We start from the raw sequence: 57,671 nt of genomic DNA, 5'->3' as shown, positions 1-57,671 counted from the left end.
GGGCTGGTCCGGCTCGCCCTCGACGAGGCCCCGGACGCCGCGCACGGCGAGGCGCCCGCGCTGGCGACGGCGCTGCGTGCGGACCGCCCGGAACCCGAGGCCGCGGTACGCGCGCTGGCCCAGCTCCACGCGCACGGGGTCGAGGTCGACTGGACCGCGTTCTTCGCCGCCGCGCGGCCCCGGCTCCACCCGCTGCCGACCACCGCGTTCCTGCGGCAGCGCTACTGGATCGACGCGCCGGCCGCCCCGCACGTCGCCCCGGCCGCCCCGGCCGCCCCGGCCGATCCGGCGGAGACGCTGTTCTGGGAGGCGGTCGAGCGCCGCGACCTCGACGGCGTCGCCGGCACGCTCGGGCTGGACCCCGCCGAGGGGCTCCAGGACGTGCTGCCCGCCCTCTCCGCGTGGCGCAGCCGCCGCCGCGCCGAGTCCACCGTGGACTCCTGGCGCTACCGCACGGCCTGGAAGCCGGTGGCCGACCTGCCGGCCGGGACGCTCGACGGCACCTGGCTGCTGGTGCACGACGCCGGCGACGCCGCCGGGGCGGCCGAGGTGACCGCCGCGCTGCGCCGGGCCGGCGCCGAGGTGCTGGCCGTCGCCGTCGACGCGCCGGCCACCGACCGGTCCGAGCTGACCGAGCTGCTGCTCGACGCGCTCGCCGAGGCCGACCCGGTGGGCGTCGTCTCGCTGCTGGCCACCGTGGAGACGCCGGCCGCCGGGTCGGACGCCGTCCCGGCCGGGCTCGCCGCCACCGTGGCGCTGGTGCAGGCGCTCGGCGACGCGGGCACACCGGTGCCGCTCTGGTGCCTGACCCGCGGCGCGGTCTCGACCGGCCGGTCCGACCCGCAGCGCGGCGTCGCGGCGGCGCAGGTGTGGGGCTTCGGCCGGGTCGCCGCGCTGGAGCTGCCGGACCGCTGGGGCGGCCTGGTCGACCTGCCGGAGGAGCTGTCCGAACGGGACGGCCGGCGGCTGGCGGGCGTGCTGGGCGGCGGCCACGGTGAGGACCAGCTCGCCGTCCGCGGCTCGGGCGTCCTCGCCCGTCGCCTCGTCCGCGCGGCGCCGGCCCCCGCCGGTCCGGCCCGCTGGGGTACGGACGGAACCGTCCTCGTCACCGGCGGCACCGGCGCCCTGGGCGCCACGATCGCCCGCTGGCTGGCCGACCGCGGCGTCCCGCACGTCCTGCTGGTCAGCCGGCGCGGACCGGACGCACCAGGCGCGGACGAGCTGGTGGCCGAGTTGACCGGGCGCGGCACCGCGGTGACGGTCGTGGCCTGCGACGTCGCCGACCGGGACGCGCTGGCCGGGGTGCTGGCCGCGATCCCCGCCGACCGGCCGCTGACCGGGGTGGTGCACGCCGCCGCGGTCGTCGACGACGGGGTGATCGACACGCTCGACCCGGCGCGGCTCGACACCGTGCTGCGCGCCAAGGCGGCCGCCGCCGAGGTGCTGGACGACCTCACCGCCGACCGGCCGCTCTCGATGTTCGTCCTGTTCAGCTCGATCGCCGGCACGATCGGCGCCGCCGGCCAGGCCAACTACGCCGCCGCCAACGCCGCCCTGGACGCGCTGGCCCGACGCCGCCGCGACCGGGGACTGGTGGCGACGTCGATCGCCTGGGGTGCGTGGGCCGGCGCCGGCCTGGCCGCCGACGAGGTGGTCCAGCGCCGGCTGCGGACCGCCGGGGTCCCGCCGATGGACCCGGCGACCGCGATGTCGGCCCTGGCCGCCGCCGTCGACCGGGACGAGACCGAGCTCGCCGTGGTGGACATCGACTGGCAGCGGTTCGCCCCCGCGTTCACCGCCACCCGGCCCAGCCCGCTCATCGCCGACCTGGCCGAGGTGCGGGCGGTCACGCCGGAACCCGGCGCCGCCGACGAGAGCCCGGCCGGCTCGCTCGCCGCGCGCCTCGCGACGGCCGACGCCGCCGAGCGGCAGGCGATCCTGCTGGACCTCGTCCGTGGGCACGCCGCGCTGGTGCTCGGCCACCCGTCGGGCGACGCGATCGAACCGGCGAAGGCGTTCCGCGACCTCGGCTTCGACTCGCTCACCGCGCTCGACCTGCGCAACCTGCTCGCCGGCGTCACCGGGCTGCGGTTGCCGGCCACGCTGGTCTTCGACTACCCGACCCCGCACGACCTCGCCGGGCACCTGCTCGGCGAGCTGGTGGCCGGCGGGGACCCGACCGCCGCGCCGGGCCCGACCGCCGTGCCCGACGCCGAGCCGCTGGCGATCATCGGGATGGCCTGCCGGTTCCCCGGCGGCGTCCGGTCACCGGAGGACCTGTGGCGGCTGCTGGCCGACGGCGGCGACGGCGTCTCCGGGTTCCCCACCGACCGGGGTTGGCCGGAGATCCGGGACGCGGGCTTCGCGCCGGAGGGCGGTTTCCTGTACGACGCGGCGCTGTTCGATCCCGGCCTGTTCGGGATCTCGCCGCGCGAGGCGGTCGCCATGGACCCGCAGCAGCGGCAGTTGCTGGAGACCGCCTGGGAGACGTTCGAGCGGGCCGGGTTGGACCCGCGCTCGCTGCGCGGCAGCGCCACCGGCGTGTTCGTCGGCGGCGCCTCGACCGGCTACGGCGTCGGAGTCGCGCTGCCGCCGGACGCCGAGGGCCACTACATGACCGGCAACGCCGGCAGCGTGATGTCCGGCCGGATCTCCTACACGTTCGGCCTGGAGGGGCCGGCCGTCACCATCGACACGGCGTGCTCCTCCGCGCTCGTCGCGCTGCACCTGGCGGCGCAGGCGCTGCGCCGGGGCGAGTGCGCGATGGCGCTCGTCGGCGGCGTGACGGTGATGCCGACGCCGGCGGTGTTCGCCGAGTTCGGCAAGCAGGGCGGGCTCGCCGCCGACGGCCGGTGCAAGCCGTTCGCGGCGGCGGCGGACGGCACCGGCTGGTCCGAGGGCGCCGGGCTGGTGCTGCTGGAACGGCTCTCCGACGCCCGACGGCACGGTCACGAGGTGCTCGCCGTGGTGCGCGGGACCGCGGTCAACCAGGACGGGGCGTCCAACGGGCTCACCGCGCCGAACGGCCCGTCCCAGCAGCGGGTGATCCGGCAGGCCCTGGCTGACGCCGCTGTCGACGCGTCCGACGTGGACGCGGTCGAGGCGCACGGCACCGGCACCACGCTCGGCGACCCGATCGAGGCGCAGGCGCTGATCGCCACGTACGGGCGGGACCGGCCGGCGGACCGCCCGCTGCGGCTGGGCTCGGTCAAGTCGAACCTCGGGCACACCCAGTTCGCGGCCGGCGCGGCCGGGCTGATCAAGATGGTGCTCGCGTTGCGCCACCACGAGCTGCCCCGCTCGCTGCACGTCGACACGCCCACCCCGCACGTCGACTGGGCGGCCGGCTCGGTCGAGCTGCTCACCGAGCCGGTGCCGTGGACGCCCGGGGAGCGCCCGCGCCGGGCCGGCATCTCCGCGTTCGGCATCAGCGGCACCAACGCCCACGTCATCGTGGAGGAAGCGCCCCCGACGCCGGCGCGGGACGAGCCGGCCGCGAGGTCGGGCCCGGTGCCCGTACCGCTGGCGGCCCGGACCGCCGACGGGCTGCGGGCCCAGGCGGCGCGGCTGCGCGCCTTCGTCGCCGAGTCCGGGGACACGCCCGCGGACATCGGCTTCACGCTGGCGACCGGGCGGGCCGCGCTCGACCATCGGGCGGTCGTGCTCGCCGCCGACCGGGCCGGGCTGATCGCCGGGCTGGACGCGCTGGCGGCCGGCGACCCGGAGGCCGGGGGCGTGCCGCACGGCCGCGCCGCCGAGGGCCGGCTGGCGATGATGTTCACCGGCCAGGGTGCGCAACGCCTCGGGATGGGCCGCGACCTGCACGACCGCTTCCCCGCCTACGCGGACGCCTTCGACGCCGCCTGCGCCCGCTTCGACGCCCTGCTGGACCGCCCGCTGCGTGACGTGCTGGACGCGGACGCCGAGGCGCTCGACCGCACCGGCTACGCGCAGGCCGCGTTGTTCGCGGTCGAGGTGGCCCTCTACCGGCTGCTGGAGTCGTGGGGGATCCGCCCGCACGCGGTGCTCGGCCACTCGATCGGCGAGATCGTCGCCGCGCACGTCGCAGACGTGCTGTCGCTGGACGACGCCTGCACGCTCGTCGCCGCCCGGGGCCGCCTGATGGACGCGCTGCCGGCCGGCGGCGCGATGCTCGCGGTCCAGGCCGACGAGGACGAGGTCCGCGCCGCCCTGCGTACCGGCGTCGAGATCGCCGCGGTGAACGCGCCGCGCGCCGTCGTCGTCTCCGGCGACGCTGACGCCGTCGACGCGGTCGCCGCGCACTTCGCCGGGCTCGGCCGCCGCACCAGCCGGCTGCGCGTCTCGCACGCGTTCCACTCGGCGCGGATGGAGCCGATGCTCGCCGAGTTCGCCGGCGTGCTCGCCGGGCTGACCCACCTGCGGCCCCGGATCCCGGTCGTCTCCAACCTCACCGGCGAGCCGGTCGAGGAGTTCTCCGCCGCGTACTGGCTGCGTCAGGTGCGTGAGCCGGTGCGCTTCGCCGACGGGATCGGCCACCTCGCCGCGACCGGCGTCACGCGGTTCGTCGAGGTGGGCCCGGCCGGCGTGCTGACCGGCATGGCCCGGCTGTCGCTCGCCGACGCCGACGCGCCGCTGGTGGTGCCGACGCTGCGCGACGGCCGGGACGAGGCCGGTTCCGTGTTCGAGGCGCTGGCCCGCCTGCACGTCGCCGGCGTCTCCCCGGACTGGAGCGCGGTCCTCGCCGGCTCCGGCGGCCGGCGCGTGCCGGTGCCGACGTACGCGTTCCAGCACCAGCGCTACTGGTTGACGCCGGAACCGGCGGTGGACGCCGTCGAGGCGACGCCGTGGCGCTACCGGGTCGCCTGGGCCGCGCTGCCCGACGGCACCGCCGGCACGCTCACCGGCGACTGGCTGGTCGTCGCGCCCGAGGATCCCGAGGTGCGCACGCTCGCCGCCCTGGTCGCCGCGGCGCTGCGGAACCGGGGCGTGGCGCCCACCGTGCTGACCGCTGCGGAGATCGGGCCCGGCGCGTCCCCGGCCGGCGTGGTGGCGCTCGCGCCGACCCTCGACTCGACGATCGACCTGGTGAACCGGATCGACGCACCGCTGTGGACGGTCACCCGGGGCGCGGTGGCCCCGGGCCGCTCGGACACCCCGGTGGACCCCGACCAGGCCGCCGTCTGGGGCCTGGCCCGGGTGATCGCGCTGGAGCACCCGGAGCGCTGGGGCGGCCTGGTCGACCTGCCGGCCGTCGTCGACGACCGGGTGGCGGCGGAACTCGTCCGGGTTCTCGCCTCCGGCGCCGACGACCAGGTGGCGTTGCGAACGGCCGGCACGTTCGGGCGGCGACTCGTCCGGGCGCCGCTGACCGCCGCGCCCGCGCCCTGGAAGCCGGAGGGCACCGTGCTGGTCACCGGCGGCACCGGGGCGCTCGGCCGGCGCCTGGCTCGTTGGCTGGCCGACCGTGGCGCCCCGCACGTCGTGCTGGCCGGCCGGGCCGCCGCGAGCGTCCCGGAACTGGACGAGCTGGCCGCGTCGGGCACCCGGGTCACGGTGGTGGCCTGCGACGTCGCCGACCGTACCGCCCTCGCCGGGCTGCTCGACCGGATCGGCGCCGACGAACCGCTCACCGCGGTCTTCCACGCCGCCGGGGTGCGGGACGACACCCCGCTCGCGGCCCTGACGCCGGACTCCGTCGCGACCGCCCTGGCCGCCAAGGTGACCGGCGCCCGGCACCTGGACGAGCTGACCCGGGACCTGCCGCTGACGGCCTTCGTGCTGTTCTCCTCCGCCGCCGGCGTCTGGGGCGGCAGCCGGCAGGCCACCACGGCCGCCGCCGGCGCCTACCTCGACGCGCTCGCCGAGCGGCGGCGGGCGGACGGCCGGCCGGCCACGTCCGTCGCCTGGGGACCGTGGGACGACCCCGAGGGTGTCTCCGGCGCGCCGGAGATCCGTGACCGGCTGGAGCGCCTCGGCCTGCCGGCCATGGCGCCGGGCGCGGCGCTCGCCGCGCTCGGCCAGGCGGTCGAGCACGACGACACCACGCTGGTCGTCGCCGACGTCCGCTGGGAGCCGTTCGTCGATGCGACGACCGCGAGCGGCCCACGGCCGTTCTTCGACGGCGTGCCCGAGGTACGCGGCCTGGCCGCCCGGCCGCAGTCGCCGGCGCCCGGCGCGCGGGAGCTGCGCGAGTCGCTGCTCGCGGCGCCCGCGCACGAGCGGCGGCCGATCCTGCTCGATCTGGTCCGCGACCACGCCGCGCGGGTCCTCGGCCACCCGTCGGCCGAGGCGGTGGGCGCCGACGACAAGTTCCTCGAACTGGGCTTCGACTCGCTCACCTCGATCGAGCTGCGCACCCGGCTGCAGACGGCCACCGGCCTGACGCTGAGCCCCACGGCGGCGTTCGACCACCCGTCGGCGGTGCTGCTGGCCGCGCACGTGGAGCAGGCGTTGCTCTCCTCGGCCGGGGTGACCGGCGACCCGGCGGCGCCGCTGCTGGGCATCGCCCCCGACGACGAGAACCCGGTCGGGCTGCTCAACTCGCTCTACCGCGAGGCGATCCGGACGAACCGGGTCGTCGACTTCATGAAGATGGCGTACGAGGCCTCACAGTTCCGGCCGGTCTTCACCGACCCGGCGCAGATGGCCGACGGCCCGCACCCGGTGACCCTGGTGCGCGGCGACCGCACGCCGCGGCTGGTGTGCCACACCGGCACCACGGCGGCCGGTGGCCCGCACGAGTTCGCCCGGTTCGCCGCGGCGTTCCGGGGCGAGCGCGACGTGTCGGTGCTGCCGGTGCCCGGCTTCGGTCGCGGTGAGCTGCTGCCGGCCGACGCGTACGTGATGCTCGCCTGGCAGGCCCGGTGCCTGCGCGAGCTGGTGGGTGGCGACCCGTTCGTCCTGGTCGGGCACTCCGGCGGCGGGATCCTGGCGCACGCGTTGACCCGCTACCTGGAGGAGGAGGACGTGGTGCCGGCCGGCCTGGTGCTGGTCGACACCTACCCGCTGTCCCGGCCGATGCACGAGGTCTGGCAGAACGAGCTGTCCACCGGCGTCATCGAGCGGCAGCACCAGTACGTGCCGATGGACGACATCCGGCTCACCGCGCAGGGGCACTACGGCGTGATGAGCGGCGGCTTCGAGGCCCGTGAGATCGAGACGCCGACGCTCGTGGTGCGGGCCACCGAGCCGCTGGGCCCGTGGGACCGCGACGACGACTGGCGGGCCGGCTGGGAGCTGCCGCACACCGCCGTGGACGTGACCGGCAACCACTTCTCGATCATGGCCGAGCACGCGGGCGAGACGGCCGCAGCGGTCACCGGGTGGCTGGCCGGGCTGCGCTGAGCGCACGACGACGGGGCCCAGGCATCCGCCCGGGCCCCGTCGCGCTGCCGGTCAGTCGGCGTACGTGAGACGCAGCGGCAGGCTGCGCAGGCCGAGCAGGAACGTGAAGTGCGAGTACCACGGCAGCTCGGTGGTGGCCAGCTCGATCGACGAGTACCGCCGCAGCAGCTCCTCGAACGCGATCACCACCTCCATCTTGCCGAGCGTCGCGGCGATGCAGTAGTGCGGGCCGGAGCCGAAGATCAGCGGCGACGTGCCGGTCCGGGTGACGTCGAGCCGCTCCGGCTCCGGATACCTTCGCGGGTCGTGGTGCGCGGCGCCGAGCACGATGAAGACCGACGCCCCGGCCGGGATGGTGACGTCACCGACCTCGACCGGCGCGATCGTCTGCCGGGCCATGATCTGCACCGCCGAGTTGTGCCGGGACAGCTCGTCGAAGCTGCGCTCGATCAGCTCCGGCCGCTCCCGCAGCAGCCGGAGCTGGTCCGGGTTCTGCAGCAGCGACACCATGCCGTTGCCGATCACGTTGACCGACGTCTCGTGCCCGGCGTTGAACAGCACCAGGATCTGCGCCGCGATGTCCTCGTCGCTGAGCCGGTCACCCTTGGCGTCCGGCTCCAGCAGGATCGACAGCAGGTCGTCGCGCGGCTCGGCGCGGCGCTCCGCGAGCCTCTCGGCGATGTACGCGCTGAACTCCGGGACCGCCTCGTTCATCCGCCGGCGCATCCGCGGCGTGACCATCGGGTCGACCACGTCGGCGATGGTGTTCGTCCACTGCCGGCACCGGTCGGCGTCCGCCAGGGGGATGCCCACCAGCTCGCACACGACGACGACCGGCAGCGGCAGCGCGAGACCGGCGATCAGGTCCGCCTCGCCCTCGCCCATCTCGTCGATCATCTCGTTGACCAGCGCGCGGATCCGCGGGCGGAGCCGGGCCATCGCGGCCGGCGACAGCGCCCGGGACACCATCCGGCGCAGCCGCCGGTGGTCGCCGCCGCCGCGGGTGAGCATCCACCGGCGGGCGCTGGCGACGACCGGGCTGTCCGGCCCGCCGCGCACCCGCGCCCACTGTGGATCGTCGGTGAAGTCGGTGCTGACCCCGGGGGAGCGGAGCACCGCGTCGCACTCGTCGTAGCCGGTGACCACCCAGTAGCCCAGGGGTGAGCGGTGCACCGGCTCGCGGTCGCGGACCCGCCGGTAGTAGCCGTAGCGGTCGTCCTGCAGCGCGGGGTCCCGCAGGTCGAAGAGCAGCCTCGTCCCAGCAGTCGTCATGGTGGTCGCCGATCTGTCGGATGTGCGGTCACTGTCGCCAGCGCCGCGCACGCCTCGCAACCCCTGACCTCACCGACGACGCCGCAGGTTGAAGGGTGCTGCCCGGCCCGGCTAGGGGTGTCCGGCGCCGGGGGCCGCCGTTAGCGTCAGCCATGGCCGATCCGGCCTGGTCATGGCCCCGCCAGGCGCACTCCGTCGCAAAATGAGGTCCTCACTGATGGCTGACAACGACACGCTTCGCGACTATCTGAAGCTGGTCACCACTGACCTGCACCGGGCGCGCCAGCGCCTGCGGGAGGTCGAGGACGGCGGCCGGGAACCCATCGCCATCATCGGGATGAGTTGCCGCTACCCCGGTGGTGCCGGCTCGCCCGACGACCTGTGGGACCTGGTGGCGCAGGGGCGGGACGGCATCGGTCCGTTCCCGACCGACCGCGGCTGGGACCTGAGCCGGCTCTTCGACGCCGACCCGGACCGCCCGGCCAGCAGCTACGTGCGCGAGGGCGGCTTCATCGACGGCGCCGGGGACTTCGACCCGGCGTTCTTCGGCATCTCGCCCCGCGAGGCGGTCGCCATGGACCCGCAGCAGCGGATCCTGCTGCAGTCCACCTGGGAGGCGATCGAGCGGGCCGGCATCGACCCGACGTCGCTGCGCGGCAGCCGCACCGGGGTCTTCGCCGGCACCAACGACCAGAACTACCTCGCGCTGTTCGGCAACGCCGGCTCGGACAGCGAGGGCTACCTGCTCACCGGTGGCGCCACCGCCGTCGTGTCGGGCCGGATCTCCTACGTGCTGGGCCTGGAGGGTCCGGCGCTCACTGTGGACACCGCGTGCTCGTCGTCGCTCGTCGCGTTGCACCTGGCGTGCCAGTCGCTGCGGCAGAACGAGTGCTCCCTCGCCATCGCCGGCGGTGTCACGGTGATGGCCACGCCCGGCGTGTTCACCGAGTTCAGCCGCCAGCGCGGGCTGGCCGGCGACGGTCGCTGCAAGTCGTTCGCCGAGGCCGCCGACGGCACCGGATGGTCCGAGGGCGTCGGCGTGCTGCTCGTCGAGCGGCTCTCCGACGCGCAACGCCTCGGCCACCCGATCCTCGCGGTGGTGCGGGGCAGCGCGGTCAACCAGGACGGTGCGTCCAACGGGCTGACCGCCCCGAACGGGCCGGCCCAGCAGCGGGTGATCCTGGAGGCGCTCACCAACGCCGGCCTCACCCCCGCCGACGTCGACGCGGTCGAGGGCCACGGCACCGGCACCACCCTCGGCGACCCGATCGAGGCGCAGGCGCTGCTCGCCACGTACGGCCAGGACCGCACCGGCGAGCCGCTGTGGCTGGGGTCGGTCAAGTCGAACATCGGACACCCGCAGGCCGCCGCCGGCGTCGCCGGCATCATCAAGATGGTCATGGCGCTGCGGCACGGCGTGCTGCCCGGCACCCTGCACCTCGACGAGCCGACCTCCAACGTCGACTGGGCGGCCGGCCGGGTCGCCCTGCTGGCCGCCAACCGGGACTGGCCGGAGACCGGCCACCCCCGCCGGGCCGGCGTCTCGTCGTTCGGGGTGAGCGGCACCAACGCGCACATCATCCTCGAACAGTCCCAGGCGCCGACCGCCCCGGAGACGGTCGAGGACCCCGGGGGACCGGTGACGGTGCCCGTCTCGGCGCGTACCGGCGAGGCGCTGCGCCGCCAGGCCGCCCGACTGCGCACCGCGGTGGAGGCGGACCCGGCGATCCGCCCCGCCGACGTCGCCCACACGTTGGCGACCGCCCGGGCCGCGATGGCGCACCGGGCCGTGGTGCGGGCCGGCGACCGCGACGAGCTGCTGGCCGCGCTGGCCGCGGTCGAGTCCGGCGCGGAGCGCGACGGCGTCGTCCGCGGCTCGACCCGCGACGGCAAGCTGGCCTTCCTGTTCACCGGCCAGGGCGCGCAGCGGATCGGCATGGGCGCCGCCCTGGCCGCCGAGTTCCCGGTCTTCGCGGAGCACTTCGACGCGATCCGCGCCCGCTTCGACGGGCTCGCCGAGGCGCTCGGGTCCGAGGAGATCCACCAGACCGTCCACACGCAGGCCGCGCTCTTCGCCTTCGAGGTCGCGCTGGCTCGCCAGTTGGAGCACTGGGGCGTCGTACCCGACCGGATGCTCGGCCACTCGGTGGGCGAGATCGCCGCCGCCCACGTGGCCGGCGTGCTCGACCTGGACGACGCCTGCACGCTCGTGGCCGCGCGCGGTCGGCTCATGCAGGCGCTCCCGGCCGGCGGCGCGATGCTCGCCGTGGCGGCCGCGGAGGCGGCGGTCCGCGCCGATCTGGTCGACGGCGTGGACGTCGCCGCGGTCAACGGCCCGGCCGCCGTGGTGGTCTCCGGCGACGCCGAGGCGATCGACGCGCTGGACGCCCGGTGGCGGGAGCGGGGCTGGCAGACCAAGCGGCTGCGCGTCTCGCACGCCTTCCACTCGCCGCGCATGGACGCCATGCTCGACGACTTCCGGGCGGTGGCCGAGGGACTGACGTACCACGCGCCGCGTGTCCCGGTGGTGTCCAACCTGACCGGTGAGCCGGTCGACCGGATGGACGCCGACCACTGGGTCCGGCACGTGCGCGGCACGGTCCGCTTCGCCGACGGGCTGGCCTGGCTGCGCGGCCGGGAGACCACCGCGTACCTGGAGATCGGCCCGGACGGCCCGCTCACCGCGCTCGCCGCCGAGCAGCTCGACGACGTCACCGCCGTCGCCACCCAGCGCCGCGACCGCCCCGAGGCCGCGACGTTGTGGGCCGCGCTGGCCACCGCGTACGCCGGCGGGGTGCCGGTCGACTGGACCGCCGTCGACGGCGCGGCCGGCCGGACCGTCGCGCTGCCCACCTACCCGTTCGCGCGGCAGCGCTTCTGGCCGAAGCCGGCGCCGGGCTGGGGCGACGTCGCCGCCGCCGGCCTCGGCGTGACCGGCCACCCGCTGCTCGGCGCCGGCGTCATGCTGGCCGGCGGCGACGAGGCGCTGTTCACCGGCCGCCTGTCGGTGGCCACCCATCCGGCGCTCGCCGACCACGTGGTGCTCGGCCGGGTCGTGCTGCCCGGCACCGCGCTGGCCGAGGCCGCCGTGCGGGCCGGCGACCAGGTCGGCTGCGGCGTGGTGCAGGAGCTGGTGCTCCAGACGCCCCTGGTCGTGCCGGCCGACGCCGCCGTGCAGGTCCAGGTGCTGGTGGGCGCGGCGGACGCGGAGGGCCGCCGGGACGTCACCGTCCACTCCCGGGTGGCCGACGCGGCGGCCGACGGCTGGCCCGAGGAGCCGTGGACCGTGCACGCGACCGGCGTGCTCGCCCCGGCCGCGACCGCCACCCCGCCGCCGGCGGCGCCGGCCTGGCCACCGGCCGACGCCGAGCCGGTCGACGTGACCGCGCTCTACGCGGGCTTCGACGCCGCCGGCCTGGCCTACGGGCCGGTCTTCCGGGGCCTCCGGTCGGCCTGGCGGGCCGGCGACGAGATCCTCGCCGAGCTGCGCCTGCCGGCGGGCGAGGAGTCCGACGCCCGCCGCTACGGCCTGCACCCGGCCCTGTTCGACGCCGGCCTGCAGGCGCTGGCCGCCCGGGCGACGGGCGCGGACGGCTTCACCGGTCTCCCGTTCTCCTTCACCGGGGTCACCCTGCGGGCCACCGGCGCGACCACGCTGCGGGTCCGGCTCGTCCCGGACGGCGTGGACGCGGTCCGGCTGGACGCGTACGACGACACCGGCGCGCCCGTGCTCACCGTCGACCGGGTGCTGCTGCGCCCCATCGCCGGGGCGCAGTTCGCCACCCGGGCCACCGGTCCGGCGGCGCTGCTGCGGTTGGCCTGGTCCCCGCTGGCCGCCGAGGACGCCCCGCCACCCCGCTGGGCGCAGCTCGACGGCGACCCGATCGGCGCCGGCGTTCCGGTCGGCGGTGACGCCGACGTCCTGCTGGTCCCGGTGTTCGGGTACGCGCCGACCGCCGAGGGGGTCCGCGCCGCCACCGGCCACACGCTCGACCTGCTCAACCGTTCGCGGGAGAACGCCGGCCGCCTGGTGGTGGTGACCCGGGGAGCCGTCGCGGCCGAGCCGGGCGACCGGGTCACCGACCTGGCCGGCGCGGCCGTCTGGGGACTCGTCCGGTCGGCCCAGGCCGAGGACCCGGGCAGCGTCGTGCTGGTCGACCTGCCCGGCGGCCCGCTCGTCGCGCCCGACCCGCTGCCCGCCCTCGCGGCCGGGCTGGCCACCGGCGAGCCGCAGCTGGCGATCCGGACCACCGGCCTGTACCGGGCCCGGCTGCGCCGGGTGGAGCCGGCCGCCGACCTGGTCCCGCCCGCCGGCACCGACCACTGGCGGCTCGCGCTGCCCGAGAACGGCACGCTCGACCAGCTCGCGCTCGTGCCGTCCGGCGCGGACGCGCCGCTGGCCCCCGGCCAGGTCCGCCTCTCGGTGCGCGCCGCCGGCCTGAACTTCCGCGACGTGCTGGCCGCGCTCGGCATGTACCCGGGCCGCGTCGACCTCGGCGCCGAGGTCGCCGGCGTGGTCCTGGAGGTCGCGCCGGACGTCGCCACGCTGCGCCCCGGCGACCGCGTGTTCGGGCTCTGCCCCGCGTCGTTCGGCCCGGTCGCGGTGGCCGACCACCGGGTGCTCGCGCCGATGCCCGAGCGGTGGACGTTCGCCGAGGCGGCGTCCGTGCCGATCGTCTACGGCACCGCCCTGTACGGCCTGCACGACCTGGGCGCGCTCACCGCCGGCCGGTCGGTGCTGATCCACGCCGCGACCGGCGGCGTCGGCCTGGCCGCCGTGCAACTCGCCCAGCACCTCGGCGCCGAGGTCTTCGCCACCGCGAGCCCGGCCAAGTGGGACGTGCTGCGCCGGCTGGGCCTGGACGACGCGCACATCGCGTCGTCGCGGGACCTCGGCTTCGAGGCCGCGTTCGAGGGCGTCGACGTGGTGCTGAACAGCCTGGCCGGCGAGTACGTGGACGCGTCGCTGCGGCTGCTGGCCGGCGGCGGCACGTTCGTCGAGATGGGCAAGAGCGACGTGCGGGACCCGGCGGCGGTGGCCGCCGCCCACCCGGGCGTCACCTACCGCGCCTTCGACCTGATCGACGCCGGGCCGGCCCGCATCCAGGAGATCCTCGGTCGGCTGGTGGAGTTGTTCGCCGACGGCAGCCTGCGCCTGTCGCCGGTCCACGCCTGGGACGTCCGCCGGGCGCCGGAGGCGTTCCGGCACGTCAGTCAGGCGCGGCACGTCGGCAAGGTGGTCCTCACCGTGCCCCGGCCGCTCGACCCGGCCGGCACGGTCCTGATCACCGGCGGCACCGGCCGGCTCGGCACGCTCGTCGCCCGGCACCTGGCCGCCGAGCACGGCGTCCGGCACCTGATCCTGGCCAGCCGGCGTGGACCCGAGGCGGTCGACCCGGCCGACGGCGTGCCGGCCGGCGCCGAGGTGGTCGCCTGCGACGTGGCCGACCGGTCCGCCCTCGCCGCCGTGATCGACGGCATCCCCGCCGACCGGCCGCTGACCGCTGTCTTCCACGTCGCCGGCGTGCTCGACGACGGGGTCGTCACCACGCTGACCCCGGAGCGGCTGGACACCGTGCTGCGGCCCAAGGCCGACGCCGCCCTGCACCTGGACGAGCTGACCCGCGGCCTCGACCTCGCCGCCTTCGTCGTCTTCTCGGCGCTGGCCGGCAACGTCGGCAGCGCCGGGCAGGCCGGCTACGCCGCCGCCAACCACCTGCTCGACGCGCTCGTGCTCCGGCGCCGCGCGGCCGGCCTGCCCGCCCAGTCGCTGGCCTGGGGCCCGTGGGCCGGCGGCGGCATGGTCGGGCAGCTCACCGACGGCGACCGGGCGCGCCTGGCCGCCGCCGGCTTCCCGCCGCTGACCGAGGCCGACGGACTCGCGCTGCTGGACGCCGCGCTCGCCGCCGCCGCGCCGGTGCTGGTACCGACCGGGTTCGACCCGGCCGCGCTCTCCGCCCGCGCCGCCGACCTGCCCGCCGTACTGACCGAGCTGGCCCGCGCCCCGCAGCGCCGCGCGGCCGGCACCGGCCGCGACGCCGGCCGGTCCCGGCTCGACCGGGCCGCCCTGCTGGAGCAGGTACGCGCCGACGCCGCCACGGTGCTCGGCCTGCCCGGCCCGCAGGCGGTCGAGCCGGACCGGCCGTTCAAGGAGATCGGCTTCGACTCGCTGACCTCGATCGAGCTGCGCAACCGGCTGCGCGCCGCGCTCGGCACGCGGCTGCCCGCCACGCTCGTGTTCGACCACCCCACCCCGGCGGCCGTCGCCGCCTTCCTCGACGCCGAACTGGGCGGGACCGCCGCCGGGACGCCCGCCGCCACCCCGGTGCCGGTCGACCGGCCGGCCGACGACCCGATCGCCATCGTGGGCATGGGCTGCCGGTTCCCGGGCGGCGCGGACACCCCCGACGCGCTGTGGCGCATCGTCGCCGGCGGCGTCGACGCGGTCGACGCGTTCCCGGCCGACCGCGGCTGGCAGATCGAGCACCTCTTCGAGCCGGGCACCTCGTACACCTTCGAGGGTGGCTTCGTCGACGGCGTGGCCGACTTCGACGCCGGCTTCTTCGCGATCAGCCCCCGCGAGGCGGTCACCATGGACCCGCAGCAGCGGCTGCTGCTGGAGACGTCCTGGGAGGCGTTCGAGCGAGCCGGCATCGACCCGGAGACGCTGCGCGGCAGCCGCACCGGCGTCTACGTGGGCGCCGCCACCACCGGCTACGGCGTCGGCGACCTGCGGCTGCCCGAGGGCTCCGAACCGCACCTGCTCACCGGCACCGCGACGAGCGTGGTCGCCGGCCGGATCTCCTACACGTTCGGCCTGGAGGGCCCGGCGGTCACCGTGGACACCGCCTGCTCGTCCTCGCTGGTGGCGCTGCACCTGGCGGCCGAGGCGCTGCGGCACGGCGAGTGCGACCTGGCGATCGCCGGCGGCGCCACCGTGATGACCACCCCCGGGATGTTCGTGGACAGCAGCCGCGGCGGCGCGCTCGCCCCGGACGGGCGGTGCAAGGCGTTCGCCGACGGCGCCGACGGCACCGGCTGGGGCGAGGGCGCCGGCGTGGTGCTGATCGAGCGGCTCAGCGACGCCCGCCGCCACGGGCACCCGGTCCTGGCCCTGGTCGCCGGGTCGGCGGTCAACCACGACGGGGCCAGCAACGGGCTCACCGCCCCGAACGGGCCGTCGCAGCAGCGGGTCATCGCCGCCGCGCTGCGGCACGCCGGTCTCACCGCCGCCGACGTGGACGCGGTGGAGGCGCACGGCACCGGCACCGCCCTCGGCGACCCGATCGAGGCGCAGGCGCTGCTGGCCACGTACGGCCGGGACCGCGCCGACGACGCCCCGCTCCGGCTGGGCTCGATCAAGTCGAACATCGGGCACACCCAGTCCGCGGCCGGCGTGGCCGGGATCATCAAGATGGTGCAGGCGCTGCGGCACGGCCTGCTCCCCGCCACCCTGCACGTCGACCGCCCGTCGGAGCACGTCGACTGGTCGGCGGGTGGCGTCCGGCTGCTCACCGAGCCGGTGCCGTGGCCCGCCGCCGACCGGGTCCGCCGGGCCGGCGTGTCCTCGTTCGGCATGAGCGGCACCAACGCCCACGTGATCATCGAGCAGGCCCCGCCGGGCGCCGGGACCACTGTCGACCGGGCCGGTGGCCCGTGGCTGCTGTCGGCCCGCACCGCCAAGGCCCTGCGGGCGCAGGCCGAGCGGCTGCGCGCCCACCTCGACGCCGAGCCCGACTGGCGGCCGGACGACGTGGCGTACGCGTTGAGCACCACCCGGGGCCGGTTGCCGCACCGCGCGGTGCTGTTCGCCGACGACCGGGACGGCTACGCCGGGCTGCTCGACGCGCTCGCCGCCGACAGCGGCGCGCCTGGCCTGGTCCGGGGCGTCGCCGGCGCCGGCGGCAAGGTCGCCTTCGTCTTCCCCGGCCAGGGCCCGCAGTGGCTCGGCATGGCCGAAGGGCTGCTGGCGTCCTCGCCGGTCTTCCGCGCCTCGGTCGAGGCCTGCGACGCCGCGCTGCGGCCCCGGCTCGGCTGGTCGGTGGCCGACGTGCTGCGCGGCGCTGATCCGCAGCGGTCGCTCGACGACGTCGCGGTGGTGCAGCCCGCCCTGTTCGCCACCATGGTGTCGCTGGCCGAGCTGTGGCGCGCCGAGGGCGTGGAGCCGGCCGCCGTGGTCGGGCACTCCCAGGGTGAGGTGGCCGCCGCCTACCTGGCCGGTGGCCTGACCCTGGACGACGCCGCCACGGTGATCGCCGTGCGCAGCCGCCTGCTGGCCGAGCGGGGCGCCCAGATCGCCGGCGCGATGGTCGCGGTGTCGCTGCCCGCCGCCGACGTCGAGGCCCGGCTCGCCGACTACCCCGGCCTGGACGTGGTCGCCGTCAACGGTCCCCGGACCGTCTCGGTGGCCGGCGACCCGGAGACCGCCGACCGCCTCTTCGCCGACCTGACCGCCGAGGGCGTCCGGGTCCGCAAGATCCGCATTCCCGGCGCGGCCCACTCCTGGCACATGGACGTGCTCCGCGAACCGGTGCTGGCCGAGCTGGCCGGCATCGCCCCGCGCGCCGGCGACGGCCCGGTGTTCTACTCGACGGTCACCGGGGGGCCGGTGGACACCGCCGACCTCGACGCGGCGTACTGGTACCGCAACATCCGGCAGACGGTGCGCTTCGCCGACGCGGTGCGCCGGCTGCTGCGCGACGGGCACACCGTCTTCGTCGAGGCGAGCACCCACCCGGTGCTGGTGCACGCGGTGCAGGACGCCGCCGAGGACGCGAACGTCGAGGCGGTCGCCGTCGGGTCGCTGCGCCGCGAGGAGGGCGGCCTGGACCGCTTCCGCGCCTCGGTCGCCGAGGCGTACGCCCGGGGTGCCCGGTTCGACTGGGCCGCGCTGCCGGCGCGGGCCGACGGCGCCGCGCCGCCGATGCCGCTGCCCACGTACGCGTTCCAGCACCAGCGCTTCTGGCTCGAACCGAACCCCGTGCCGGCCTCCACGGGCACCGCGCAGGACGCCGCCGAGGCCGGGTTCTGGGACGCGGTGGAACGCTCCGACCTGGCCCCGCTGATCGAGGCGTTCGGCGCCGACGACGCCGACCGGATCGCCCCGGTGCTGCCGGTGCTGGCCTCCTGGCGGTCGCGGGAGCAGCGCCGCCGGACCGTCGACGCCTGGCGCTACCGCGTCGAGTGGCGCCCGGCGCCCACCGGTGGCCCGGCGACGCTGTCCGGCCGCTGGCTGCTCGTCGCCCCGGACGGGGAGCCGACCGCCGCCGAACTCGGCCGGCTGCTCACCGCGCACGGCGCCGAGGTGGTCACCGACGCCGACGCGACGGGCCTCGCCGGCATCGTGTCGTTGCTGGCGCTGGACGAGACCCCGCACCCGGACTGGCCGGACGTCACCCGCGGCACCGTCGGCAACCTCGCCCTGGTCCAGGAGCACGCCCGCGCCGACCGGGAAGCACCACTGTGGATCATCACCCGGGGCGCGGTGAGCGTCTCCCCGGCCGACCGGCTCACCGGCGCGACCCAGGCCCAGAGCTGGGGTCTGGGCCTGGTGGCCAGCCTGGAGCAGCCCGACCGCATCGGCGGCCTGGTCGACCTGCCGCCGGAGATCGACGCCCGCGCGGCCGGCCGGATCGCCGCCGCGCTGGCCGGGATCGGCGACGAGGACCAACTGGCGGTCCGCGCCTCCGGCGTCCTGGCCCGGCGGATGGTGCGCGCCGCGCCGAACCCGGACCGCCGTCCGGCGCCGAGCCTGGGCGGCACGGTGCTGGTCACCGGCGGCACCGGCACCATCGGCGCCCACGTCGCCCGCCGCCTGGCCACCGCCGGCGCCCGGCGGCTGCTCCTGACCAGCCGTCGCGGCCCCGACGCGCCCGGCGCCGCGGAGCTGGCCGCCGAACTCACCGAGCTCGGCGCGCGGGTGCGGATCGTCGCCTGCGACGTGGCCGACCGCGACGCGTTGGCCGCGCTGCTCGCCGGTGTCGACGACACCGCCCCGCTGACCGCCGTCTTCCACGCCGCCGGGGTCGCCCAGTCCACACCGATCACCGACATCGACCCGGCCGAGCTGGCCGCCACCGTACGCGGCAAGGCGACCGGCGCCCGCAACCTCGACGAGCTGGCCGGCGACGACCTGGAGGCCTTCGTCGTCTTCTCCTCCGGCGCGAGCGTCTGGGGCGGCGGCGGCCAGGCCGCGTACGCCGCCGGCAACGCCTACCTCGACGCGCTCTGCCGGCAGCGGCACGAGCGCGGGCAGGCCGCGCTGGCGGTCTCCTGGGGCGGCTGGGAGGGCAGCGGCATGGCGACCGCCGACGCGGTCGCCCAGCTCGCCCGGCGCGGCCTGCGCCCGATGCCGCCGCAGCTCGCCCTGGCCGCGCTCGATGCGGCGATGGGCGAGCCGGAACCGCACCTCACCGTCGCCGACATCGACTGGGAGCGGTTCGCGCCGAGCTACACCGCCGCCCGCCCGCGACCGCTCGTCGACGAGATCCCGGAGGCCCGCGCCGGACGTGAGGCGGACCGGCCGGACGGCGCCGACGGTGAGACGGGCGAGTTCGCGGCCCGACTGACCGCGTTGCCGGCCGGCGAGCGCCGGCGCTTCCTGCAGGACCTGGTGCGCAACCTGGCCGCCGACACGCTCGGGCACACCGGGGTGGAGGAGATCGCACCCAACCGCGCCTTCCGGGAGCTGGGCTTCGACTCGGTCACCGCGGTCGACGTCCGCAACAAGCTGCGCGCCGCCACCGGCCTCCAGCTGCCCACCACGCTCATCTTCGACTATCCGACTCCGGCGCTGCTCGCCGAGCACCTGCGCGCCGAGTTGCTCGGCGAGGCGCCGGCCGAGGCCGTCGTGGCGGCCGCCAACGGCGCCGACGAGCCGATCGCCATCGTGGGGATGAGCTGCCGGTACGCCGGTGGTGTGCGTACCCCCGAGGAGCTGTGGGAGCTGGTGGTCAACGGCGTCGACGCGGTCGACGGGTTCCCCGACGACCGCGGCTGGGACCTCGACGCGCTCTACGACCCGGACCCGGACGCGCTGGGCGCCTCCTACGTCCGGGAGGGCGCGTTCATCTACGACGCCGGTGACTTCGACGCCGGGTTCTTCAGCATCAGCCCGCGCGAGGCGCTCGCCATGGACCCGCAGCAGCGGATCCTGCTGGAGACGTCCTGGGAGGCGATCGAGCGCGGCGGGATCAACCCGCAGACGCTGGCCCGCAGCCGGACCGGCGTCTTCGTCGGCACCTCGTTCCAGGGCTACGGCATGGGCGCGCACCTGGGCCTCGGCGCCACCGAGGGCTTCTTCCTGGCCGGCACCGGCACCGCCGCCGTCTCCGGCCGGGTGGCCTACGGGCTCGGGCTGGAAGGGCCGGCCGTCACCGTGGACACCGCCTGCTCCTCGTCGCTGGTGGCGCTGCACCTGGGCGCCCAGGCGCTGCGGCAGGGCGAGTGCGACCTCGCGCTGGCCGGCGGCGTCGCCGTGCTGCCCACCCCGACCTCGTTCACCGAGTTCAGCCGCCAGCGCGGCCTGGCCCCGGACGGCCGCTGCAAGCCGTTCGCGGCGGCCGCCGACGGCACCGGCTGGGGCGAGGGCGCGGGCGTCGTCCTGCTGGAGCGCCTCTCCGACGCGATCCGCAACGGGCACCCGGTGCTCGCGGTGGTCGCCGCCACCGCGACCAACCAGGACGGCGCGTCCAACGGCCTGACCGCCCCCAACGGCCCCTCCCAGCAGCGGGTGATCGCGCAGACGCTGGCCAACGCCGGCCTGGAACCGGCCGACGTCGACCTGGTCGAGGCGCACGGCACCGGCACCACGCTCGGCGACCCGATCGAGGCCCAGGCCATCATCGCGACGTACGGGCAGAACCGGCCGGACGACCGCCCGCTCTGGCTCGGCTCGGTGAAGTCCAACATCGGGCACACCCAGTCCGCGGCCGGCGTGGCCGGTGTGATCAAGGCGGTGATGGCCGTCCGGCACGGCGTGCTGCCGCCGAGCCTGCACGTCGACGAGCCCACCCCGCACGTCGACTGGGCACGCGGCGCGGTCCGGTTGCTGACCGAGGGACGGCCGTGGCCGTCCACCGGCGGCCCGCGCCGGGCCGGCATCTCGTCGTTCGGCGGCACCGGCACCAACGCGCACGCCATCGTCGAGCAGGCCCCGGAACCCACCGGGACCGACGCCGGCACGCCGGCGTCGGCGACGCCGCCGGTCTGGCTGCTCTCCGGTCGCACCGAGGAGGCCCTGCGGGAGCAGGCCGACCGGCTGCGCCGGCACCTCGCCGACCGGCCCGACGCCGGGCCCGGCCCGGTCGCCTGGTCCCTGGCCACCACCCGGGCCGCCTTCGAGCACCGGGCGGTGCTGTTCGGCGCCGACCGGAACGACCTGCTGGCCCGGCTGGACGACGTGACCGCCGCCCGGCCCAGCGCCGACGTGGTCACCGGCACGGTGACCACCGGCGAGACCGTGTTCGTCTATCCGGGGCAGGGCAGCCAGTGGATCGGCATGGCCGCCACGCTGATGGACACCGCGCCGGTGTTCGCCGACGCGATCGACGAGTGCGCCCTGGCGCTCGCGCCGCACCTCGACTGGTCGCTCCAGGACGTTTTGCGCGTCCGGCCCGGCGCCGCCTCGCTGGAGCGGGTCGACGTCGTCCAGCCGGTGCTGTTCGCCGTGATGGTGGCGCTCACCCGGCTCTGGGAGTCGTGGGGCGTGGTGCCGGACGCCGTGGTCGGCCACTCGCAGGGCGAGATCGTCGCCGCCCACGTGGCCGGTGGCCTCAGCCTCGACGACGCCGCCCGGATCGTCGCGGTGCGCAGCAAGCTCGTCGGCACGGTCGCCGGCACCGGCGGCATGGTCTCGGTGTGGCTGGGCGCCGGCCCGGTCGAGGAGCGGCTCACCGCCCACCCGGACCTGTCGATCGCCGCGGTCAACGGTCCGGAGACCACTGTGGTGGCGGGCCCCGCCGCCAGCCTGGACCGCTTCGCCGACGCCTGCGCCGCAGACGGCGTACGGGTGAAGCGGATCGCCGTGGACTACGCCTCGCACAGCCCGCAGATGGACGCGCTGCGCGACGAGCTGACCGCCGCGCTCGCCCCGGTGCGCCCCGGCCCCGGCCGCATCCCGATGTGGTCCACGGTGGACGGCAACTGGGCCGACACCGGCGCGATGGACGCCGACTACTGGTTCCGCAACCTGCGCCGGCCGGTGCTCTTCGACTCCGCCGTGCGCGCCCTGGCCGCCGACGGCTACCACTTCTTCGTCGAGGTCAGCGCCCACCCGGTGCTCGCCATGGCGGTCCGCGCGACCCTCGACGAGGCCGACCCGAGCAGCCGCACGGCTGTCGTCGGCACGTTGCGCCGCGACGAGGGCGACCTGGCCCGGGTGCTGCGCTCGGCCGCCGAGCTGCACGCCCAGGGCGGCACGGTCGACTGGTCGGCCGCGCTCGCCGGGCACGCCGCGCCGGTGGTGCCGCTGCCCACGTACGCGTTCCAACGCAGCCGCTACTGGCTCACCCCGGCGCGTACCGCCGCGGCCGGTGACCTGAGCGGCGCCGGGCTGACCGACGCCGGCCACCCGCTGCTCGGCGCCGCCGTGGCGCTGGCCGACGGCGACGGGCTGGTGCTGACCGGCCGGCTCAGCGCCGGCGACCAGCGCTGGCTGGGCGACCACGCGGTGCTCGGGACCGTGCTGCTGCCCGGCACCGCGTTCGTCGAGCTGGCGTTGCAGGCCGGGCTGCGGGTCGGCGCCGCGGCGCTGGACGAGCTGACGCTGGAGGCGCCGCTGGTGCTCACCGAGCGGCAGGCGGTCCGGATCCAGGTCGTGGTCAGCCCGCCCGGGGAGGCCGGCCGCCGCACCGTCGCGGTCTACGCCCGCCCGGACACCGACACCGGCGACGGCGTGGAGTGGACCCGGTACGCCAGCGCGACGCTCGCACCGACCGCCGACGAACCCGACTTCGACCTGCGGCAGTGGCCGCCGGCCGGGGCGCAGGCGGTGGACACGACCGGGTTCTACGACGACCTGACCGAGCGCGGCTACGGCTACGGCCCGGCGTTCCAGTGCCTGCGCGCCATGTGGAAGCGCGACGGCGAGGTCTTCGCCGAGGTCGCGCTCCCCGACGACGACGGCGACGACGCGGCCGGCTACGGCGTGCACCCGGCGCTGCTGGACGCCGCCCTGCACGGCATCGGGCTGCTGAGGTCGCTGCACCCGGCCGCCGGTGGCGCCGGGCCGCAGGGCGCCGAGCTGCCGTTCTCCTTCAGCGGCGTACGCCTCTGGGCCACCGGCGCGGACACCGTCCGGGTCCGGCTCGGCCTCTCCGAGCAGAACGGCATCGTGGTGCGGATCGCCGACGCGGCGGGCGCCCCGGTCGTCGCGGTCGACGCGCTCGCGGCCCGGCCGCTGCCGGCCTCGTTCGGCGCCTCCGGCCCGGCCCGGCCGACCACCCTCTACGAGCTGGACTGGAGCGACCTCGCGGTCAGCCCGACCGATCCGGGCCACTGGCTGGTCGTCGGCGACGCCCCGCTGGCCGACCAGGTGCGCGCGGCCGGCGGGCGGGTCACCACCTGCGCCACGTTCGACGACGTCCCCGGTCACTTCGACGGCGCCGACGACCCGGCCGTGGTGGTGGTCGCGCTGTCCGCCACCGACGACGACGGCGACGTCGTCGACCGGGCGGCGGGCTGCGTACACGAGGCCCTGGCGCTGGCCCAGCGGTGGATCGGCGACGACCGGTTCGAACCGGCGCGACTGCTCGTGGTCTCCCGGGACGCGGTCGCCGCGACGGACGGCGCGAAGCCCGCGCTCGCCCCGGCGGCGGCCTGGGGGCTGCTGCGCTCGGCCCAGTCCGAGCACCCGAACCGTTTCGTCCTGCTCGACCTGGGCGCGGACGCCGACCTCGCGCCGCTGCCCGCGGCGGTGTGCTCGGGCGAACCGCAGCTGGCCGCCGCGGCCGGCCGGGTCCGCGCGGCCCGCCTGGTGCGCGTCGCGCCGGCCGACGGCGACACCGCGCCGGCCTTCGGGCCGCACGGCACCGTCCTGGTCACCGGCGGCACCGGCACGCTGGGCAGCGCGCTGGTGCGACACCTGGCGGGCGTGCACGGCGTACGCCACTTCCTGGTCACCAGCCGCAGCGGGGCCGACGCCCCGGGCGCCGCGGACCTGGTCGCCGACGTCGCCGCCCTGGGGGCCGAGGCGACGGTGGTGGCCTGCGACGCGGCCGACCGGGACCGGCTGGCCGAGGTCCTGGCCCAGATCCCGGCCGACCGGCCGCTCACCGGCGTGGTGCACGCGGTCGGTGTGCTGGACGACGGGGTGATCGCGGCGCTCGACCCCGGCCGGGTCGACCTGGTGATGCGCGGCAAGGCCCGGGGCGCGGCGAACCTGCACGACCTCACCCGCGACCTCGACCTCACCGCGTTCGTGCTGTTCTCCTCGGCCGCCGGCACGTTCGGCGGGGCCGGGCAGGGCAACTACGCGGCCGCCAACGCGTTCCTCGACGCGCTGGCCCAGCGCCGCCGGGCCGACGGGCTGGTGGCCAAGTCGCTGCCGTGGGGCCCGTGGGCGCAGCCGACCGGGATGACCGGCGCGCTCACCGAACTCGACGTGCGCCGGGTCGAACGGACCGGCCTGCGGCCGATGGAGACCGCGTACGGCATGACGTTGTTCGACGCGGCGGTGCGGCACCCCGCGCCGGTGGTGGTGCCGCTGCTGTTCGCCCAGGGCGCGCTCAGCGCGGCCACCGGGCCGCTGCTGCACCTGCTGCGCTCGCTGGTGCGTACCCCGGTGCGGTCCGCGGCCGGCCGCCCGGCCGAGAGCGACGGCCCGCCGCTGCGCGAGCGGCTCGTCGAGCTGCCCGACGAGGAGCGGCAGCGCGTCGTGCTCGACTTCGTCCGCACCCACGTCGCGGTCGTGCTCGGCTACCCGTCCGGCGGCGAGGTGCGCTCCGAACGGGGCTTCCTCGACCTCGGCATGGACTCCCTGACCGGCATCGAGCTGCGCAACCGGATCGCCGGCGTCACCGGCCTGCGGCTGCCCGCGACGCTGGTCTTCGACCACCCCACCCCGATGGCGCTGGCCCAGCACCTGCGGCTGGCGCTCGTGCCACCCGCCAAGCCGGCCGCCGAGGTCGCCCTGGAGGAGCTGGACCGGTTGGAGGCCGTGCTGGACGCGGTCGAGCCCGGTGACGACGCGCATGCACGCGTCAAGCGGAGGTTGCGTTCGCTCGTCGCCCGCCTGAACGGCGGGACCGAGGACACGGACGGCGAGCAGGACCTCGAGTCGGCGACGGCGGAGGAGCTCTTCGAGTTCCTCGACCGCGCGGTGTGAGCGACGGAAAGAGGCGCCATGACAGACCAGAACAAGCTCCTGGAATATTTGAAGCGGGCCACTGTCGACCTTCGGGACACGCGGGAGGCGCTGCGCGCCGCCGAGGACCGGGCCCGGGAGCCGATCGCGATCGTGGCGATGGGCTGCCGGTATCCCGGCGAGGTGGCCAGCGCCGAGGACCTGTGGCACCTGGTGGCGGCCGACGGTGACGCGATCGGTGCGCTGCCGTCCGACCGCGGCTGGGACGTCGACGCCCTCACCGCCGCCGCCGGCGGGCCGCGCGAGGGTGGCTTCCTCAGCGGCGCCGGTGACTTCGACGCCCAGCTCTTCGGCGTCTCGCCGCGCGAGGCGCTGGTGATGGACCCGCAGCAGCGGCTCATGCTCCAGGTCGCCTGGGAGGCGCTGGAGCACGCCGGCATCGACCACACGCTGCTGCGCGGCACCCGCACCGGGGTCTTCGTCGGCGCCATGTACCACGACTACGGGGCGCTCGTCGGCAGCGCCGGTGACCACGCCGAGAGCTACCTGGCGACCGGCAACGCCGGCAGTGCCATCTCCGGCCGGGTCTCCTACACCTTCGGCTTCGAGGGGCCGGCCGTCACTGTCGACACCGCGTGCTCGTCCTCGCTCGTCGCGGTCCACCTCGCCGCGCAGTCGCTGCGCCAGGGGGAGTGCACGCTCGCGCTGGCCGGCGGCGTCACCGTGATGGCCACGCCGTCGGTGCTGACCGGCTTCACCGTCGACAGCGGTCTCGCCGCCGACGGGCGCTGCAAGTCGTTCGCCGCGTCGGCCGACGGCACCGCCTGGTCCGAGGGCGCGGGGCTGCTCGTGCTGGAACGGCTGAGCGACGCCCGGCGCAACGGGCACCCGGTGCTGGCCCTGGTCCGCGGCAGCGCGGTCAACCAGGACGGCGCGTCGAGCGGGTTGACCGCCCCCAACGGCCCGTCCCAGCAGCGGGTGATCGCGCAGGCGCTGGCCGGCGCCGACCTCGGCCCGGGCGACGTGGACGTGGTGGAGGCGCACGGCACCGGCACCACGCTCGGCGACCCGATCGAGGCGCAGGCGCTGCTGGCCACGTACGGGCGGAACCGGCCGGCGGACCGTCCGCTGTGGCTCGGGTCGGTCAAGTCGAACCTGGGACACACCCAGGCCGCCGCCGGCATCGCCGGGATCATCAAGATGGTCATGGCGCTGCGGCACGGGCTGCTGCCGCGCACCCTGCACGTGGACGAGCCGACACCGCACGTCGACTGGTCGGCCGGGGAGATGCGCCTGCTGACCGAACCGGTGCCCTGGTCGCGTTTCGGCAGCGCCCGGCGGGCCGGGATCTCCTCGTTCGGGGTCAGCGGCACCAACGCCCACGTCATCGTCGAGGAAGCCCCGGCCGCGTCGCCCGCCGCGACCCGCGAGCCGGCCGGCACGCCGGCCACGGTGCCGCTGCTGCTGTCGGCCGGCTCGGCCGCCGCGCTGCGCGAGCAGGCGGAACGCCTGCGGGCCCGGCTCGCGGCCGACCCCAACGTGCCGCTGCTCGACGTCGGCTACTCGCTCGCCACCGGCCGCACCCTGCTCGACGAGCGCGCGGTCGTGCTGGCCGGCGACCACTGCCGGGCGGCCGCGAGCCTGACCGCCGTCGCCCAGGGCACGGCCGACCCCGCGGTGATCAGCGGGACCGCCCGCCCCGGCCGGCTGGCCGTGCTCTTCACCGGCCAGGGCGCCCAGCGCCTCGGCATGGGCGCGGAGCTGCGCGCCGGGTTCCCGGTGTTCGCGGCGGCGTTCGACGAGATCTGCGACCGCTTCGACGCGGTGCTGGACCGCCCGTTGCGTACGGTGATCGACTCCGACGCCGACGCGCTGCAGCAGACCGTGCACACCCAGGCCGGCCTGTTCGCCCTCGAGGTGGCGCTGTACCGGCTGGTGGAGAGCTGGGGCGTCGTCCCGGACGCGCTGCTCGGCCACTCGATCGGCGAGCTGGCCGCCGCGCACGTGGCCGGGGTGCTGTCGCTCGACGACGCCTGCACCCTGGTGGCCGCCCGTGGACGGTTGATGCAGCAGTTGCCGCCCGGCGGCGCGATGCTCGCGGTCGACGCCACCGAGGACGAGGCCACCGCCGAGCTGGCCGACTTCGCCGGCCGCCTGGACGTGGCGGCGGTCAACGGGCCGGCCCAGGTGGTGGTGTCCGGCGACGAGGACGCGGTGTTCGAGCTGGCCGCCCGCTGGACTGCGCAGGGCCGGCGCAACAACCTGCTGCGCGTCTCGCACGCGTTCCACTCGGTCCGGATGGACCCGATGCTCGACGAGTTCCGGGCGGTGGCGGAGAGCCTGACGTACGCCGCGCCGCGGATCCCGATCGTCTCGAACGTGACAGGTGAGGTCGCCGAGCGGCTGGACGCCGAACACTGGGTCCGGCACGCCCGTCGCGCCGTCCGGTACGCCGACGGGGTGGCCTGCCTGGAGGCGTCCGGCGTGACGCGGTTCCTCGAACTCGGGCCGCACCCGGTGCTGACCGCGCTGACCCGGCACTCGCTCACCGAACGCGCCGACGCCCCGGCGGTGATCGCGCCGGCGCTGCGGCAGGGCCACTGCGAGACCGCGACCCTGCTCGCCGCACTCGCCGAGCTGCACGTGGTGGGCCAGCCCGTCGACTGGGCCGCGGTCTACCGGGTGTGGGGCGGCGCCAGCGTCGTCCTGCCCACCTATCCGTTCGCGCGGGACCGCTACTGGCCGGTCCTCGCCCCGCCGCGGGCGGAGGTGACCGGCGCCGGGGCGTTCTGGGCGGCGGTCGACGACGACGACGTCGCGCGGTTCACCGGCCTGCTCGGCGTCGCGCCGGACACCCGGGTGACCGAGTTGCTCCCGGCGCTGTCGGCCTGGCGCGGGCAGGCCGCCGAACAGGCGGCCACCGACTCGTGGCGCTACCGGATCGAGTGGCGGCCGGCGCACCCGACGCCGGCCCGGCTGACCGGCACCTGGTTGGTGGTGACGCCGGGCGACGACGACGAGATCGTCAGCGACGTGGCCGGCGCGCTGAAGGCCGGCGGCGCCGAGTCCCGGGTGGTCATCGTCAGCGGCGACCGGGTGACGGCGGCGGAGGGCCTGCGGCCGTACCGGTCGGCCGAGCTGGCCGGCGTCGCCTGCCTGCCGGCGACCGCGGGCGCGGCGTGGCTGCTCGGTGTCACCCAGGCCCTGCACGACCTGGACTGGAACGTGCCGCTGTGGTGCCTGACCCAGGACGCGGTCACCGGTGACGACCCGCACCTCGACCAGGTGTGGGGTCTCGGCCGGGTCGCCGCGCTGGAGTTCCCGCGGTGGTGGGGCGGCCTCGCCGACCTGCCGGCCGAACTCGACGTGCTCGCCGCCCGGCACCTGGTGAGCGTGCTCGCCGACGGCCGGGAGGACCAGGTCGCGGTCCGTGCGTCCGGGGTGACCGCGCGCCGGCTGGTCCGGGCGCCGGCCCGGCCGCGCACCGGGACCGGCTGGACGCCGACCGGCACGGTGCTGCTGACCGGCGGCACCGGCGCGCTCGGCGGACACGTGGCGCGCTGGCTCGCCGACCGGGGCACGCCGCACCTGCTGCTCGCCGGCCGTCGGGGCGCGGACACCCCCGGCGTGCCGGAACTGGTCCGCGACCTGGCCGACCGCGGCGCGCGGGTGACGGTCGCGGCCTGCGACGTCACCGACCGGGACGCGGTGGCCGCGCTGCTCGGCACCGTGCCGGCGGAGCACCCCCTGTCCGCGGTCGTGCACGCGGCCGGCAGCGGCACGGTGTGCCCGATCACCGAGCTCACCCCGGACGGCCTGGCCGACGCGATGCGCGCGAAGGTGGTCGGCGCGGAGGTGCTGGACGACGTGCTCGGCGACACGCCGCTCGACGCGTTCGTGGTGTTCGGCTCGATCGCCGGCGTCTGGGGCGCGGGCGGGCAGGGCGCGTACTCGGCGGCCAACGCCCACCTCGACGGCCTGGTCCGGCGGCGCCGGACCCGCGGGCTGCCGGGCACGTCGGTGGGCTGGGGGCCGTGGGCGGGCGCCGGCATGGCGGCCGGGGACGGGGCCGACGCGTACCTCCAGCGGCGCGGCCTGCCCCCGATGGACCCCGGTCTCGCGGTGGCGGCGCTGGCCGGTGCGGTCGGCGGCGGTGACGGGTGCGTGGTCGTGGCCGACGTCGACTGGGACCGGTTCGCCCCGGCGTTCACCGCGCTGCGGCCGCAACCGCTGCTGACCGGGCTGGCCGACGCCGCGTCCGGCGGGACGGCCGAACCGGACGGCCGGGACAGCGAGCGGGACCGGCTCGCCGCGCTGCCCGCTGCCGAGCGGCCGGCGGCCGTCCTGGAGCTGGTGCAGCGGCACGCCGCGGCAGTGCTCGGCTATGCCCAGCCGGCCACCCTGCGGGTCGACCGCGCGCTGCGCGACCTCGGCATGGACTCGGTGACCGCGGTCGAGTTGCGCGACCGGCTCGGCCGGGCGGTGGGCGAGCGGCTGGCCGCCACCGTCGCGTTCGACCACCCGAGCGTCCGCGCGCTCGCCGAGCACCTGGACACGCTGCTGTTCGGCGGTCGGGCCGAGGACGACGACGACACCCGTATCCGGCGGGCGCTGCAACTGATCCCGCTGTCGCGGCTGCGCGGCGCCGGCCTGCTCGACACGCTGCTGAGCCTGGCCGAGCCGGAACCGGGCGCCGACCCGCTCCCGCTGACCACCGACGAGATCGACGACCTGGACGGCGAGGACCTGCTGCGGCTGGCGCTCGGCGAACGGGCCTCCTGAACCACCCGACGCGACGACACCGCTGGAGTTCAAGATGGCTTCGACCGAAGACTACGTGGCCGCGCTGCGGTCGTCGTTGAAGGAGACCGAGCGGCTGCGCACGGCGAACCGGGCGCTGGCCGAGGCGGCCACCGAGCCGATCGCGATCGTCGGGATGGCCTGCCGGTTCCCCGGCGCCGACTCGCCGGAGGCGCTGTGGCGGCTGGTCGACGACGGCGGCGACGCGATCACCGGCTTCCCGGACGACCGGGGGTGGGAGGTGCGCCCGGACGGGCCGGCGTACGCGGCCCGGGGCGGCTTCCTCGCCGGCGGCGCCGACTTCGACGCCGAGTTCTTCGGAATCTCCCCGCGCGAGGCGCTGGCCATGGATCCCCAGCAGCGGCTGCTGCTGGAGACGTCGTGGGAGGCGATCGAGCGGGCCGGCATCGACGCCGACGGCCTGCGGGGCAGCCGCACCGGCGTGTTCGTGGGCGCGGCCACCTCCGGCTACAACTACCTGCTGGCCGACGAGCCGGCGGCGGAGGGGCACGCGCTCACCGGCAGCGCCACCAGCGTGCTCTCCGGCCGGGTCGCGTACACCCTCGGGCTGGAGGGCCCGGCGGTCACCGTCGACACCGCCTGCTCGTCGGCGCTCGTCGCCTGTCACCTCGCCGCGCAGGCGCTGCGTCGCGGGGACTGCGTCACCGCGCTCGCGGCCGGCGTCACCGTGCTCGTGTCGCCCGAGGTGTTCGGGGAGTTCGCCAAGCAGGACGGCCTGGCCTCGGACGGCCGGTGCAAGCCGTTCGCGGCGGCCGCCGACGGCACCGGCTGGGCCGAGGGCGTCGGCGTCCTGGTGCTGGAGCGGCTCTCCGAGGCGCAGCGGCTCGGCCGGCGGGTCCTGGCCGTGCTGCGCGGCAGCGCGGTCAACTCCGACGGGGCCAGCAACGGCCTCACCGCGCCCAGCGGCCCGGCCCAACGCCGGGTGATCCGGCAGGCGCTGGCCGGCGCGGACCTGACGCCCGCCGACGTCGACGCGGTCGAGGCGCACGGTACCGGCACCCGGCTCGGCGACCCGATCGAGGCCGAGGCGCTGCTGGCGACCTACGGCCACGGCCGGTCCGCGGCGGATCCGCTGTGGATCGGCTCGGTGAAGTCGAACATCGGGCACACCCAGGCCGCGGCCGGCGTCGCGGGCGTCATCAAGATGGTGCTGGCGATCCGGCACGGCCGGCTCCCGAGCACCCTGCACGTGGACGAGCCGACGCCGTACGTCGACTGGAGCGCCGGCGGCGTCGCGGTGCTGGCCGAGCCGGTGAGTTGGCCCCACCGGGACCGCCCGCGCCGGGCCGGCGTCTCGTCGTTCGGGGTGAGCGGCACCAACGCGCACGTGATCCTGGAGCAGGCGCCGGTGCCACCGTCCGGCGAGCCGGTCGAGGCGGTCGTCGGCCCGGTCCCGTGGGTGGTGTCCGGGCGTACCGCCGCGGGCCTGCGCGCCCAGGCCGAACGGCTGCGGGTCTTCCTCGACGAGGACACCGACCGGTCCGCGGTCGCCCGGGCGCTGGCCGGCACCCGCTCGGCAATGGAGCACCGGGCCGTCGTGCTGGCCGGTCCGCAGGGGTCGGCCGGGCTGGCCGCGGTCCGCGACGGGCACGCCGCGCCCGGGGTGGTCCGGGGCACGGTCAGCGCGGGCAAGCTCGCGTTCCTGTTCACCGGCCAGGGCGGCCAGCGGGTGGGGATGGGGAGGGAGCTGCACGCCACCTATCCGGTCTTCGCCGCGGCGTTCGACGACATCTGCGCCCGCTTCGATCCCCACCTGGACCGTCCGTTGCGCGACGTGGTGTGGCACGACGCGGAGCTGCTCGACCGGACCGCCTACACCCAGGCCGGGTTGTTCGCGGTCGAGGCCGCGCTGTTCCGGCTGGTCGAGTCGTGGGGTGTCGTGCCGGACGTGCTGCTCGGCCACTCGATCGGCGAGCTGACCGCGGCGTACGTGGCCGGGGTGCTCTCGCTCGACGACGCGGTCACGCTGGTCGCGGCCCGGGGCCGGCTGATGCAGGAGCTTCCCGCCGGCGGCGCCATGCTGTCGGTGCGTCTCGGCGAGGCGGAGGTCGCCGCGGCGCTGCCGGACGGCCTCGACATCGCCGCCGTGAACGGCCCGGAGTCGGTGGTCGTCTCCGGTGACTCCGAAGCGGCCGCCGCGTTCGCGGCGAGCTGCGCCCGGGACGGGATCAAGACCCAGCGGCTGCGCGTGTCGCACGCGTTCCACTCGGCCCGGATGACGCCGATGCTGGACGCGTTCCGGGTGGTGGCGGCCGGGCTGAGCTACGCCGCGCCGCGGATCCCGATCGTGTCCAACCTGACCGGCGCGGTGGTCGACGGGTACGACGCGGACACCTGGGTGCGGCACGTGCGGCGCACGGTCCGCTTCCACGACGGCGTGCAGGCGCTCGCCGAGCTGGGCGTCCGCCGCTACCTGGAACTCGGCCCGGACGGTGTGCTCACCGGCATGGCCCAGCTCGGCCTGGACGGCGCCGCCCAGGCCGAGGACCTGGCCCCGCCGGTGCGGGTGGCCGCCCTGCGCCGCGAGCGGCCCGAGCCGGAGACGCTGCTGGAGGCGGTCGGCGCGCTGTTCACCGTCGGCGTCGGAGTCGACTGGGCGGCCGTCGTCGGGCGGGACACCGGCCTGCCGGCCGAGCTGCCGACGTACGCGTTCCAGCGGGACCGCTACTGGCCGGCGCACCGTGCCCCGGCCGCCGACGACTGGCGCTACCGGGTGGCGTGGACGCCGGTCACCCCGACGCCGGGTCCCCGCCCGGCTCCCCGGCTGGCCCTGGTGCCCGAGGGCGTCGCGGCCGACCGTGTGGTGGCCGCGCTCGGCGACGACGTCACCGTCCTCACCCTGACCGCCGCCGACCTCGACCGGACGGCCCTGGCCGCGCGCCTGGCCGCGTCCGGCCGGGACTTCGGTACGGTCGTCTCGCTGGCCGGGCTCGTCGACGGGCCGATGCCGGACGGCGTGGTGGCGCGCGGCGCGGCGCTGACGCTCACCGTGCTCCAGGCGCTCGGCGACGCCGACGTCGGCGCGCCGCTGTGGACGATCACCCGGGCCGTGTCCGAGCACCCGTTCGCCGCCCAGGTGTGGGGGCTCGGCCTGGTGGCCGCGCTGGAGCACCCGGACCGGTGGGGTGGCCTGGTCGAGGTGCCCGCCGACGCCGACGATGCCACCCTGCGCCACCTGGCCGCCGTGCTGGACGACGGCACCGAGGACCAGGTGGCGATCCGGTCCACCGGGGTGACCGCGCGTCGCCTCGTCCGCGCCGCCCTGCCGGGAACCGGCGGCCGGGTCGGCGCCGGCGGCAGCGTGCTCGTCACCGGCGGCACCGGAGCGCTGGGCGCGCACGTCGCGCGCATACTGGCCGACCGGGGCATCGGGCACGTCGTGCTGACCGGCCGGCGCGGCGCCGACGCCCCCGGCGTGGCCGACCTGGTCGAGGAGCTGGCCGGACGCGGCACCACGGTCACGGTCACCGCCTGCGACGTCGGCGACCGGGCCGCCGTCGCCACGCTGCTCGCCGGCATCCCGGACCTGGTGGGCGTGGTGCACGCGGCCGGCTCGGGCGAGTTCGGCGCGCTGGCCGACACCGACCCGGACGCGTTCGCCGCGACGCTGCGGGCCAAGGTGGCCGGCGCCCGGCACCTGGACGAACTCACCACCGACCTCGACTTCTTCGCCGTGTTCAGCTCCGTGGCCGGGGTCTGGGGCAGCGGGCGGCAGGGCGCGTACGCGGCCGCAAACGCGTTCCTCGACGCCCTGGTCGAACAGCGTCGGGCCGCCGGCCGGCCGGGCCTGGCGCTCGCCTGGGGGCCGTGGGCCGGCGCGGGCATGGCCGGCGACGCGAGCACCCAGGAGTACCTGCGCCGGCGGGGCCTGCGGGCGATGGACCCGGCGCGGGCGGTGGCCGTCCTGGCCGCCGCGCTGGACGGCGACGACGGATGCCTGGCCGTCGCCGACGTCGACTGGCCCACGTTCGCCCCCGCGTTCACCGCGTCCCGCCCGCAGCCGCTGCTCGCGCTCCTGCCGGAGGCGGCCGGCCCGGCCGCCGACGCGCGCCCCGGCGGCGACCCGCCGGCGTTCGCGGTCACCCTGCGCGGGCTGCCCGCGGCCGACCGGGAGCGCGCGCTGCGCACCCTGGTCCGCGAACAGGTGGCGGTGGTCCTCGGGCACCGCGACGTGGCCGGCGTGGACGTGCGGATGCCGTTCAAGAAGCTCGGCTTCGACTCGCTGACCGCGGTCGAGCTGCGCAACCGGCTCAGCGCCGAGACCGGCCTGACGCTGCCGGCCACGCTCGTCTTCGACCACCCCACGCCGGTGGCGTTGGCCGGCCGGCTGCGGGAGCTGCTGGCCGGCGAGTCCGCCGCCACCCCGGACGACGAGCCGGCCACCCGCACCGAGCCGGACGAGCCGATCGCCATCGTCGGCATGGCCTGCCGCTACCCGGGCGACGCGGACAGCCCCGAGGCGCTGTGGCGGCTGGTCGACGGCGACGGCGACGGCCTCACCCCGTTCCCGACCGACCGGGGCTGGGACCCGGCGTCGCTCGACGACCCGGACGCCCGGGGCGGCTTCCTGCGCGACGTCACCGGGTTCGACGCCGACCTGTTCGCCGTCTCGCCGCGCGAGGCGCTCGCCATGGACCCCCAGCAGCGGATGCTGCTCGAGGTGGTCTGGGAGACCTTCGAACGGGCCGGCATCGACCCGCGCTCCACCGCCGGCACCCGCACCGGCGTGTTCATGGGCACCAGCGGCCAGGACTACCTCGGCCTGCTCGCCGTCGCCGGCGAGGAGACCGACGGGCACCAGGGCACCGGCAACGCGGCGGCGGTGCTGTCCGGCCGGGTGGCCTACACGTACGGGCTGGAGGGTCCCGCGCTGACCGTGGACACCGCCTGCTCGTCGTCGCTGGTGGCGCTGCACCTGGCCGTGCAGGCGCTGCGCAACGGCGAGTGCGCGACCGCGCTGGCCGGCGGGGTGACAGTGATGGCCACGCCTACCGCGTTCGTCGAGTTCCGCCGCCAGCTCGGCCTCGCCGCGGACGGGCGGTGCAAGCCGTACGCGGCGGCGGCCGACGGCACCGGGTGGGGCGAGGGCGCCGGTGTGCTGCTGCTCGAACGGCTCTCCGACGCGCGACGCAACGGGCACCGGGTGCTGGCTCTGGTCCGGGGCACGGCGGTCAACTCCGACGGCGCCAGCAACGGGCTGACCGCGCCGAACGGGCCGGCCCAGCAGCGCGTGATCCGGGCGGCGCTGGCCGCCGCCGGGTTGCGGCCGTCCGAGGTGGACGTGGTGGAGGGGCACGGCACCGGCACCCGCCTCGGCGACCCGATCGAGGCGCAGGCCCTGCTGGCCACCTACGGGCAGGACCGCGAGCAGCCGCTCTGGCTGGGCTCGGTGAAGTCGAACATCGGCCACACCCAGGCCGCCGCCGGCGTCGCCGGTGTGATCAAGATGGTGCAGGCGATGCGGCACGACCGGCTGCCCCGCACCCTGCACGTGGACCAGCCGACGCCGCAGGTCGACTGGGCGTCCGGGGCGGTGCGGCTGCTCACCGAGCCGGTGCCGTGGACCCGTGCCGGGCACGCCCGGCGGGCCGGCGTCTCGTCGTTCGGCATGAGCGGCACCAACGCGCACGTGATCCTGGAGGAGGCGCCCGAGGCGGCGACCGAGGCGGCCACCCCGACGCCCGCCGTGCCGTCCTGGCCGATCTCCGGGCGTACCGAAGGGGCGTTGCGCGCCCAGGCCGCCGCCCTGCGCGACCTCGACGCCGAGCCGGCCGCGGTCGCCCGGGCGCTGGTGGCCGGGCGCGCGGCGCTGGAGCACCGGGCCGTGGTCGTGGGCGCGGACGCCGCCGGCCTGGCCGCCGCCGCGACCGGCGCCACCGCCACCGGTCTGGTCACCGGGGTACGGTCGGCGGCCGCCGCCGAGGGCGGCGTCATCCTGGTCTTCCCCGGTCAGGGCGGCCAGTGGGCCGGCATGGCGGCCGACCTGCTCGACACCTGCCCGGTCTTCGCCGACCGGTTCGCCGAGTGCGAGGCGGCGCTGGCCGAGCACCTGGACTGGGCGGTCGGTGACGCGTTGCGGGCTCGCGACGAGTCCTGGATGGAACGCTCCGACCTGCTGCAACCGGCGCTGTGGGCGGTGATGGTGTCGCTGGCCGCGGTGTGGGAGTGGCTCGGCGTCGACGTGGCCGGTGTGGTCGGGCACTCGCAGGGTGAGCTGGCCGCCGCCGTGGCCGCCGGCGCGCTGAGCCTGCGCGACGGCGCGCGGATCTCGGTGGAGCGGGCCCGGATCCTGCTCCGGCTGGCCGGTCAGGGTGGCCTGCTGGCCGTCGGGGCCGGCGTCGAGCGGGCCGAGGCGCTGCGCGACGGCGTGGACGGCGCGGTGATCGGCGCGGTGAACGGCCCCCACCTGGTGGTGCTGTCGGCCGACTCGGCCGGCCTGGCCACCATCGAGGACCGGTGTGCCGAGCAGGGCCTCTGGTCGCGCCGGGTGGCGATCGACTACGCCTCGCACTCCCGCCAGGTGGAGTCCGTCCGCGACGACCTGCGGGCGGCGTTCGGCACGGTGCGCCCGACGGCCGGCCGGATCCCGTTCTACTCGACGGTCACCGGTGGCCTGCTCGACACCACCGCGCTCGACGCCGACTACTGGTACGACAACCTGCGCGACCCGGTGCGGTTCGACGAGGTCGTGCAGGGACTCGTCGCGGCCGGGCACACCACGTTCGTCGAGGTGAGCCCGCACCCGGTGCTGGCCGCCGCGCTGCAGGACCGGGTCGACGCCGCCGGTGGCCTGGTGACCGGGACGCTGCGCCGCGACCACGACGGCTGGACCCAGCTGCACCGTGCCGTGGCCGAGCTGTGGGTACGCGGCGCCGCCGTGGACTGGTCCGTGCTCACGCCGCCCGGCCCGGTCGCCGACCTGCCGACCTACCGGTTCCAGCACGAGCGGTTCTGGCCGCGGGTGCGGGCGAGCGCCGGCGACGTCTCCGCGGCCGGGCTCGCCACGGGCGACCACCCGCTGGTCGGCGCGGCGGTGACGCTCGCCGACGGCGACGGGCTCGTGCTCACCGCCCGGATCTCCGTCAACACCCACCCGTGGCTCGCCGACCACCGGGTGCTGGACCGGATCGTGTTCCCCGGCACCGCGTTCGTCGAGCTGGCCGGGCAGGCCGGACGGCTGGTCGGCGCCGGCGCGTTGCGGGAGCTGACCATCGCCGCGCCGTTGGTGCTGCCGCCGACCGGCGACGTGCTGCTGCAGGCGCGGGTCGGCGGCCCGGAGAGCGACGGCGTCCGCACGGTGCGCGTCGCCGCCCGGGCCGGGGACGACGCCCCCTGGGTGCGGCACGCCGACGGCCTGCTCGCCGACGACACCGCTCAGCCCGGATTCGACCTGCGGGAGTGGCCGCCCGCCGGGTCCGAGCCGGTCGGCGTGGACGACACCTACGACCTCGCCGCCCACGCGGGCCTGGACTACGGCCCCGACTTCCGGGGGCTGCGCGCGGCCTGGCGGCACGGCGACGACGTGCTGGCCGAGGTCGAGCTGCCCGAGACCGTGGACGCCGACTCCTATGCGGTGCACCCGGCGCTCTTCGACGCCGCCCTGCACGCGGCGGCGCTGGTCGGTGGCGGTGAGGGCGCGCGGTTGCCGTTCGCCTGGACCGGCGTGACCGTGTACGCGGCCGGCGCGCGGACGCTGCGGGTGAGGTTGCGCGCGGTCGGCGACGACGGCCTCGTCGTGCAGTTGGCCGACGCGACCGGCGCCCCGGTCGCCACCGTCGAGCGGCTGGTGTTCCGCCCGGTCGCCGGCGACAGCCTGACCCGCGCCCCACGCCTGGACGACGCGCTGTTCCGCGTCGAGTGGGACGAGAGCCCGGCGGAGGGCGGCACCGCCGGCCGGGCCTACCTGGTCGTCGGTGACCTGACCGTGCCCGACCTGCCGTTGCTGGCCGCGATCGAGCCCGGCGCGCCCGCCGATCTCGCCCGCCGCACGCTCGACGTCGTGCAGCGCTGGCTCGCCGGCGACGACGACTCCCGACTCGTGGTGCTCACCCGCGCCGCCACCCCGGCCGGCGGTCCGGTGGACGACCTGGCCGCCGCGTCCGTGCTGGGCCTGCTCCGCTCGGCCCAGAACGAGCACCCCGGCCGGATCGTCCTGGTGGACACCGACGGGCTGCCGGAGTCGTGGGCGGTGCTGGCCGGCCCGCTGCCGGTCGACGAGGAGCCGCAGCTCGCGGTACGCGCCGGGGTGGTGCTCGTGCCGCGCCTGAGCCGGGCCCTGCCCGCCGCGCTCGTGCCCCCGGCCGACGGACCGTGGCGGTTGGAGGCCGGCGCGGCCGGCACCCTCGACGGTCTGGAACTGCGCCCGGCCCCGGCGGCCGCGGCGCCGCTGGACGCCGGTCAGGTCCGGATCGCGGTGCGGGCCGCCGGTGTCAACTTCCGGGACGTCGCCATCTCGCTCGGCCTCACCGACCAGCAGGGCATGGGCACCGAGGCGGCCGGCGTGGTCACCGAGGTCGGCGCGGACGTCACCGACCTGGCTCCCGGCGACCGGGTCTTCGGCGCGATCGGCGGCGCGTTCGGGCCGGTCGTGGTGGCGGAGCGCGCGCTGGTGGCGCGGATCCCGGACGGCTGGAGCTTCGCCGAGGCGGCCTCGGTCACCACCGTCTACCTGACCGCCTGGTACGGCCTGCGCGACCGGGGTGGCCTGCGGGCGGGGGAGACGCTGCTGGTGCACGCCGCGGCCGGCGGGGTCGGGATGGCCGCGGTCGAGCTGGCCCGGCTCTGGGGTGTCGAGGTGTTCGCCACCGCGAGCCCGGCCAAGTGGGACACGGTCCGCGCGCTGGGCGTGGCCGACGACCACCTGGCCTCCTCGCGCACGCTCGACTTCGCCGACGCCTTCCGGGCCGCGACCGGCGGCCGCGGCGTGGACATGGTGCTCCACTCGCTGACCGGCGAGTTCACCGACGCCTCGCTGCGCCTGTTGAGCCCGGGCGGCCGGTTGATGGACATGGGCAAGACCGACAAGCGCGACCCGCTGGAGGTGGCCGACCACCATCCCGGCGTCCGGTACGACGCGTTCGACCTGTTCGAGGCCGGCGCCCCGCGCATCGGGGAGCTGCTGCGCGAGGTGCTGCGCCTGTTCGACCAGGGCCGGCTGCGGATGCTGCCGATCACCGCCTGGGACGTCCGGGACGCGCCGAACGCGTTCCGGCACATCAGCCGGGCCCGACACGTCGGCAAGAACGTCTTCACCGTGCCCGCTCCGCTGGACCCGGCCGGCACGGTGCTGGTGACCGGCGGCACCGGGCAGCTCGGCGGCCTGCTGGCCGAGCACCTGGTGACCGCGTACGGGGTGCGGAACCTGCTGCTCACCAGCCGCCTCGGCCCCGAGGCGCCCGGCGCCGCGGAGCTGACCGCGCGGCTGCGGGACTCCGGCGCCACGGTCGAGGTGGTCGCCTGCGACGTGGCCGACCGCGCCGCGCTCGCCGCGCTGCTCGACGGACGGCGGCTGACCGGTGTGGTGCACTGCGCCGGCGTGCTGGACGACGGGACGTTCGCCGCGATGACGGCGGACCGGATCGACACCGTGTTCCGGCCCAAGGCCGACGCCGCGTGGCACCTGCACGAGCTGACCGCCGGCCAGGACCTGGCGATGTTCGTGCTCTACTCGTCGGTCGCGGCCACGTTCGGCTCGCCCGGGCAGGCGAACTACGCGGCGGCCAACAGCTTCCTCGACGCGCTGGCCGCGTACCGCCGCGGGCTCGGCCTGCCGGCGGTGTCGCTCGGTTGGGGACTGTGGTCGGAGGCGAGCGGGATGACCGCCCACCTCGACGGCGCGAACCTGAGCCGGGCCACCCGGGCCGGCGCCGCGCTGGACTCCGCGACCGGCCTGGCGTTGTTCGACGCGGCGCTCACCCTGCCCGGCGCGCATCTGGTGCTGTCCGCGCTGGACCGTTCCGGCTTCGGTGACACGGTGCCGCCGCTGCTGCGCCGGCTGGTGCGCCCGGCCGTGCGCCGGGTCGCCCCGGTGGCGGCCGCCGGGGCGGTGCCGCTGGCCGAGCGGCTGGCCCCGCGCTCCGCGGCCGAGCAGGACGCGTTCCTGCTGGACCTGGTGGTCGCGCACGCCGCCGCGGTGCTGGGGCACCCGACCACGGACGCGGTCGGCGCGGAACGGGCGTTCAAGGACCTCGGCTTCGACTCGCTGACCGCGGTCGAGCTGCGCAACCGGCTCACCGCCGAGACCGGCGTACGGCTGCCGGCGACCCTGATCTTCGACCATCCGACCCCGCTGGCGCTGGCGACCCGGGTCCGGACCCTGCTGCTGCCGGACCGGAGCAGCCCGGAGGCGGTGCTGCGGCGCAGCCTGGACGACGTGGAGACGGCGCTGGGCGAGGTCGCCGAACTGGACTCCAACGAGCGTTCCCGGCTGCGGATGCGCCTGGAGGTGCTGCTGGACCGGGTTCGCGCCGTCGGCGACGAGGGTCCCGGGTCGGCGGCCGGGCGCGGCGACGACGACCTGGAGTCGGCCACCGCGGACGACATCTTCGCCCTCATCGACAGCGAACTCGGAACGTCCTGAGAGGACTCTCCTGATGCCTGAGCAGACAGCAACGGAGCCCACCACCGCCGAGCGCATCGCCGCCCTGGACGCCCGGCACCGGCAGGTGGTGGAGACGGCCGAGGACCGGGCCCGGCAGAAGCAGCACCAGAAGGGCAAACTCACCGCGCGTGAGCGGCTCGACCTGCTCTTCGACAGCGGCTCGTTCGTGGAGCTCGACGAGTTCGTCCGGCACCGGTGCACCGAGTACGGCATGAGCGGCGACCGGCCGGACGGCGACGGGGTGATCACCGGCTACGGCACCGTCGACGGCCGGCAGGTCTGCGCGTTCTCCCAGGACTTCACGATCCTGGGCGGCAGCATGGGCGAGGCGTGCGGCGGCAAGGTCATGAAGCTCATGGACCTGGCCATGAAGATCGGCTGCCCGGTCGTCGGCATCAACGACTCCGGAGGCGCCCGGATCCAGGAGGGCGTGCTCTCGCTGGCACACTACGCCGAGATCGGACGCCGCAACGTGCTCGCCTCGGGGGTGATCCCGCAGATCTCGCTGATCATGGGGCCGTGCGCCGGCGGCGCGGTGTACTCACCGGCGATGACCGACGTCACGGTGATGGTGCGCGACACGTCGTACATGTTCGTTACCGGTCCCGAGGTGGTCGCCGCGGTGATGGGGGAGCGCACCACCCGCGACGAGCTGGGTGGCGCGGAGACCAACAGCGAGGTCGCCGGCAACGTGCACCACGTGGCCGACGACGAGCCGGCCGCGATCGCCTGGGTCCGTGACCTCCTGGGCTACCTGCCCAGCAACAACCTCGACGAGCCGCCGGTGTTCGCGCACGCCGGCGCGCCCGAGGTCACCGACCGCGACCGGCACCTCGACGGCATCATGCCGGACTCGGCGAACCGCACGTACGACATGGTCGAGCTGATCGAGCGGGTCGTCGACGAGGACTCGCTGCTGCCGTTCCAGGAGTCGTTCGCGCCGAACATCATCTGCGCGCTGGCCTCGGTCGAGGGGCGCTCGGTCGGCGTCGTCGCGAACCAGCCCGGCCACCTGGCCGGCGCGATCGACCTGGACGCGTCGGTCAAGGCGGCCCGCTTCGTGCGGATGTGCGACGCGTTCCGGATCCCGATCCTCACCCTGGTCGACGTGCCGGGCTACCTGCCCGGCGTACAGCAGGAGCGGATGGGCATCATCCGGCACGGCGCGAAGCTCCTGTACGCGTACTCCGAGGCCACCGTTCCGCTGGTGACCGTGGTGGTCGGCAAGGCGTACGGCGGGGGCTACGCGGTGATGGGCTCCAAGCACCTGGGCGCCGACATCAACCTCGCCTGGCCGACCGCGAAGATCGCGGTGATGGGCGCGGGCGGGGCGGTGCTGATGCTCTACCGCAAGGCGCTGGCCACCGCCGAGGGCGCCGACCGCGAGCGCCTGCTGGCCAAGTACACCGAGGAGTACCGGCAGCTGTTCGACTCGCCGTACATCGCCGCCGAGCGGGGCTACGTCGATCGGGTGATCCGCCCGTCGCAGACCCGCCTGGAGGTTGCCCGCGCGCTGCGCGCGTTGCGACACAAGCGGGCCGAGCTGCCCGCGAAGCGGCACGGCAACATCCCGCTCTGACCGCCGCCACGCGGAGAGGCCGCCACGCCCCGTCGGCGTGGCGGCCTCTTCCGGTCCGGTGCGCTACCGGATGCTGCGGGCGAACTGACGCGACGCCCAGACGACCGAGAGGGTGGTCAGGACCGTCAGGATGGCGAAGCTCTGCCAGACCACGGGCGTCTCCGGGCGCCCGGCGAACAGCTCGCGCATGCCCCGGACCACCCACGAGAACACGTTGAAGTCGGCCACGTTCTGCAGCCACACCGGGGCCAGCGCCAGCGGTAGCAGGATGCCGGAGAGCATCAGCAGCGGGTGTCCCACCGTGTTGATCAGCGGGCTCAGGATGCCCTCGGTCTTCAGCTTCAGCGCCGCCCCGTTGGACAGCGCCGACATGCCGAGCGCGATCATGCCGACCAGCAGGAACCCGAGCAGCAGCTCCGGCAGGCGGACGGTCAGCCCGAACAGCATCGCGGTGACCGTCACGATGGCGGCCTGGAACAGCAGGTTCGCGACGTCCTTCAGGGAGCGGCCGAGCAGCAGCGCCATCGTGCTCATCGGCGTCACCCGGGCCCGCTCGATCATGCCGGCCCGCAGCTCGACGAGCATGTTGAAGCCGGCGAACATGCCGCCGAAGATGGCCAGCAGCACCAGCAGGCCGGGCACGAACGTCGTGTACGCCGCCCCGGACGTCGGCGCGTTCAGCGCCCGCTGGAGCAGCGGCGCGAACAGGAACAGGTAGACCAGCGGATCCAGGATGCTGAGGAAGATCCAGATCGGGCTGCGGATGATCTGGCTGATCTGGCGGTGGAACACCAGCCAGGTGCCGCGGGCGACGTTCATGGCGGCGGGCCCCCTTTCAGGCTGCGGTGAGCGAGCGGCCGGCTTTGGCCAGGAAGACGTCGTCGAGCGACGGCCGGTGCACCTCGATCGTGTCCGGCACGATGCCGGCGTCGTCGAGGTCGTGCAGGATCTTCGGCAGCACCCGGTTGCCGGAGTCGACGAACAGGCGCAGGCCGTCGTCGGTGGATTCGAGCCGGGTCACGTAGGCGGCCCCGGTCATGATCTTCTCGGCGTCCGGGGTGCTGCCGTTCAGCCCGAGCGTGACCACGTCGCCGGCGACCTGACGCTTCAGCTCCTCCGGCGTGCCCTCCGCGACGACCTGTCCCTTCTCGACGATGGCCACCCGGTCGCACAGGGCGTCGGCCTCCTCGAGGTAGTGGGTGGTGACGAGCACGGTCATGCCGTCGGCGCGCAGGCGCTCGATCTCGCCGCGGATGTCGGCCCGGCCGGCCGGGTCGAGACCGGCGGTCGGCTCGTCCAGGAACAGCACCCGGGGCTCGTTGATGAGGCCCATGGCGATGTCCACCCGCCGCCGCTGGCCGCCCGAGTAGGTCTTGCACCGCCGGTCGGCGTAGTCGGTGAGCTTGAACGTCTCCAGCGCCCGCGCGGCCCGCTCCCGGGCCTCGGCCTTGCCGATGCCGAACATGCGGGCCTGCAGGATGAGCTCCTCGCGGGCGGTCGAGTTGTCCGCGGTGCACCCGCCCTGCGAGACGTACCCGATGCGCCGGCGCACCTCGGCCGCCTCGGTGGCGAGATCGGCGTCGGCGATGACGGCGCTGCCGCTGTCCGGCCGGATGAGGGTGGTGAGCATCCGGATCGTCGTGGTCTTGCCCGCGCCGTTCGAGCCGAGCAGGCCGAGCACCTGTCCTTTCTGGACGTCGAAGCTGACACCACGCACGGCGTCGACGTCGATGGTCTTCCGCCCGAAGCGGATCCGGTACGACTTGCGCAGTTCGTTGACCTCGATCATGTCTACTCCCAAGCGGGTGGCAAGGCACGGATGCGCCACACCTGTCCATGCTCGGGGCGGGCGTGCGGTGCGGTAACCCGTAGGCCGCCCCCTACTGACCCGAGACTGCGCCGAGGCAGTTCCGGATCTCTTGCGCCCGCTGTCGGCGCGTGAGGATCCTCGTCTCACATCGCGGGTCCCGCCTCGGGGCCCGGCCGACGTGAGGGGCGACCAGCATGACCGACGACGACGCGGGCCTGTGGATCCGGGAGTACCACCCGGCCGCGCCCGGCAGTGTCCAGCTCGTGTGCCTGCCGCACGCCGGTGGCTCGGCGAGCTACTACTTCCCGGTGTCCCGGGCCCTGGCGCCCGAGGTCGAGGTGCTGGCGATCCAGTACCCGGGCCGGCAGGACCGCCGGCACGAGCCGCTGGTGCGGGACCTGCCGGAGCTGGCCCGACGGGTGCACGCGGTGCTGCGCCCACGGACCGACCGGCCGCTGGCCCTGTTCGGGCACAGCATGGGCGCGAGCCTCGCCTTCGAGGTGGCACGCCTGCTGGAGCTCCAGGACGGGGTGACCCCGGCGGTGGTGTTCGCCTCCGGCCGGCGGGCGCCGTCGCGGGTCCGGGACGAGCGGGTGCACCAGCTCGACGACCGCGGCCTCATCGCCGACGTGCGCCGGCTCAGCGGCACCGAGGGCGGCCTGCTCGGCGACGACGAGGTGCTACGGATGATCCTGCCGGCCATCCGCGCCGACTACACGGCCGCGGAGACCTACCGGTACGCGCCCGGCCCGCCGCTGTCGGCGCCGATCACCGCGTTCACCGGCGAGAGCGACAGCAAGGCCACGGTCGACGAGGTGCGGTCCTGGCAGGACCACACCACCGGGCCGTTCGACCTGCACACCTACCCCGGCGGCCACTTCTTCCTCAACCGGCACCAGGCCGCGGTGCTCTCCATCATCCGGACGCAGCTCGCGGGCGTGCGGGCCGGTTCGCGCACCGCCTGACCCGGCACCACCGCGGAGCGGAAGAGGGATCGACATGACCGACACGATCACGACGACCACGTCGCCCGACCTGGCCACGATGCTGGCCCGGCGCGCGGCGGAGACGCCGGACACGGTGGCGTACTCGATGGTCCGGCCCACCGGCCGCCCGCGGGACGACGAGCTGACGTACGGCGATCTGGAGATCGCCGCCCGGGCCCGGGCGGCCGCCATGGCCGACCGCGACCTCGGCGGGCGGACGGCGGTGATGCTCTACCCGTCCGGTCTCGAGTTCCCCCGGGCGCTGCTCGGCGCCCAGCTGGCCCGGGTGCGCGCCGCTCCGGTGAAGGTGCCCAACCGGCGCAGCGGCCTGCTGCGCGTGCGGGCGGTCGCGGACGACGCGGGGGCGACCACGATCCTCACCACGGCGGCGGTCCGGGACCAGCTCCTCGCGCAGTTCGGGGACGCGCCGGAGCTGTCCGGCCTGTCCTGGCTGTGCACCGACACGGTCGCGGACGAGGCCGCGTCGGCCTGGTCGCCGCGGATCATCGTGCCGGACGACGTCGCGATGCTGCAGTACACCTCCGGCTCGACCGGCATGCCCAAGGGCGTCGTGGTCAGCCACCGCAACTTCTGCGCGAACGCCGAGGACCTGGCCCGGCGCTGGCCGCTCGCCGACGACGGCCGGGTGGTCTCCTGGCTGCCGCTCTTCCACGACATGGGACTGCTGTTCGGCATTGTGATGCCGCTGTGGTCGGGGGCGCCGGCGCACCTGATGGCGCCGGACGACTTCGTCCGCCGCCCGCTGGGCTGGCTGGAGGCGATCGCGGAGCTGCGCGGCACGCACACCGCCGCGCCGAACCTGGCGTACGAGCTGTGCGCGCGGGCGGCCGTCGACGCCCGGCCCGACCTCGACCTGTCCTGCCTACGGGCGACGATCAGCGGGTCGGAGCCGGTGCGGTGGGACACGGTGGAGCGGTTCGCCGCGGCGTTCGCGCCGTACGGGCTGGAGCGGTCGTCGATCAGCCCCGGTTACGGCCTGGCCGAGAACACGTTGAAGGTGTCGGGCAGCCGGTCCACCGACCAGCCCCGGGCGCGGTGGCTCTCCGCCGCGGCGCTGGCCGACCGGAAGGTCGTGGGTGTCGCCCCGGACGACCCGGACGCGACAGCGGTGGTCAGCTGCGGTCCGGCCGACGGGCTGACCGAGGTGACGATCGTCGACCCGGGCAGCCGTACCCGCTGCCCGGACGAGACCATCGGCGAGATCTGGCTGTCCGGTCCCTGCGTGGCGCAGGGCTACTGGCAGCGTCCGGTCGAGACCGCGGAGACGTTCGAGGCGACGCTCGCCGACGGCGACCCGGCGCTGCGCTACCTGCGCTCCGGTGACCTCGGTTTCGTCTCCGACGGCGAGCTGTTCGTCGCCGGGCGGCTCAAGGACGTGATCATCCGGTTCGGCCGCAACTACTATCCGCAGGATCTCGAGCAGACCACCGAGACCTGCGCCCCCGGGCTGCAACCGTCGTGCTCGGCCGCGTTCGCCGTCGACGGCGGCGCCACCGAGGACCTCGTGGTGGTGGTGGAGGTGAACGGCCGGATCCTGCGCGACACCCAGGCCGAGCAGCTCACCGCGGCGGTCCGGGCGACAGTGGAGGCGCGGCACGGCATCCCGGTCGCCGAGGTCGTGCTCATCCGCCGCGGCACGCTGCCCCGCACGACCAGCGGCAAGGTACAACGGCGGGCCTGCCGGGCCGCCTACCTCGACGGCACCCTGGCCCGGATCGGGTCCGCCTCGTGACCGGCAGCCGGATCCGCGGCGTCGGCGCCTACCGCCCGGCCCGGGTCGTGCACAACGACGAGATCTGCGGACCGATCGACTCGACCGACGAGTGGATCCGGCAGCGTTCGGGCATCGTCAGCCGCCGGTTCGCCGGCCCGGACGACACCGTGGTCAGCATGGCGACGCGGGCCGCCGACGGCGCGCTGCGCCACGCCGGGGTGACCGCGGAGAGCATCGACGTCGTCATCGTGGCGACGATGTCCTACCTGTACCAGTCACCGGCGGCCGGCCCGCAGGTGGCGGACCTGCTCGGCGCGCACCGGGCGGCCGCCTTCGACCTCGGCGCGGCCTGCGCCGGGTTCTGCTCGGCGCTGGCCGTGGCCGACGGGCTGGTGAGCAGCGGCTCGGCCGGCCGGGTGCTGGTCATCGGGTCGGAGCGGATGACCGACATCATCGACCCCAAGGACCGGTCCACCGCCTTCCTGTTCGCCGACGGCGCCGGCGCGGTGGTGGTCGAGTCGTCCGGCAGCCGCGGCATCCACCAGGTGGTCTGGGGCGCCGACGGCGCGCGCAGCGGCGTCATCGGCCACGAGGGCTCCTGGGCCCGCACCCGCGACGACCCGGGCTTCTGGCCGGTGATGCGGATGGCCGGGCCGGAGGTCTTCCGCTGGGCGATCTCCGAGGTGGCGCCGGTCGCCGGGGAGGCGGTGCGGGCCGCCGGCCTGACCGTCGACGACCTGGCGGCCTTCGTGCCGCACCAGGCCAACGTGCGCATCATCGACCGGATCGCCGGCTCGCTGCGTCTGCCGGCGAGCGTGGTGGTCGCGCGCGACGTGGAGCACTCCGGCAACACCTCCGCCGCGTCGATCCCGCTGGCGATGGAGGCGCTCGTCAGCGCCGGCCGGGTGCCGTCCGGCGGCCTGGCGCTGCTGTCCGGGTTCGGCGCCGGCCTGACCCACGCCTCGCTGGTGGCCCGGCTGCCCTGAGGGCCGCCGAAAGGAGCTGACACACGTGCACACGGTCCTCATCGCCAACCGCGGCGAGATAGCGGTCCGGGTCGTCCGCGCCTGCCGCGACGCGGGCCTGCGCAGCGTCGCCGTCTACGCCGACAGCGACCGCGACGCCCGGCACGTCCGGCTGGCCGACGAGGCGTACGCGCTCGACGGCGACACCGCGTCCGAGTCGTACCTGCGGATCGACAAGCTGCTCGCCGTCGCGGCGACCGCCGGCGCCGACGCGGTCCACCCCGGGTACGGCTTCCTGTCGGAGAACGCCGACTTCGCCCAGGCGGTCGTCGACGCCGGCCTGACCTGGATCGGGCCGTCGCCGGCGGCGATCCGGGTCCTCGGCGACAAGGTGTCGGCGCGGCACATCGCCGAGCAGGCCGGCGCCCCGCTGGTCCCGGGCACCGCGGAGCCGGCGCGGGACGCGGCCGAGATCGTGGCGTTCGCCGAACGCTTCGGCCTGCCGGTCGCCATCAAGGCGGCCTTCGGCGGCGGTGGCCGGGGGCTGAAGGTCGCCCGGACCGTGGCCGAGATCCCGGAGCTGTTCGAGTCGGCGACCCGGGAGGCGGTCGCGGCGTTCGGCCGGGGCGAGTGCTTCGCCGAGCGCTATCTCGACCGGCCGCGCCACGTGGAGGCCCAGGTACTGGCCGATCAGCACGGCGCGGTCGTCGTCGTCGGCACCCGCGACTGCTCGTTGCAGCGGCGGCACCAGAAGCTGGTCGAGGAGGCGCCGGCGCCGTTCCTGACCGACGCCCAGCGCGACCGGATCCACGCCTCGGCCAAGGCGATCTGCCGGGCGGCCGGCTATCACGGCGCGGGCACGGTGGAGTACCTGGTCGGGACGGACGGCACGATCTCGTTCCTGGAGGTGAACACCCGGCTCCAGGTGGAGCATCCGGTCAGCGAGGAGACCAGCGGCGTCGATCTGGTCCGCGAGCAGTTCCGGATCGCCGACGGTGAGAGGCTGCGGTTCGACGCCGACCCGCCGGCGCGCGGGCACGCGATCGAGTTCCGGATCAACGGGGAGGACCCGGGCCGCGGCTTCCTGCCGGCGCCCGGGGTGGTCTCGGCGGTGACGTGGCCGGACGGGCCGGGCGTGCGGGTGGACGCCGGTATCGGGGCGGGCAGCGTCGTCGGTGGGAACTTCGACTCGCTGCTGGCCAAGGTGATCGTCACCGGCGAGACCCGGGCCGAGGCGCTGGAGCGCTCCCGGCGGGTGCTGGACGAACTGGTCGTGGACGGGCTGGCGACGGTGCTGCCGTTCCACCGCGCGGTGGTCCGCGATCCCGCGTTCACCGACGAGCCGTTCCGGGTGCACACCCGGTGGATCGAGTCGGAGTGGCACAACGACGTACCCCCGTTCGCCGGCGGCGCGACGGCGCCGCCCGCGCTCGAGCGCCCGAGCCTGGTGGTCGAGATCGACGGCCGGCGGCACGTGGTCACGCTGCCCGCCGGATTCGCCGGTCTCGCCACGGCGGCGCCGCCGGCCGGGTCCGCGGCGCCGTCGTTGCGGCCGCGTCGGCGGGCCGGCGGCGGACGCGCCCAGCCGGCCGTGGTCGACGGTGACGCGTTGACCAGCCCGATGCAGGGCACCGTGGTGAAGCTGGCGGTCACGGAGGGTGACACGGTGGTCGCGGGGGATCTCGTCGCGGTCATCGAGGCGATGAAGATGGAGCAGCCGTTGCACGCCCACAAGCCGGGCGTCGTGACCGGCCTGGCCGTCGCCATCGGACAGACGCTCTCCGCCGGCACGGCGGTCTGCCTGCTCGTCTGAGGCCACGGGCCGGCAAATCCCCGAACGTTGCGCGGATCCGCGTTTTGGGGTACGCGTTGGCAAAATTCGTTCCGGCGTATCAAACCGGAGGGAGTGGACGAAAGAGTCGCCCTGAATCGACGCAGCAAACGCATCGATCGGTGCGACTATCGGGAGAACGGCCATTTGTCGCGACCCGAAGGGTGGCGATCGTCAGCCCGGCTGGCACCAGCGGGAATGCTTTCGTAGGCTCGGTGGAGACACCTGGGGGCCAGAGCAATGTGGACGAAGTGGCAGTTTTGTTTATTGTTCTACGACCCTACCGGCTGGCGATCGCGGGGTGAACGAAAGGTTACGGGCATCGAGGCCGTGACCTGCTCCGCACTTCCTGGAGCGTAGGGGGCGCACGTGGATTACCGCGTGCTCGGACCGCTCGAGGTTCTGGTCGACGGCCGTCCCCTCGACCTCGGCGGTCACCGTCAGCAGATCGTTCTTGCCAGCCTGGTGCTGGAGGCGGGACGGGTGGTCCCGGTGGGCCGCCTGATGACCGCGATCTACGGCGAGCACCTGCCCAGCAGTGCCCGCGTCCAGGTGCAGATCTGCGTGTCCGCGCTGCGTCGGCTGCTCGCGTCCTCCGGCCGGGCCGACACCATCATCACCCGCAACCAGGGCTACGTGCTCGACCCGACCGGCAGTCACATCGATCTCTGTGACTACGAACGACTGCTCGCCGAGGCCCGGGAGGCGACCGGCGCGGGCCGTCGCGACGACGCGGTCGGCTGCTACCGCGAGGCGCTCCGGCTGTGGCGCGGCGCGGCCCTGGAAGGCATCGACAGCCAGGTGCTGCGCTCCGCCGCCGACCGGTTCGCCGAGCGCCGGCTGACCGTCATCGAGGACTGCATCGAGCTGGAACTGGATCTGGGCCGGCACCGGGACGTGATCGCCGAGCTGACCGGCCTGGTGCTGGCCCATCCGTTGCGGGAGCGGCTGCGGGGGCAGCTCATGCTGGCGCTCTACCGGTCCGGGCGGCAGGCGGAGGCGCTCGACTCCTACCGGTTGGCCCGCCAGACCCTGATCGACGAGCTGGGCCTGGAGCCGAGCGAGTGGCTGCAGCGCCTCGAGCGGTCGATCCACACCTCGGAGGCCGGCCTGGTCCTCCACCCCGGCCTGGACGGCCCGGCGGCGCTCGTCGTCGCCGAGCAGCTCGCCGACAGCGTGCTGCCGGCCGTCGTGCCGATCGAGGGCGCCGACCTGACGCCGGGCACCGAAGAGCCCGTCCTGCCGATCCTCGCCGCCGAGGACGACCCGCCGCCGGCGCCCGCGCTGACCGCGGCCACACCCTGCATGCTGCCCACCGACATCGCCGACTTCACCGGCCGGGCCCAGCAGGTCAACGACATCGAGGCCCGGCTGGCCCTGTCGGTGGAGAACCCGCGACAACTGGCGGTGCCGGTCATCGTCATCGCCGGCAAGCCGGGCATCGGGAAGACCACGCTCGGCGTGCACGTCTCGCACCGGCTGGCGCCGCAATATCCGGACGGGCAGCTCTTCGCCGACCTGCACGGCCGGGCGTCTCGGCTGGTCAGCCCGATGCAGATCCTGGAACGGTTCCTGCGGACCCTCGGCGTGCCCGGCGGCGTCCTGCCGGACGGGCTGGAGGAGCGCGCCGAGATGTACCGCGGGCTGCTCTCCGACCGCCGGGTCCTGGTCGTGCTCGACAACGTCGGCAGCGAGAGCCAGGTCCTGCCGTTGCTGCCCGGCAACCCGCGCACCGCCGTCATCATCACCAGTCGCAGCCGGCTCGGCGGGCTGCCCGGCGCCACCCACGTCGACATCGACGTCTTCGGCGCCCGGCACTCCATCGAGCTGCTGTCACGCATCGCCGGCGACGGCCGGGTGCACGCCGAGGCCGACGCCGCCGCCGACCTGGCCGAGCTGTGCGGGCAGCTCCCGCTCGCCCTGCGGATCGCGGGCGCCCGGCTGTCGGCGCGTCCGCACTGGACGCTGGAGCAGCTCGCCGGCCGCCTGGAGAACGAGTCCCGCCGCCTCGACGAGCTCAAGCACGGCGCGATGGGCATCCGGGCCAGCATCTCGATGACCTACGACAACATCAGCGAGGACGCGCGTCGGTTGTTCCGGCTGCTCGCCGTCCTGGACTGCCCGGTCTTCTCCGGCTGGATGGGCGCCGCGCTGCTCGACCGGTCGCTCGACGACGCGCAGGATCTGCTCGACGACCTCGCCGACGCCCAGCTCGTGGAGATCACCGGCACCGAGTCCGGCCTGCACAGCCAGTACCGCTTCCACGATCTGATAAGAGTCTTCGCCCGGGAGCGGCTCGCCGCCGAGGAGGCGGTCGCCGAGCGCAACGCGGCGCTGGAGCGGGTCCTGGGCGCGTTGCTGTTCCTCGCCGAGGTGGCGCACCGGCAGCTGCACGGCAACGACAACCTGCAGGTCCACGGCGAGGCGACGCGCTGGGAACTGCCACCGCGCACCGCTGCCCGCCTGGTCCGGGAGCCGTTGAACTGGTTCGAGCGCGAGCGGCAGTCGCTGGTGGCCGCGGTGCGGCAGGCCGCGAAGATCGGCGCCGTCGAGCTGTGCTGGGACCTGGCCGTCACGGCGGTCACGCTCTTCGAGTCGCGGGTCTACCTCAACGACTGGCGGGACACGCACCAGGTGGCGCTCGCCGCGGTCCGGCAGGCCGAGGACCGGCGCGGGCAGGCGGTGATCCTCTACTCCATCGGGTCCCTGGCCATCGTCGAGAAGCGGTTCGCCGACGCGCGGCAGACTCTCGACGAGGCCGCCGAGCTGTTCCAGAGCGTGCACGACGCCCAGGGCGCGGCACTGGTCAGCCGCAACATCGCCTACCTGGAACGGATGGACGGCAACCTCGCCGAGGCGGCCCGACGTTACGAGCGGGCCCTGGCGGTGCTGCGCAACGGCGGTGACCTGGCCGCCGCGGCGTACGTGCTGCACAGCCTGGCGCAGGTCGAGCTGGAGCGGGGGGACGCCGCCAGCGCCAAGGGCATGCTGCCGCAGGCGTTGGAGCTCAGCCGCCAGGCCGGCAGCCGGCGCATCGAGGCACAGGTGCTGCACCGTCTCGGCGACGCGCACCTGCAGGCCGGGGAGCCGGCCGAGGCGGTGGCGGCGTTCGGGGAGGCGCTGGCCGCGGTGCACGACCTCGGCGATCCGATCGGTGAGGCGTACGCCCTGCACGGTCTCGGTCTGGCGCACCTGCGCGGCGGCGACTACACCGAGGCCGGCACCGCGTTGGCCAGCGCCCAGTCGCTGGCCAGCAGCAACGGTGAGCGGCTGGTCGAGGCGCGGATCGCGTTCAGCCTCGGTGAGCTGGCGCTGGCCTGCGGCAAACCGCCACAGGCGGTGGTGCATTTGCACCGGGCGCTCGGCCTGTTCCGCAGCATCCAGGCGCCGGTCTTCGAGTCGCGGGTGCTGGCGATGCTCACCGAGGCGTACACCGCGGCGTCCGGTTCCGATCAGGTGGTCATCGACTCCAAGGCCTCCTGAGGCCCCGCAGACAGCGGCGCCGTCACCGGGGGAGCGGCGACGGCGCGAGGGTCTTCCGGGCGGATCAGCCCCAGGGCCAGTTCCCGTTCGTCACGACCACGACGGGCACCTGCGGGGCCGGCGGATTCGGCGCGTTGCCGTCCGCGCTGGCCGGACTGACGGCACCGAGGGCGAAGCCGGCACCGGCGGCGGCGGCGACGAAGATGCGGGCGATGGTGCGGATGTTGAAAAATCGCATGGAATCCTGTCTCCTCAGACTTGCTTCCGACTTGCGCCGGTTGCGGCTTCGATGAAAACCACGCTATGGAACCGCGCCATCGACTCCTTATCGATGTGTTTAAGAAGCGCTCCGACCGCTCCGGCGGCGGCCGATAACGTCTCGAATGCCGGCCGATAACGGCGGTGCCGATGATGACGCCACAGGCGCCCGCATCGTGGATCGAAAATTAGGTGAGTAGTCGATGAGTGTCTCTGCGCAAGCGTTGGATGTCGTCTACGGACGCTCGGCGGCCGGAGTCCGGGCCCGCCTGGAAAGGCCGAGCGGGGAAAGTTGGCGAACCGTCTCACAGGCGGAGACCGACAGTGACGGTCAGATCCTCGACTGGCTGGACGACGAACTCGAGCAGGGCGCGTACCGCATCGTCTTCGACAGCGACTCGTACTTCGCCAGCCTCGGGATCAGCGCCGCCTATCCGGAGGTCGCCGTGGTGTTCCGGGTGCAGGACGAGACCGACACCTGCCAGATCCAGGTCCTGCTCGCACCCTATTCCTATTCGATGTTCTTCGGCAGCCGGGTCTGAGCCGGTGCTCCGGAGGGAGGAGGAACGTGGTGAACCCCTTTCGACGTGCGGTACGGCGGTACCGGTCACCGGCCGTGGTCCCGCTGACGGAGCGCGCGTGGCCCGGCCGGAGCATCACCTCGGCCCCGAGGTGGCTCTCCACCGACCTGCGTGACGGCAACCAGTCACTGGTCAACCCGATGAGCCCCGAGCGTAAGCTGATCATGTTCCGGCTGCTCACCGAGATGGGCTACCGGGAGATCGAGGTCGGCTTCCCGGTGGCCAGCCAGGACGACCACGACTTCCTGCGTACGCTCATCGAGCGGGACCTGGTGCCGGACGACGTCACCATCTCGGTGCTCGTGCAGGCCCGCGACGACCTGATCCGCCGGACGGTGGAGAGTCTCGCCGGCGCCCGCCGCGCCACCGTCCATCTCTACAATGCCACGTCCCCGCAGTTCCGGCAGGTCGTGTTCGGCATGGACCGGGCCGAGTGCAAGGAACTCGCGGTGCAGGGCACCCGGCTGTTCATGAAGTACGCCGACCGCACCCTGACCGGCTGCGACCTCGGCTTCCAGTACTCCCAGGAGTTGTTCAACGACACCGAGCTGGACTTCTCGCTGGAGGTGTGCGAGGCGGTGATGGACGTCTGGCAGCCCGAGGCGGGTCGGCCGATCATCCTGAACTTCCCGACCACCGTCGAGCGGACCACGCCGAACGTCTTCGCCGACCAGATCGAGTGGATGGGCCGCCGGCTGAGCCGCCGCGAGCACCTCTGCCTGTCGGTGCACCCGCACAACGACCGGGGCACCGGCGTCGCCACCGCCGAGATGGCGATGCTGGCCGGCGCCGAGCGGGTCGAGGGCTGCCTGTTCGGCAACGGCGAGCGGGCCGGCAACGTCGACCTGGTCACCCTCGGGCTCAACATGTTCAGCCAGGGCGTCGACCCGGGCATCGACTTCTCCGACCTCAACCGGGTGCGGCGCACCGTGGAGCACTGCACCGAGCTGCCGGTGCACCCGCGCCACCCGTACGGCGGCGATCTCGTCTACACCGCCTTCTCGGGGTCGCACCAGGACGCCATCAAGAAGGGCTTCGACGAGCAGAAGCGGGTCGCCGCCGCGGCCGGGGTGCCGGTCGCCGAGACGCGCTGGGAGATCCCGTACCTGCCGGTCGACCCGGCGGACGTGGGCCGCACCTACGAGACCGTCGTGCGGATCAACAGCCAGTCGGGCAAGGGCGGGGTGGCCTACGTGGTCAGCTCGCTGCTCGGTCTCCACCTGCCCCGCGACCTGCAGGTGGAGTTCGCCGCGCTGGTGCAGGCGCGCGCCGACGCGGAGGGCGGCGAGGTCGCCCCGGCCCGGATCGCCGAGCTGTTCGAAGCCGAGTACGTCTCCCGTCCGCTGGTCTCCGTGCCGTTGCCGCTGCCCGCCGCGGTGCCCGCCTACCTGCACGTCGACGGCGCGGCCTTCGAGGTGGGCGCGGCCCGCGCGGACCAGATCGAGCAGGTACGGGACCGCCTGGTGCCGTGGGGCATCGACGTCCACGCCGTGCACCGCACCGGCACGGCGCTCACCGGCTGCGGCGGGCTCGCCGTCTACGCCGAGCTGCGCGCCGGCGACCAGGTGCTGTGGGGCGTCGGCGTCGACGCCGACCTGGAGTCCGCCGTCTCGGCCGCCGTCCGGTCCGCGGCCGCCCGGCTGAACCGTACGGCGGCCCCGCCCGCGCCGGAGTGCCTGCCGCTCGGCCCGCCCCGCCTCGCCCGCGTGGTCTGAGCGCCGCTCCTCCGCCGGGTCGCCGTCCACATGGGCGGCGACCCGGTCGCCGTTTCCGGGGTCGGCCCCTACCGATAGCCGGGGGATAACCGAACGACAGTGGTCGACCGTAGCGTCGCCACCAGGCAGAGCGGCCGGGTTGGACGCCACACGGGGGTTCCTGAGATGCCGCTGGAGCGCGCCACCCACGGCGCCCCTCGCACTGAAGGAAGTGAAGAAGATGGGTTTGGTGGAACGTACCGAGGCGATCGAGACACTGGACGGCCTGTTGGCCGCCTCCGTCGCCGGAAAGGGTCGGGTCGCCGTCGTCACGGGACCGGTGGCCACCGGCAGGACCGAGCTGCTGAACGCGTTCGCCGACCGCGTCGTGGACCTCAACGGACTGGCCATCACCGCCACCGGGTCGCGGTCCGAGCAGGACCTGCCGCTCGGCGTGATGAGCCAGCTGCTGCTGGACGCCCCGCTGGTCGACGAGGAGCGGCGGCGGGCGATGAACCTCCTCTACGAGGGCGCGCAGACCCTCACCCACGGCGACGGCGGCACGCACCGCCTCGACCCGCAGATCGTGCACTCGCTCTGCACCGTGCTGCTCGAGCTGTCCCGGCGCTATCCGCTGGTCGTCGTGGTCGACGACCTGGACCGGGCCGACCACGCGTCGCTGGTCTGCCTGTCGTACCTGGCCCGACGGGTGCGGTTCGCGCCGATGCTGGCGTTGTTCAGCCACTCCGGGCACCGGCGGTCGGGCGCACCGGTCCTCGACGTGGACGGCCTCGCCCGGCCGCCGCACGGCGTCCACATCGCGCTGGTCACCCTCTCCGCGGACGGCGTCCGGGAGATGGCGGCGGAAGCGCTCGGCGAGGACGACGCCGCGCGGCTCGCCCCCCGCTGGCACGAGCTCAGCGGCGGTAACCCGTTGCTGGTCGGCGGTCTGGTCGAGGACCACCGGCAGGCGCTCGCCGACGGCGCCGCGCCGGGCAACGAGCCGGTGCCGGGCGGCCAGTACGCCGAGGCCGTGGTCTCCTGCCTGCGCCGCACCGAGGAGCGCGCGCAGCGGGTCGCCCAGGCGCTGGCGATCCTGCCGGACGCCGGCTCGCTGGACAAGCTGACCGGTCTCGAGCCGGCCCAGGTCGCCCAGGCGGTCCGCGCGCTGACCGCGGCCGGCCTGCTGCAGCGGGGCGACTACCGGCACCCGGTGGCCCGCGAGGCGGTGCTGGCCCAGATCGACGACGGTGAGCGGGTCGCGCTGCACCGGCGCGCGGCGGAGATCGCCTACCACGAGGGCGCGGTCAGCCAGGTGGTCGCCGAGCACCTGCTGCGCGCCGGTCAGACCGACGACCCCTGGGTGGTGCCGGTCCTCGAGGACGCGGCCCGGCAGGCGCTGCGCGCCGGCCGGGTGGACGCCGCCGTCGACTATCTCCGGCTCGCCTGGCAGACGTGCGCCGACGACCGGCACCGCGCCAAGATCATGACGACCATGATGCGGGCCGGCTGGCGGATCAACCCGAGCATGTCCACCGGCTACCTGCCCGAACTCACCGCGGCGATGCAGAACGGCTTCCTGCGCAGCGGCGACGCGCTGGTGCTCACCAAGGCGCTGCTCTGGAACGGCCAGTTCGCCGACGCCCGGTCGGTCTTCGAGCAGCTCAACGCGTCGGCCGACGAGCACGACCAGGAAACCCTCACGGAGCTGGCGATCGCCCGGCCGCTGCTGCGGTCCACCTATCCGTCGTTCTTCCCGATGCTGCGCCCGCAGGTGCCGCTCGCCCCCACCCCGATCCCGACCGTGTCCGCCGGGCACCGCCTGGAGGCCGCCAGCGCGCTGGCCACCGTGCTCACCCGCGGGCCGTCCGAGCCGCTCGCCGCCGGCGTGGAGCGCATCCTGCACAACTCCCGGCTCGACGAGATGACCCTGGACACCGTGGAGAGCGCGCTGTTCGCGCTCACCTACAGCGGCCACGCGGACCGGGCCGTGCCCTGGTGCGACACCTTCGTCGAGGAGGCCGGCGCCCGGCAGGCGCCCAGCCGGCTCGCCCGGCTGGCCGCGATCCGGGCCGAGATCTCGCTGCGCCTGGGCGAGCTGCCCGCCGCGGTCCGGCACGCCCGCCTGGCGCTGGAGAGCATGCCGCCGAGCAGTTGGGGCGTCGCGGTCGGTGGCCCGCTCGCGGCGCTGATCACCGCGGCCACCGCGATGGGCGACTACGACCTGGTGCGCGAGCAGCTCGACCAGCCGGTCGCCGAGGAGATGTTCCAGACCCGGTACGGCATGCACTACCTGCATGCCCGCGGCCGCTACAGCCTGGCGATCGGCCAGCTTCCGTTCGCGTTGCGCGACTTCGAGCAGTGCGGTGAGCTGGCCGCCCGGTGGAAGCTCGACGTTCCCGGCCTGATCCCGTGGCGCACCGACGC

General features: G+C 75.5%; 17 protein-coding genes (2 of these 17 only partly in view). 13 read left to right on the top strand and 4 right to left on the bottom strand.

From position 1 onward, the window contains the following. Positions 1 to 7,326 carry the 3' portion of a type I polyketide synthase gene (locus O7598_RS17560; protein WP_269692417.1) on the top strand. Its footprint begins 2,514 nt before the window's first position, so only the last 7,326 of its 9,840 coding nucleotides appear in the window; the start codon falls outside the window, past its left edge; its stop codon occupies positions 7,324 to 7,326. 51 nt (positions 7,327 to 7,377) lie between these two features. Here the strand turns inward: O7598_RS17560 and O7598_RS17555 are convergent, their stop codons facing one another. Beyond that, the gene (locus tag O7598_RS17555; RefSeq protein WP_269692416.1) at positions 7,378 to 8,598 is read right to left on the bottom strand and encodes a cytochrome P450; all 1,221 of its coding nucleotides are present in this window, start codon (positions 8,596 to 8,598) and stop codon (positions 7,378 to 7,380) included. Positions 8,599 to 8,815: 217 nt separating this feature from the next. Here O7598_RS17555 and O7598_RS17550 point away from each other — a divergent pair, with 217 nt between their 5' ends. Genes O7598_RS17550 through O7598_RS17535 form a run of 4 tightly spaced genes read left to right on the top strand, consistent with a single transcriptional unit; the run spans position 8,816 to position 41,901 of the window. Further along, positions 8,816 to 24,922, top strand: coding sequence for a type I polyketide synthase (locus tag O7598_RS17550; RefSeq protein ID WP_269692415.1), 16,107 nt, complete (start codon positions 8,816 to 8,818; stop codon positions 24,920 to 24,922). A gap of 18 nt (positions 24,923 to 24,940) precedes the next feature. Next, positions 24,941 to 29,683 carry a type I polyketide synthase gene (locus O7598_RS17545; protein ID WP_269692414.1) on the top strand — a complete coding sequence of 1,581 codons (4,743 nt, stop codon included), beginning with the start codon at positions 24,941 to 24,943 and terminating at the stop codon, positions 29,681 to 29,683. Positions 29,684 to 29,717: 34 nt separating this feature from the next. Then, positions 29,718 to 40,301 carry a type I polyketide synthase gene (locus tag O7598_RS17540; protein ID WP_269692413.1) on the top strand — a complete coding sequence of 3,528 codons (10,584 nt, stop codon included), beginning with the start codon at positions 29,718 to 29,720 and terminating at the stop codon, positions 40,299 to 40,301. Positions 40,302 to 40,314: 13 nt separating this feature from the next. Continuing rightward, positions 40,315 to 41,901, top strand: coding sequence for an acyl-CoA carboxylase subunit beta (locus O7598_RS17535; RefSeq protein WP_269692412.1), 1,587 nt, complete (start codon positions 40,315 to 40,317; stop codon positions 41,899 to 41,901). Between the two features lie 63 nt (positions 41,902 to 41,964). On the opposite strand, the gene O7598_RS17530 is transcribed toward O7598_RS17535, so the two are convergent. Beyond that, entirely contained in the window at positions 41,965 to 42,720 is a 756-nt protein-coding gene (locus tag O7598_RS17530) for an ABC transporter permease (RefSeq protein ID WP_269692411.1), read from the bottom strand. 16 nt (positions 42,721 to 42,736) lie between these two features. After that, complete coding sequence (locus O7598_RS17525; RefSeq protein WP_091064528.1) at positions 42,737 to 43,690, bottom strand: ABC transporter ATP-binding protein; 954 nt, start codon at positions 43,688 to 43,690, stop codon at positions 42,737 to 42,739. A gap of 215 nt (positions 43,691 to 43,905) precedes the next feature. On the opposite strand from O7598_RS17525, the gene O7598_RS17520 reads away from it, so the two are divergent. The 5 genes from O7598_RS17520 to O7598_RS17500 all read left to right on the top strand — a co-directional run bounded on the left by O7598_RS17520 (position 43,906) and on the right by O7598_RS17500 (position 52,711). Next, complete coding sequence (locus tag O7598_RS17520; RefSeq protein WP_269692410.1) at positions 43,906 to 44,676, top strand: thioesterase II family protein; 771 nt, start codon at positions 43,906 to 43,908, stop codon at positions 44,674 to 44,676. Positions 44,677 to 44,710: 34 nt separating this feature from the next. Beyond that, positions 44,711 to 46,450, top strand: a complete 1,740-nt coding sequence (locus tag O7598_RS17515) for a fatty acyl-AMP ligase (protein ID WP_269692409.1) — start codon at positions 44,711 to 44,713, stop codon at positions 46,448 to 46,450. Next, complete coding sequence (locus tag O7598_RS17510) at positions 46,447 to 47,418, top strand: beta-ketoacyl-ACP synthase III (protein WP_269692408.1); 972 nt, start codon at positions 46,447 to 46,449, stop codon at positions 47,416 to 47,418. Before O7598_RS17515 ends, O7598_RS17510 begins: the two co-directional genes overlap by 4 nt. Before the next feature lie 25 nt (positions 47,419 to 47,443). Continuing rightward, the gene (locus O7598_RS17505) at positions 47,444 to 49,210 is read left to right on the top strand and encodes an acetyl/propionyl/methylcrotonyl-CoA carboxylase subunit alpha (protein WP_269692407.1); all 1,767 of its coding nucleotides are present in this window, start codon (positions 47,444 to 47,446) and stop codon (positions 49,208 to 49,210) included. A 399-nt stretch (positions 49,211 to 49,609) separates the two neighbouring features. After that, positions 49,610 to 52,711: an AfsR/SARP family transcriptional regulator gene (locus O7598_RS17500; RefSeq protein WP_269692406.1), complete on the top strand. Its 3,102-nt coding sequence runs from the start codon at positions 49,610 to 49,612 to the stop codon at positions 52,709 to 52,711. Between the two features lie 64 nt (positions 52,712 to 52,775). Here O7598_RS17500 and O7598_RS17495 read toward each other — a convergent pair whose 3' ends face one another. Further along, positions 52,776 to 52,949, bottom strand: coding sequence for a hypothetical protein (locus O7598_RS17495; protein ID WP_269692405.1), 174 nt, complete (start codon positions 52,947 to 52,949; stop codon positions 52,776 to 52,778). Positions 52,950 to 53,172: 223 nt separating this feature from the next. Here O7598_RS17495 and O7598_RS17490 point away from each other — a divergent pair, with 223 nt between their 5' ends. The 3 genes from O7598_RS17490 to O7598_RS17480 all read left to right on the top strand — a co-directional run. After that, complete coding sequence (locus tag O7598_RS17490; RefSeq protein ID WP_269692404.1) at positions 53,173 to 53,511, top strand: hydroxyisourate hydrolase; 339 nt, start codon at positions 53,173 to 53,175, stop codon at positions 53,509 to 53,511. Between the two features lie 29 nt (positions 53,512 to 53,540). After that, positions 53,541 to 55,265: a 2-isopropylmalate synthase gene (locus O7598_RS17485; RefSeq protein ID WP_269692403.1), complete on the top strand. Its 1,725-nt coding sequence runs from the start codon at positions 53,541 to 53,543 to the stop codon at positions 55,263 to 55,265. Positions 55,266 to 55,485: 220 nt separating this feature from the next. Continuing rightward, positions 55,486 to 57,671, top strand: partial view of a helix-turn-helix transcriptional regulator gene (locus O7598_RS17480; protein ID WP_269692402.1) — the 5' portion only. It continues 598 nt past the right edge of the window; the window shows 2,186 of its 2,784 coding nt (coding positions 1-2,186); its start codon is at positions 55,486 to 55,488; its stop codon lies beyond the right edge, outside the window.

The organism is Micromonospora sp. WMMC241 (genome assembly GCF_027460165.1).
GTDB classification, from domain to species: Bacteria; Actinomycetota; Actinomycetes; order Mycobacteriales; family Micromonosporaceae; genus Micromonospora; species Micromonospora humi.
Note: the sequence above shows the minus strand (reverse complement) of the source record. Positions and strands in the feature narration are given on the sequence as shown.

What these genes read in the sequence shown, in the direction of transcription:
- O7598_RS17555 (WP_269692416.1), bottom strand. Translation starts at nt 8,598, where the DNA reads ATGACGACTGCTGGGACGAGGCTGCTCTTCGACCTGCGGGACCCCGCG.
- O7598_RS17550 (WP_269692415.1), top strand. Translation starts at nt 8,816, where the DNA reads ATGGCTGACAACGACACGCTTCGCGACTATCTGAAGCTGGTCACCACT.
- O7598_RS17545 (WP_269692414.1), top strand. Translation starts at nt 24,941, where the DNA reads ATGACAGACCAGAACAAGCTCCTGGAATATTTGAAGCGGGCCACTGTC.
- O7598_RS17540 (WP_269692413.1), top strand. Translation starts at nt 29,718, where the DNA reads ATGGCTTCGACCGAAGACTACGTGGCCGCGCTGCGGTCGTCGTTGAAG.
- O7598_RS17535 (WP_269692412.1), top strand. Translation starts at nt 40,315, where the DNA reads ATGCCTGAGCAGACAGCAACGGAGCCCACCACCGCCGAGCGCATCGCC.
- O7598_RS17530 (WP_269692411.1), bottom strand. Translation starts at nt 42,720, where the DNA reads ATGAACGTCGCCCGCGGCACCTGGCTGGTGTTCCACCGCCAGATCAGC.
- O7598_RS17525 (WP_091064528.1), bottom strand. Translation starts at nt 43,690, where the DNA reads ATGATCGAGGTCAACGAACTGCGCAAGTCGTACCGGATCCGCTTCGGG.
- O7598_RS17520 (WP_269692410.1), top strand. Translation starts at nt 43,906, where the DNA reads ATGACCGACGACGACGCGGGCCTGTGGATCCGGGAGTACCACCCGGCC.
- O7598_RS17515 (WP_269692409.1), top strand. Translation starts at nt 44,711, where the DNA reads ATGACCGACACGATCACGACGACCACGTCGCCCGACCTGGCCACGATG.
- O7598_RS17495 (WP_269692405.1), bottom strand. Translation starts at nt 52,949, where the DNA reads ATGCGATTTTTCAACATCCGCACCATCGCCCGCATCTTCGTCGCCGCC.
- O7598_RS17490 (WP_269692404.1), top strand. Translation starts at nt 53,173, where the DNA reads ATGAGTGTCTCTGCGCAAGCGTTGGATGTCGTCTACGGACGCTCGGCG.